The sequence below is a fragment of the Streptomyces sp. SID5464 genome (assembly GCF_009862985.1).
Classification (GTDB): domain Bacteria; phylum Actinomycetota; class Actinomycetes; order Streptomycetales; family Streptomycetaceae; genus Streptomyces; species Streptomyces chartreusis_D.
Map to the genome: position 1 here is coordinate 126,906 of NZ_WWIQ01000022.1, position 55,387 is coordinate 182,292.

Sequence of the window (55,387 nt, forward strand, 5' to 3'; positions counted from 1 at the left end):
GACAGCGGGGTGACGTCGAGGAGCAGGACGTCCTTGACCTCGCCCTTGAGGACACCGGCCTGGAGCGAGGCGCCGATGGCGACGACCTCGTCCGGGTTCACGCCCTTGTTGGCCTCCTTGCCGCCGGTCAGCTCCTTGACGAGCTCGGCGACGGCGGGCATACGGGTCGAGCCGCCGACGAGGACGACGTGGTCGATCTCGCTGATGGAGATGCCGGCGTCCTTGATGACGTTGTGGAACGGCGTCTTGCAGCGCTCCAGGAGGTCCGCGGTCAGCTGCTGGAACTGGGCGCGGGTGAGCTTCTCGTCGAGGTGCAGGGGGCCCTCGGCGGAGGCGGTGATGTAGGGCAGGTTGATCGAGGTCTCGGTGGACGAGGACAGCTCGATCTTGGCCTTCTCGGCGGCCTCGCGCAGACGCTGCAGGGCCATCTTGTCCTTGCCCAGGTCCACGCCGTGGCCGGACTGGAACTGCTGGACCAGGTAGTCGACGATGCGCTGGTCCCAGTCGTCACCACCGAGGTGGTTGTCACCGTTGGTGGCCTTCACCTCGACGACACCGTCGCCGATCTCCAGCAGCGAGACGTCGAACGTACCGCCACCGAGGTCGAAGACGAGGATGGTCTGGTCGTCCTTGTCGAGGCCGTACGCCAGGGCGGCCGCGGTGGGCTCGTTGACGATGCGCAGCACGTTCAGGCCGGCGATCTCACCGGCCTCCTTCGTGGCCTGGCGCTCGGCGTCGTTGAAGTACGCCGGGACGGTGATGACCGCGTCGGTCACCTTCTCGCCCAGGTAGGACTCTGCGTCCCGCTTCAGCTTCTGGAGCACGAAGGCGCTGATCTGCTGCGGGTTGAAGGGCTTCCCGTCGAGCTCGATCTTCCAGTCGGTGCCCATGTGCCGCTTGACCGAGCGAATGGTCCGGTCCACGTTGGTGACCGCCTGACGCTTGGCCACCTCTCCGACGAGCACCTCACCGTTCTTGGCGAAGGCGACGACGGACGGCGTGGTCCTGGCGCCCTCGGCGTTGGTGATGACGGTGGGCTCGCCGCCCTCCAGAACGCTGACGACGGAGTTAGTCGTGCCCAGGTCGATGCCGACCGCACGTGCCATGGTTGATTCCTCCAGCTGACTTGAGTGGAACGGACTCAAGTGTGCACGACGGCTCCCAACCGGTCAACAGAGCTGAGTCGACGGGACTCAACTCTTATCCGCTCCTTACACGCAACGGCGCTCTGACCTGCGACGACAGCGTGCGTCGATCGGCGTACACGGGGACACACAAAAGGGCGAACACGACCAGGAGAGCCGATCCCGCCACCCACCACAGGGCGTCACTCCCGACCCGGCCGGCGTGCGCGAGTACCCCGACGAGCACTCCGGAGAACGCCCCGATCCCCAGCAGCAGAGTGGCCCCCGGCACGGTCAGCCCGAGCCGCCGCAGCCGGTGCGCGAGATGGTCCGGCCCGCTGCGGACGAGGGGCCGGCCGCCCGACCGCCGCGAGAGCAGGACGAGTACGGCATCGGCAGCCGCCAGCGTGGTCAGCGCGAACAGCACCCCGGCGCTCTCCCCGACGCCGAACCCGGCGCGGACGTGCACGGCACTCATGGCGATCACGAACCCCGCGGACATGGACCCGCAGCTGCCCAGCGCCACGCGCGCGGGATGCCAGTTGTGCAGCAGGAACCCGGTCAGCGCGGCGGCCAGCACGCTCGTCAGCACCGCGATCCCGTCCATCACGTCGACGGCGGCGCAGGCCGCCACCCCGAAGGCCGCGACGACCCCGGCCGTCCCCGCGAGCCCGTCGGCGTGGTCGAGCCCCCGGAACCCGAAGGTCACCCCCACGGCCCACACGACCCCGAGCAGCCCGGTCCCCACCCCCGTCTCCGCGTACGGCACGACACAGGCGGCCGCCACGACCGTACCGGCGACCAGCACCCACCGCCGCAGCCGCCACACGTCGTCGACGAGGCCGAGCAGGGCGACCACGCCACCCGCGACGAGCAGCCCGGCGGTCCCGCCGCCGGCCGACGACCACTCCTTCACCCCTGCGACCGCCCCGGTGACGACCACCACGGCCACACCCCCGGACAGCGGCACCTCCCGCTGCCGCCGCCGCTCGATCAGGCGCAGCCAGCGGGCGGGGGCCCGGAGGACGGCAGCGAGCAGGGCGGTGAGCAGCAGGGCGGTGGCGGCGGCGGTGATCCCGTAGAGCACGGATATAAGTTAGGCGCCACTATGACAATTCGGTATGAATAACACGACGGGATCGCGAGCCGAATCCGGATGGCTCCTGAGGCAACCCTCAGCGATTCAGATCACTGCCCACCCGGCTACAGTGCGGCGGAGGATAGGGGTAGTCTCAGACGGACTGCATAAGTTACCGCTTAGTAATCTCGGGGAACCCTCAAGAGCGACAGGTTCCCCCGACCAACCCCTCGCAGGCCCGAGGAGCCCCCATGCAACTCGCCGCGATCATCGTGTCGCTGGTCTTGACCGTGGTCGGCGTCGCGCTGCTCGCACGCGCGATCGGCCAGTTCGTCCGGTACTTCAAGCTGGGCCAGCCCGTGCCCGCCGGTACCCGGACCGACAACCCCTACCAGCGCAGCGTGACCCTGGTGAAGGAGTTCCTCGGCCACACGCGCATGAACCGGTGGGGCATCGTCGGCATCGCCCACTGGTTCGTGGCGATCGGCTTCCTGACGCTGCCGCCGACGATCATCACCGCGTACGGCCAGCTGTTCCAGGCCGACTGGACGCTGCCGGTGCTCGGCGGCTTCCTCCCCTACGAGCTCTACATCGAGTTCATCGCCGCGATGACGACCCTCGGCATCGCGACCCTGATGGTCATCCGCCTGCTGAACCTGCCGTCGCGCCCGGGCCGCAAGTCCCGCTTCGCCGGCTCGAAGATGGGCCAGGCGTACTTCGTCGAGTACGTCATCCTCACCATCGGCCTGGCGATCTACGTCCTGCGCGGCCTGGAGGGCGCCCTCCACCACGTGGACGGATACGAGGCCGCGTACTTCGCCTCGTACCCGCTGGTCCTGGCCTTCAAGGGCCTGAGCGTGGCGGCGCTGCAGAACCTCGTCTACTTCTTCGCGATGATCAAGCTGGGCACGACCATGATCTGGATGATCACGGTCAGCCTGAACACCAACATGGGTGTGGCCTGGCACCGCTTCCTGGCCTTCCCGAACATCTGGTTCAAGCGCGAGGCGACGGGCGGGACGGCTCTGGGCGCGCTCCAGCCCATGACCTCCGGCGGCAAGCCGATCGACTTCACCGACCCGGGCGAGGACGACGTCTTCGGGGTCTCCCAGGTCGAGCAGTTCTCCTGGAAGGGCCTGCTGGACTTCTCCACGTGCACCGAGTGCGGCCGCTGCCAGTCGCAGTGCCCGGCGTGGAACACGGGCAAGCCGCTCTCCCCGAAGCTGCTGATCATGTCGCTCCGCGACCACGCGCACGCCAAGGCGCCGTACCTCTTGGCCGGCGGCGGCAAGACCATGGAGGGCGAGGAGAAGGCCTCCGAGGAGCAGCTGGCCGGTGTCCCCGCAGCTGCCCTCGCGGAGGCCGAGCGCCCCCTGGTCGGCACGCTGGAGGACAACGGCGTCATCGACCCGGACGTGCTGTGGTCCTGCACCACCTGCGGTGCCTGTGTCGAGCAGTGCCCGGTGGACATCGAGCACGTCGACCACATCGTCGACATGCGCCGCTACCAGGTGATGATCGAGTCCTCGTTCCCGTCCGAGGCGGGCACGATGCTCAAGAACCTGGAGAAGAAGGGCAACCCCTGGGGCCTGGCGAAGAAGCAGCGCCTGGAGTGGCTCAAGGAGGTCGACTTCGAGGTCCCGGTCGTCGGCAAGGACATCGAGGACCTGTCCGAGGTCGAGTACCTCTACTGGGTCGGCTGCGCCGGCGCCCTGGAGGACCGCGCGAAGAAGACCACGAAGGCCTTCGCGGAGCTCCTCCACATCGCGGGCGTCAAGTTCGCCATCATGGGCGGCGACGAGAAGTGCACCGGTGACTCCGCCCGGCGTCTCGGCAACGAGCCCCTGTTCCAGGAGCTCGGCATGGAGAACGTCATGGCGCTGAACATGGCGTTCGGCGAGGAGATGGACGACGAGGGCAAGGTCGTCCCCGAGTCCGCGAAGCCGAAGTCGGCGAAGAAGATCGTCGCCACCTGCCCGCACTGCCTCAACACGCTCGGCAACGAGTACCCGCAGCTCGGCGGCGACTACGAGGTCATCCACCACACGCAGCTGCTCCAGCACCTGGTGGACGAGGGCAAGCTCATCCCGGTGACCCCGGTCGAGGGCATCATCACCTACCACGACCCGTGCTACCTGGGCCGCCACAACAAGATCTACACGCCCCCGCGCGAGATCATCGCCAGCGTCCCCGGCATCCGCAACGAGGAGATGCACCGCCACAAGGAGCGGGGCTTCTGCTGTGGCGCGGGTGGTGCGCGGATGTGGATGGAAGAGCGCATCGGCAAGCGCATCAACAACGAGCGCGTCGACGAGGCGCTGTCCCTCAACCCCGACATCGTCTCCACGGCCTGCCCGTTCTGCCTCGTCATGCTGACCGACTCGGTCAACGGCAAGAAGAACGACGGCAAGGCGAAGGAGTCCATCCAGGTGGTGGACGTGGCTCAGCTGCTGCTGGACTCGGTGAAGACGCCGGTGCCGGCGGAGGGCGACGACGGCGAGCCGCCGGCCGGTACGGCGGACTCGGAGAACGCGCCTGAGCCGGAGCCGGTGAAGTAGGCGGTTCCCGCTGGTTGTCCTGATGCCCCCTGTCCGAGTTTTCGGGTGGGGGGCGTCGGCGTTTCCAGACTGCCCTACTCGAGGCCCCCGGCCTCGCCCGGCATGCGGCGGCATACACCAAACTGGTACATCGAGGACCTGGCGATCATCAAGGAGGCTGCCAAACGCCGTGGGATAAGCGAGGCCGAGATCATCCGACAGGGGATCCACCTCGCGGCTATGGCGAACCGGGTCTGGGACGAGCCGCTGTTCTCGCGCACCTTCGAGGGACCGGGCCGTACGCCGGCCAAGGAGGAGGTCCGTGACATGGTCGCCGACGCCGTCCGGCGCGGGACCGGCTCCGGATCCGGAACCGCAGCGTGATCATTGTCATTGCCGACACGTCTGGCCTGCTCGCAGCTCTGGACTCGGCTCACCCGGAGCACAGGGCTGCCAACGAGGCGATCATGGCGGCGGGTCTGCTGGTGATGTCACCGCTTCTGCTCGCAGAACTGGATCAGGTGGCCACGCGCGAGTTGGGTCGGGAGGCTGCCGTCAGCGCGGTCGACGACCTACGGCACTGGATGGGCCGGGGGCGTGTCGTCCTGCCGGAGATCACGGAAAACCACGTGAGCGATGCCCAGTCCATCCGCCTCCGCTACCGCTCACTGAACCTCGACCTGGCCGACGCGGTGAACGTGGCCCTGGCCGCCGCCTACGACACCGACGCGATCCTCACCCTCGATCGCCGCGACTTCCGCGCCGTGCGCCCACTGGGCCGCCACAAGGCATTCCGGGTACTGCCCGACGACCTGCCCCTCTGAACCGGCAGGCGTCACGCCTCTCGCGTGTCCAGACCGTCCTCGTCCCAAGGCGGGTCAGCCCCGTATATCTCGTCGAACTCGACCAGGGCGGCTGCGCATTCCACCGCGTCCCGCGGCAAGCAGGACGCCAGCTGCTGGAGAGCAAGTGCGAGCCGGCCGACTGCATCAGCGGAGCCATCGGACTGTTCTCGGAGCATCACAACCGCCTCACGGGCGGGTACGACCGCCGCCGGGTCGCCGAGGGCGTTCTGCGCAATGCTGAGCATGACAAGTGCGGCTGGCAAGGCATACTCCGCGCCTTCCGGGTACAGCGCCGCGAGGTTCCGGAAGAGAACGACCGCTTCGGTCAGTGGCGACACCGCGTGCTCGTAGTCCTCGAGCGCTGCCAGCTGCTGGCCGAGCGAGAACATCGTGAGGGCGTACCTACGGTCGTCCGGATAGGCCTCCTGCCCCAGTTGCTGTTCCACAACCACCAACTCGCGCAGAACCCTGACCATCTCGCCCGCTCGCCCGAGGTCCTCCAGAACGCCCGACAGGGTGTGAAGGCACTCGCCCAGACGGTCGAGAAAACGGAGCGGAATGTGCTGCGCGAGATATCGATAAAGGTCGGCGGCCTCGGACAGCGCGAGGGCCGCTTGCCCCGTCTGGCCGGTCTCCTTGAGGCTGAGAGCCAGGTTGAACAGGGTGTCGGCGTAGTCGATCCGATGTGCTTCGGGATCGTCCGCCGACAGCCAGCGCAGCGCGTCGGCTGCCTTTCGCCCGATACCGACCGCTTCCTCGGGGCGACCCAGGTCGTGCAGCAGGCCACCCACCCTGGCCTCGGCGCGAACCAGCGCTACGGCGTACTCCTCGGCGTCGTGGGCGGCCAGTGCCTCATACAGGCCTACCGACTCCTTCGCCGCCGCCAGTGCCCCAAGCAGATCGTCCACTCCTGCCAGAGCGTTGGACTGGTTGCTCAGGCTCCTCGCCAGGACGCTCGTGCGCCGGGACGCTTCGTCCTCGCTCGATCCCGGTGGCTGTTCCCGCAAGAGCTCGATCGCCTCGGCCATGACGCGCACAGAGTCGGGCTTCCTGCCGGTGAACGCCAGTGATTCGGCATAGAGGTTGAGCAGATCAGCCAAGTCGACGGGATTCCCGGCCGCGGGGTCGTCATGTCTCTCCCGCATTCGGCGGACGGCCTTGCCGAGAACGACCTCCGCCTGAGCGTGATCCCCGTAGTCCATCAGGCTCTTGCCGAGCAACCACAGGCCCCCAATGTCGGCCAGGGCGGGAGCTCCCTCCGGAATGGCGTGCGCGGCCCGTTCCGCCAGCTTGAGGCGTGCGTAGGTCAGCTCCACAGCGCCGGCCGGGCGCAGGGCAATCTCCATCGCCGTGTGCGGGGGGAGGTGCTCCGCGACGGCGAGCATGATCGCGGGTGAGGTTTCGGCGAGGTCCGGCCGCTGGGTGATCACTTCGTCCAAGAGGCCGCGGACGGGCTCGTGACGGGCGGCGTTGGCCAGAACGATCAGCGCCTGGCGTATGTCGCCCTCCTGCAACAGCACGCCCTCGCCGGTCAGCAGTGCGGCCAGGTCGTCCACGGCGTCCGGGTCGCGGCCGAGGTGCCAGCCGAGGAAGTCCTCGGCGAACCGGTCGGGGCGCAGTGGTGCCAAGTGCCGGTCGGACGGATACACGGCTCGGTGTGCTTTCAGCGCCTTGTCAGCCTCATGGGGTCCGTCGGCGGCTCCGGTGGCCAGCAGCAGCGCCCGGGCGGATTCCCGGGTGCGGACGGGACCGAACAAGGTGGCCAGGACCACGAGGGAACGCACGGTTTCGGCGGCGACGGAGGCGTTCCAGCGGCGCTGCTCGTGCATCAGGAGGTAGTGGGAGATGTCGGTGGGGCGGGCATCGTCCTGGACGGCGGCGACGACTCCGGCCAGGGCCGCCATGTGGAGGGTCAGCGGTGAGGCGTATGCCGGATCGGCAAGGTCGTCCGGGGCGGGCGGGGACACTTCGGGGACGCCGAGGGCGTGGGCGAAGGCCGTGGCGGCTTCGGCGAAGAGCGCCTCTCTCGGCGTCCCGCCGAAGCCGGTCAGTGCGATCGGCTCGGCCCACGCGATGCGCAGAGGCCCGAGTTCGGCCATCAACTGATCCCACAGGTGGGGAGCGGAGCGGGCGAGCAGCAGGACCCGCAGGACCCGGGCCCGGTGGTCCTCGCGCGTCGATTCGAGCATCGCCAGCAGGCTCTCGTAACGCCAGCGCTCGGCGTAGTCGACGACGATCAACAGCCGGTCGGAGGGCAGGGCTTGGGCGGGAGGCAGCACGGGAGCCGCCGTGGAGAGGTCCCTCGCCTGCGCCACCGACCATCCGTCGGCCGAGGCGCACGCGGCGAAGTGCTGCGCGGTACGGGTCTTGCCCTGCCCGCCCGGTCCGTGCAGCAGGAGCACCGAGCGGTCTTCCCGGCTGTCCCTCCACCTCGCCAGCGCCATCAGGTCCTCGACCGGGGGTCGGTAGGGGACGACCTGGTTCACCGGGTGCAGCAGGTAGCTCGGCTGGTGCCGCGCCATCGGGTCGAGTACGGGAGACTCCACCGGTTGCAGGAGCTCCAGCCGAAACGAGCGCCGGTCCAGCAGGATCGTGACGTCGCCGGTGACGTCACCGATCTGGATGTTGTGACCGCCGATCGGGGAGTCGGTGACGCTCGGTCCGCCCACCTCTACCGCTCCGGTCGTACGCGTGGCGCCGACGATGCCGGTGAGGCCGGACCGATGTGCACACTCCCGCCCGCCTGTCCCACCTGGACGTTGTCTCCGCCGATACTGACTGCGGCTGTGAGGTACGGCGCAGCCTGATCCACCCACTGCATGATGTCCGCATCCATCGTCGCTCCCCCGGGTGACGTGTGGTTCGGCCGACGGGTACTTCCCGGTCTGGCACGTTTCACGGTAGGCAGCGCGGTGGGAGCGCGCAGGAACCTTGCGGCTTTTTCGGGGGGCGCGCGGTTGCATGCGGGCGGTCGTCCGCAAACGTCTGAGAGCGGCGAGGCGGTTCACCGCCAGTCCGGCTACGGAACCACAGGCGCGGGCGATGAGACGGGCCCTGCCGCCGGCGATGAGAGACGCTGAGGCTGGTGGCGTCGGGCGAGCCACAGCACGAGTGCGGCGTAGAGGAGGGTTGTCACCATGTCCGCCAGGGCGAGTTGCCAGGGTGCGTCGGCGGCGGTCTCGTCCGACGACAGCCCGTCGACGACCGCGGCGGCGACGCCGAAGGCCAGCAGGTTGTTCAGGACGTGCAGGGCGACGGCTGCTTCCAGGCCGCCGGTACGGATGGTCAGCCACCCGGCGACCAGACCGAAGACCAGCAGGCCGAAGAAACCCCACCTGGTGCCCCAGCCGTGGGCGGCGGCGAACAGTACGGCCTGCGGGAGCACCGCGAACCACGGAGAACGGACGAATGCGCCGACCGCCTGCGTCAGCCAGCCCCGGAAGACGTACTCCTCGGCAGCGGCCTGCACCGGGACGAGGAGGGCCAGCACGACCAGCGAGACGAGGAACGATCGCCAGCCCACCCATGCGCCGAACTCCCCCGAGTCGGCTCCACTGTCGGGCAGGAAGGCGGCGGTCACCGTCAGCACGGCCACGGGGAGCACCGCGGCGAGCAGACACCGCACCAGCCAGCGCCACCGCAGCCGCCCGTCGACCGACGACAGGGTGCCGGGCGATCGCTGCCCCGGCCACCACACGGCCAGCAGAATCAGGGGCAGGGCGATCGCTATGGACGTCAGGTCCAGGGCCGTGTTGGCGACCGGTCCGAAGTCGTGTCCGCCGTCGGGCAGTTCGCGGAGTCCTGCCGCTGCACCGACGCCGTAGGAGAGGGCGAACAGCAGGATGTTGAGTACGAGGCAGGCGCCCAGGAACAGCAGAGTGCCGAGCGCTGGCCGCCACCAGCGGTGACGGCCGGTGCAGTGGCCCATGCGGTGGTAGGGAAGGCCGGTGGGGTGCGGTAACGGTGCTGTCATGATCCCTACTATGCAGTGGACCACCCTGATCAGCACCGTAGTCGGCGGGGCGGCAGCGGCGGCAGCTCAGTCGCGGATATCGGCTGGAGCGGCCGGGCGCAGCCCCATAAGGTCCCACGCATGGACTGGGAGAAGTGGCATGAGGTGTACGACGCTCCCGAATCGCCGCTTGCCCGGCGGCTGTCGGTCGTGCAGGAGCGCATTCGGCTGGCGTTGGACGACTGCCCTGCCGGTCCGCTCCGGGTGGTGAGCCTCTGCGCGGGGCAGGGGCGGGACCTCCTGGGCGTGCTGCCCGGGCATCCGCGTCGGTCGGACGTCCGTGCGCGTCTGGTCGAGCTGGATCCGAAGAACGTCGAAGTGGCCGCCGGGGCCGCCCGGGCGGCAGGGCTGGGCGGCATCGAGGCCGTCGCCGCCGATGCCGCGCTGCTCGATCACTACGCCGACCTGGTGCCGGCCGACCTCGTGCTGGTCTGCGGGGTGTTCGGCAATATCGCGGACCCGGACATCGAGCGCACCATCGACGCGTGCAGGCAACTGTGCAGGAGCGGTGGGCGGGTGATCTGGACGCGGCACCGCAAGGAGCCCGATCGTGTGCCGTCGATCTGCGAGTGGTTCGAAGAACGGGGCTTCGAGCGCGAGTGGGTCAACGATGCGGAACACGTCCAGGGCGTGGGAGTGCACCGCTTCCGCGGTCAGCCCGTGCCGCTGCGGCTGGGCACGCGTGTCTTCTCCTTCGTCGGCTACGACAAGCTCCGGGCCTGAGGCCTGTCAGCGCCGACCGCGCGCCCGCCGAATACGTCAGCGTCCCACCCTCACGACCTCCGACGTCGCCGCGCGGAACGAGTCCGTCTTGTCGAAGTGGGCGCGGAAGTAACCGCGCTTCGCGTCGGCGATGTCCGCCGAGAAGGCGTGCCCCTCACCGGACCAGTCGGCGCGCGTCGTCAGGAGGTCCTTCCACCGCTTGCCGTCCCGCGAGTACTGGATGTGCACCGGGATGTCCCCGGGCGTCCAGCCGTCGGGGAAGTCCATCGCGCCCTCGACCCGCACGCCACCGTCCTGGGTGCGGGTGGCCGAGAACGAGGTGAACACCGAGGCGCGCAGGACGGTGATCTCGGCGCTGTTGGCGGAGGCGGAGGCGATGAACGGGTCGTCGCTGTGCGAGGCCACGCGGAAGGTGCCGGTCTCCCACGGGGTGTGGGTGAAGGTGGCGGCCTTGCCGTCCGCGCCGGTGGTGAAGTAGCCGACGCTGGCCCAGTGGGTGCCGGAGGAGGCCTCGTAGAGGACGCCGCCGCTCTGGCCCTCGAAGGGGACCCAGCCCTGCGGGGTCTCGCGCTCCAGGGTCGCCGTGACGGTGACCTGCTCCCCGTAGTCGATCGTCCGGGCTTCCGCCGGGGTCTCGAAGGTCCAGCGCGTGGCCACCTGCCGGATGCCGATCGGGGTCGACGCGGACTCGCCGTACAGGACGAACGGGTTGGCGTTGTCGTGCCGGTAGACGGCCTGGACCGGCACCGCGTCGTTCACGGTGACCGTGCCGGAGAAGCGGCCCTGCGCGTCGGTGCGGACGGTGTTCTCCGTCCAGTTGTCCACGTCGAGGTCCACCCGGTGGTCCGCCAGGGGCTTCAGTTCGCGGGTCGCCGGCCAGCGTCCCTTCAGGGTGCCGTCGATGCGCACCTGGCGGTGGTCGGTGTCGATCTCCGTGCGGTCGGGGCGTACGTCCTCGAACACCGCCGCGACGTAGTAGGCGAGGGTACCCGCGGAGTCGTCGACGCTGTGGTCGCCGTCGGCGTCCGTGGCCTCGATGCGGACGGTGTAGCTGCCCAGGTCGGGAAGGTCGACGGGCTGCTTCGTGCGCCACACGCCGTTGTCCGCCGTGCCGGAGACGAGGTCGAACGCGTCGTGCTCCACGACGGCGACTTCCTGCTGCGTGGCCGCGGAGACGAGATGGGCCCGGATCCCCGTGATGGCGCTGTCGGAGCTGAGGCCGACTTCCAGGGTGCCGAGATCGCCCGTGGCGCTGTGCGCGTACCGGACATCAGGCGCCTGCGCCTCCGCGGCGTTCGCGGCCGGAGTGCCGGCCACCAGGACTGCCACGGCACCGATGGCGGCCGAAGCCGCCCGAGTTCTGAACAAGGTCCCCCCCACAGGGATGCGTCGAAGCCGCGTCCACGGCTGAACGCCCTTTCTATCGCATGGCGTTGACGGCGGTCGCGGGAGTTTCGCAGTGTCCATCGACGGGCGACGGGCGACGGCCGCGGGCGGCGTCGGCGGGCATGCGTTCGCGCCGGGGCTGGTCGACGAGGTGGCGATGGACGTCCTGCCCATGGTGCTCGGGCGTCCGGTCCGGCCTTCCTGAGCTGCGATGTCGCCGAGGCGCGGCTGGAGCCGCCGGTGCCGGCGAGCTGATCCGAGCCCCAGCTGGCCGAGCCCAGCTGGCCGAGCCCAGGTGGCCGAGCCCGCAGGGCAGTGCGTCCGGTGCGGGCCGGGGCCTCCCGGGTGTGCGGCGAGGAGACGCCGTGGGTGCGTACCGTTTCCGGCCCGGCGGCGCGCCGCGACCGGCCAGGCGGCGGACCGGTCATTCAGCGGGCAGCTTCTGCTCGCACCAGATGGTCTTCCCGACCGCTGCATGGCGGGTCCCCCACTTCTGGCTGAGCTGGGCGACGAGGAGCAGGCCGCGGCCGCCCTCGTCGAAGTCCCGTGCGCGGCGCAGGTGAGGGGCGGTGCTGCTGGCGTCGGAAACCTCGCAGATCAGTGCGGAGTCGCGGATCAGCCGTAGCTCGACCGGGGGTTCGCCGTGCCGGATGGCATTGGTGACCAGCTCGCTGACCAGCAGTTCGGTCACGAAGGCCGACTCCCACAGACCCCAGGCGTCGAGCTGTTCGACAGCGAGCTTCCGGGCGCGCACCACCATGGCCGGGTCGGCGGGGATCTCCCAGACGGCGACCCGGTCCGCGGTGAGGGCACGGGTGCGAGCGAGCAGCAGGGTGATGTCGTCGTCCATGTGGTGGGTCACCAGCGTGTGCATGACGGTGTCGCAGGCGGCTTCCAGCGACGCCACCGGCACTGCCAGCGTGTGACGCAACGCGGCCAGGCCTTCGTCGAGGTCGCGCTCACGCGACTGGACCAGGCCGTTGGAGTAGAGGGCCAGCACGCTGCCCGTCGGCGGGCGGAACTCCAGGCTCTCGAAGGGCAGGCCGCCGAACCCGAGCGGCGGGCCCACGAAGCCCTGCACCTGCTCCACCTTGCCGTCGGGGGTGAGGACGAAGGGCAGCGGGTGACCGGCCGAGGCCATCGTGCAGCTCCGCGCGACGGGGTCGTACACCGCGTAGAGGCAGGTCGCTCCCAGTTCGCCGGCCGCCGCCGCGTCGCCTTCGGCCCTGCCCTCCTGCTGGTCGTCGGTGACGTGCATGACCAGGTCGTCGAGGTGCGTGATGAGCTCGTCGGGGGGCAGGTCGACATCGGCCAGGGTACGCACGGCGGTGCGCAGCCGGCCCATGGTGGCGCTGGCGTTGATGCCGTGCCCGACGACATCGCCTACGACGAGCGCGACCCGGCAGCCCGAGAGCGGAATCACGTCGTACCAGTCGCCGCCCACCCCGGCGGTCTGCGGGCCCGCCGGCAGGTAGCGGGAGGCCACGTCCACGGCCGTCTGCTCGGGCAGCCACTGCGGCAGCAGACTGCGCTGCAGGGTCAGCGCGGTGTTCCGTTCACGGGTGTAGCGGCGCGCGTTGTCGACGGCCACGGCGGTTTTGGCGGCCAGTTCCTCGGCGTCGGACACATCGGCCTGGGTGAAGGGTTCGGTGTGCCGGGTGCGCCAGAAGGTGACCGTGCCCAGCAGTGCGCCCCGCCCTCGCAGCGGCACCACGATCAGTGAGCGCATGCCGTAGTCGAGGACTCCGGCGGCGTCATCGGGGACCAGAGGCGGCCACGCCGTGGAGGCGGGCAGGTCGGACTCCAGCTGTGCCCGCCCGTGGGAGAAGCCGTTGGCCTGCGGAACGGCGAAGCTGAATCCGTCCAGTGCCCCCACCGGGTGGAGCGGATGGTGCTCGTGGATGCCTGCCATGGCCACCCGCCGTACTTCCGTCCGGTCCTCCTCCTGTGCCGCCTCCGGCTCCCCGCCGTGCAGCACGGACACCGCAAGGTCCACCGTGACGAAATCCGCGAACCGGGGTACCGCCACCTCGGTCAGCTTCTGCGCCGTCCGCTCCGCGTCAAGGGTCGTGCCGATGGCCATCCCGGCGTCATGCAGCAGCTCAAGGCGGCCATGGGCCCTCAGCGCCCGCCGCCGTTGACTGCGTCCGCGGGCGGCCAGCTCCGACACGACGACACTGGTGCCCAGCATCAGGAGCAGCGTCCATCTGTCGTTGCTGCTTGCCACCGACAGCGATCCCCACGGGGAGATCAGGAAGAAGTCGAGCCAGACGGTGGCGGAAACCGCCGCGATCAGCCCGGCGACGCGGTATCCCTGCGCGGCCACGGCCACCAGGACGGCCATCAGGACGAGGGCCGATTCGAAGTCGGGGAAGCCGTCCCGGAACGGCACCAGCGCAAGGCAGACGAGCAGCGGGGCCACCAGGGCGCTCACCAGAGCGACCGAGCTGCCTCTGAGCCCTTGCATGGAGCTCACATACCCACCTCATTCAGGTCATACACAGAACTATAGGACGATGGGTACTTCGCCCGGCTTCTTGCTCTCGAGCCGCTGACCATCAGGCGCCTCGAGAATTAACCGAACTCACGTACAACCCTTACGTCACTCCACGGGTCTCTTGATCGCCGACCACCCGTGAACGCCCGGACAACTCCCGGCGAACACGGCCGGTCCGGCCCTCCATCGACTGTGGATGTCCGCCAGACATCCCCCGCATGCAGCAGGAGACCCCGCATGCAGCAGCACGAGCGCCCGTCGGGGCACCGGCACGGCCACGTCCGTCCGTCCCGGCGCCCCCGCCTGCGACTCGCCCTGGCGACGGCCGCGGACGGCACGCACGCCCCGCGGGCCGACTTCAACGGCGACGGCATCGACGACGTGGCGTTCTCCGCCCCCGGCACGTACGTGAACGGCAAGAAGGACGCCGGGCAACTCGTCGTCCGGTACGGCACGACGACCGGGGTGTCCTCCGCGAAGCGGTCCGCGATCAGCCGGAACACCACCGGCAACCCGGGCACGGCCGCCTCGGGCGTCTCGCCGACGGGCCACCCGACCTTCGGCGCCGACTTCGCCGACTGAGCCGCCCGTATCCCGTCACGGCCGGGCCTGCCAGGTCCGGCCCCCTCCCACCCGGAGCCCCACCTTGCGCAAGCGCACCCTCCTGCTGGCCGCCACGCTCACCACCGGCCTGCTCACCACCACCCCCGCCACCGCCGCGCCCTCCGGTCTCGCCGGGGACTTCAACGGCGACGGATACCGGGACATCGCGGCCGGCGCCGCGTGCACCAGCGTCGGCTCGGCCTCCTGCGCCGGCGCGGTCGTCGTGCTGTACGGCTCGGCGTCCGGGGTCTCGGCCACCCGCAAGGCCGTCATCACCCAGAACTCCACGGGCGTGCCCGGCACCGCCGAGCCGGGCGACCTGTTCGGCGCCTCCCTGGCCACCGGCGACCTGGACAAGGACGGCTACTCCGACCTCGTCGTCGGCGCCACCGGCGAGAGCATCGGCGACCGCGACAGCGTCGGCTCCGGCACGGTCCTGTGGGGTGGCAAGTCCGGCCTGTCCGGCGGCAAGGGCCTGCCGCAGCCGACCACGCTCTCCGAATACGGCGGCTTCTCCCAGGGCATCGCCACCGGCGACTTCGACGCTGACGGCGACACCGACGTCACGCTCACCGGCCAGAGCCACACCCGCCTCTACCAGGGCCCCTTCACCCGCACCGGCGGACCGCTGACCCACTCCCGCGTCGGCGAGCTCGGCACCACGTACGAGGTGATCGCGGGCGACCTCACCGGCGACGGCGCGGCCGAGCGCGTCTACCCGTTCACCGTCGACGGCGACTCCGGCGGCGAGATCCTCTACTTCCGCTGGACCGGCACGACGTACAAGATGGCCGAGCTGGCGAACGCCGACGGCACCCAGGGCGCGATCGGCGACATCAACCGCGACGGGTACGGCGACCTCGTCCTCGGCGATTCCACGGACCCGTACGACCTCAAGCCCGGCGGCCACAAGGGCGGCCAGATCACCGTCTGGTACGGCGGCCCGAACGGCCCCGACCCGGCGCAGCAGCCGACCGTCGTCCACCAGGACACCCCGGGCGTGCCCGGCGCGGGCGAGCCGGACGACGGTTTCGGCACGTCGGTGAGCACCGGCGACATCAACGGCGACGGGTACGCCGACGTCGTGGTCGCCGCCCCGGGCGAGGACGTCGGCTCGGCGAAGGACGCCGGCTCGGTGACCGTGCTGTTCGGCTCCGCCTCCGGCCTGAGGACCGGCAGCGGCGTGAAGTCGTACACCCAGGACACCGCCGGTGTGCCCGGCTCCGCGGAGTCCTGGGACCACTTCGGGTCCGCGGTCGACCTGACCGACGTGACGAAGGACGGCAGGGCGGACCTGGCCGTCGGCGTCGACGGTGAGAACTCCACGGGCGGCCTGTGGACCCTGCGCGGCTCCGCCTCCGGCCTGACCACCAGCGGCGCGCAGGGCATCACCACCAGCGCCGTCGCCCTCAAGGCCGGAGCCAACTTCGGCTCCGCAATCGCCCAGTGACACCCCGTCGACCCACCCGTGAGGCACGTACCGCCATGCGCACCCGTATCACCGCCGCCGTCCTCGCGGCGGCCCTGACCCCGCTCGCCCTCACTCTCTCCGCCCCCGGCGCGCACGCCGCGACGCCCGCCGCCCCCTACGACTTCAACGGCGACGGCCGCGCCGACCTCGCGATCGGCTCGCCGGGCGCCACCGTCGCCGGGCAGGCGAGGGCCGGTGCCGTGTCGGTGGTCTACGGCAGCACCAGCGGGCCCAAGAGCTCCACGCGCACCCTCCTGACCCAGAACACGGCCGGCGTGCCCGGCGCCGCCGAGGCCGACGACGCCTTCGGCTCCGCCCTCGCCTCCGCCGACCTGAACACCGACGGCTACGCCGACCTGCTGGTCGGCACGCCCGGTGAGGACGGCAGCGACAGCAACGACGGCACGGTCACCATCGTCTGGGGCGGGAAGTCCGGCCTGTCGGGCGCCCGTTCGCTGTTCAGTTTCTTCAGCACCGACTACGACCGGTACGGCCAGTCCCTGGCCGCGGGCGACTTCGACGGCGACGGTGACGCGGACGTCGCGGTCGGCTCCACCGGCCCGGTCACCCTCTCCCTCGTGGCGGGCCCGATCACCAGGACGAGCGCGTCGAACGGCGGTTCGGGCTCGGGCAACGACTGGTGGTCCTCCGCGACCGGCGTCACGCACCTCTCCTCCGGCGACGTCACCGGCGACGGCCGGCCCCGGGTGGTCCTGCACGGCCGCGCCGTGAACACCGGCGCCGCGACCACCGCCCTCGCCGACCTGAAGATCGGCAACTACGTCGACTGGCTCCAGCGCCTGCCCGCCGGGTCCGTCTCCGCCGTGGGCGACATCGACGGCGACGGCCACGACGACATCGCCGTGGGCAACGACCGGGAGCCGTCCGCCGACCCGGAGGGCGCCCTCGGCGGCCGGGTCACCGTCGTCTACGGCGGACCCGACGGCCGCGACACCGGCCGCGCCCCGCTCGTCCTCACCCAGGACACCGCCGGGGTGCCCGGCGCCGCCGAGAAGGGCGACCGCTTCGGCAGCGACGTCTCCCTCGGCGACATCAACGGCGACGGATTCGCCGACCTGGCGATCGGCGCCGCGGGCGAGAACGCCGCCGCCGGTGCCGTCACCGTGCTGTACGGCTCGGCGTCCGGCCTCACCACCAAGAACGCGGCGTCGTACAGCCAGAACACCGCGGGCGTGCCCGGCGGGTCGGAGAAGGGCGACCGCTTCGGCGAGCGCGTCACGCTCACCGACCACACCGGCGACCGCCGCGCCGACCTGTCCGTCTCCGCGCCGGGCGAGAACGCCGGCGACGGCGCGGTCTGGTCCCTGCGCGCCACCGCCACCGGCCCGACGGCCACCGGCTCCGTCAGCTTCGGCCCGGGCACGACCGGCGTCTCCACGGCCGGCGCGCCGGCCTACGGCACCGCACTCAACTCCTGATCACCCGACTCCCAGGGACTCCACAGATGCGCAAGCGCACCCTCCTCCTGGCCACGGCCACGGTCCTCAGCACCGGCCTGCTCACGGCCCTGCCCGCGACGGCGGCCACCGCCGCGCCCGCCACCGGCCCGACCGCCGACTTCAACGGCGACGGCTACGGCGACGTCGCCTTCGCCGCCCCGTACGCCAAGGTCGACGGCCAGGGCATGGCCGGATACGTCGCCGTGGTCTACGGCGGCGCCACCGGCCTGGACCCGGCCAAGCGGACGGTGGTCAGCCAGAACACCGCCGGTGTGCCCGGTGCCGCCGAGGCCGAGGACACCTTCGGCGACGCGCTCGCGGTGGCGGACCTCAACGGCGACGGCTACACCGACCTCGCGGTCGGCTCCTCCGGCGAGGACGTCGGCACGGACGACGACGGCGGCTCCGTCACCGTCCTGTGGGGCTCGGCGGGCGGCCTGAAGAACGGCACCACGGTGAAGGACCCGGCGGTCTCCGGGCACGACCACTGGGGCCGGCTGCTGACCGCGGGCGACTTCGACGGCGACGGCAAGGCGGACCTGGCCGTCGGCACCGGCTCGTCCCACGTCTACGTCGTGCGCGGCCCGTTCACCACCACCGGCACCAGCGGCACCGCGCAGAAGATCAGCACCCCGGAGACGGCGTACAGCGTCGACGCCATGGACGCGGGCGACACCAACGCCGACGGCAGGTCGGACCTGGTCCTCACCTACCGCGTCCGGCTCAACGAGGACGAGACGGGCAGCTGGTCCAAGGGCGTCGCCTACCTCGGCTCCCCCACCGGCCCGGACACCTCGGTCCCCCGCCCCTGAACGGCGGCACCTCCCTCGCCCTCGGCGACATCGACGGCGACGGCTACGACGAGATCGCCCTCGGCAACGTCTTCTCGAAGGAGGACGACCACAGCGGCAGCCTCGGCGGGCAGGTCGTCGTCATCCGCGGCTCCGAGGGCGGCCCGGTCAACGGCGACGCGCCCATGGCCGAGCTCACCCAGGACTCCGAGGGCGTGCCCGGCGCGGACGAGGCGAACGACGGCTTCGGCGGTGCGGTCTCCATCGGCGACGCCAACGGCGACGGCTACGGCGACCTCGCCATCGGCGTCGTCTTCGAGGACGTCGGCACCACCGAGGACACCGGTGCCACGATCCTGATGAACGGCTCGGCCTCCGGCGTCTCGCGCACCGGCGCCCGCACCTTCACCCAGGCCACCGCCGGTGTCCCGGGCTCGGCCGAGGCCATGGACTACTTCGGCTCCGACGTCCTGCTGGCCGACGTCACCAAGGACGGCCACGCCGAGTTCACGATCACCGCCGGCTTCGAGGACGAGGGCATCGGAGCGATCACGACGCTGCGCGGCTCGGCCACCGGCCCCGTCACCGACGGCGCCCGCTCCTTCGGCCCGGGCAGCCTCGGCCAGACCCGCTCCTACGGCGCCTTCGGCACCGGCCTCATCGGCTGACGAACCAGGGAGAGCCCATGCGCAGACCCACCACGACCGCCCTGGTCGCCGCCCTGCTGGCGACCGGCGTCACCCCGGTGTTCCTCTCCGGCCCGGCCTCCGCGGCGGTGGCCAGGCACTATGACGACTTCAACGGCGACGGCCGCCGCGACCTCGCCTACGGCGGCTACGACGACGTCGACCGCGAGGGCGGCACGATCACCGTCGTGTACGCCACCGCCACCGGCCTCGACACCGCCCACCCCAGGTACCTCCACCAGGACAGCGCCGGCGTCCCCGGGTCCGGCGAGGAGGACGACCAGTTCGGCGCGTCCCTCGCGAGCGCCGACCTGAACAAGGACGGCTACGCGGACCTCGTCGTCGGCAACCCCACCGAGCACGTGGGCAGCGCCGACTACCGCGGGACGGTCACCGTCCTGTGGGGTTCCAAGTCGGGCCTGTCGGGCGGCACCAACCTCACGCCGGCCGGCGGCGCGGTCGGCCACTTCGGCCGTGACCTGGCGACCGGCGACTTCACCGGCGACGGCTCCCCCGACCTGGCCGTGATCGGCGGCGAGGAGGCGTGGCTGTACCGGGGCCCCTTCACCAAGTCGGGCACGACCGGGAAGGTCAGCAAGATCGACAAGGGGTCCGGCGGCTGGTACTCCTCCGCTCTCGCGGCCGGAAAGGTCGACGGGGACGCAAGGACGGACCTGGTGGTGATCGGCACCGAGATCACCGGCAGTGACATCCGCGAACGCGCCTGGTTCCTGAAGGGCACGTCCTCCGGCCTCGCCTCGGGCGCGTCCAGGACCCTCAGCGACCGGCAGGAGGGCCTCTACCCGAGCCCGGTCATCGGCGACTTCGACAAGAACGGCTACGGCGACATCGCCCTCGGCCTGCCCGACAAGGACAACGGCAGGGGCGCGGTCACGATCTGGCGCGGCACGTCGTCCGGCCCGAGCGGCTCGGTCACGTTCACCCAGGCCACCTCGGGCGTCTCCGGCAGCCCGGAGGCCGGCGACGACTTCGGCTACGCGATCTCGGCCGCCGACACCAACGGCGACGGCTACGCCGACCTCGCGGTCGGCGTGCCGCACGAGGACGTCGACGGCCGGGAGGACCAGGGCGGTGTCCACGTCTTCCGCGGCGGCTCCGGCGGCCTCAGTGGCTCCCGCTCGTCCTGGATCGCCCAGACGGTGCTGGGCCCGGCCGACTCCCACGCCGCCTTCGGCTACACCCTCCGCCTGCGCGACCTGACCGCCGACGGCCGCGCCGACCTGGCCGTGGGCGCGGCGAGCGGCGCGCTGCTGATGCCGGGCACGGGCACGGCACCGACGAAGACCGGCGCGACCGTCCTGCCCGACCTGGGCGGGGCGCTTCCCGACTGACGCCGGGCCCGCCGACCGCTCCGGCGCGTCCGTACGGGCGTGCCGAGCCGACGCCCCGCCGAGGGCCGAAGCCAAGCCCGCACGGCCGAACCCTTACAACCCACGGACAACAGAACGGCCTTACCCCCTAAGGGATGTCACAGCTCGGCCGCAAAGCCGGGCCCGGAAGCCCGGGCCCGGCACGCCACCGCCCGGGACCAGGTACGTTCGAAGACGTGGCTGGATTCAGGATCGGACGCGGCCGGAACAACGGCGCTCCTCAGACGCGACCGCAAAACCCTCCGTACGGGCAGCAGACGCCGCAGGGACCGTCGTACGGCTACCCGCCGGCGCCGCAGCCGTACCCGCAGCAGCAGCCGCCGTACGGCAACGGCGGCGGCCCCACCTGGCCGCAGCCGAACGCCGGGCGGCCGGGCGGCGGCTACGGCGACCAGGGCGAGCCGGAGTACTTCGGCGACGGCGCGTACCCGCCCGGCCCCCAGGGCCCGCACGACCCGTACGCGGCGAACAACCCGGGCCACACCCAGGCCTTCTCGGTCGGCGAGGACCCCTACACCCAGGGCGACACCTACCGCGCCGGCTCGGCCGCCGCGCCGTCCGGCCCGGTCGGCCCGCGCCTGCACTGGAAGGCCCTGCTGAGGGGCATCGTCCTCGCCCCCAACCAGACCTTCCTCCAGATGCGGGACTACACGATGTGGGGTCCGGCCCTCATCGTCACGTTCCTCTACGGGCTGCTCGCCGTCTTCGGCTTCGACGGCGCCCGCAAGGATGCGATAAACGCCACACTCTCGAACGCCATCCCCATCGTCCTGACGACGGCGGTCGCGATGGTGCTCAGCGCGTTCATCCTGGGCGTGGTCACCCACACGCTGGCCCGCCAGCTCGGCGGCGACGGTGCCTGGCAGCCCACGGTCGGCCTGTCCATGCTGATCATGTCCATCACGGACGCACCCCGCCTGGTCTTCGCCATGTTCGCCGGCGGCAACGCGACGTTCGTGCAGCTGCTGGGCTGGGCCACCTGGATCGCGGGCGGCGCGCTGCTGACCCTCATGGTCGGCCGCTCCCACGACCTGCCCTGGCCGAAGGCGCTGGGCGCGTCGGCGATCCAGCTGATCGCCCTGCTGTCGATCGTGAAGCTGGGCACGGTCTGAGGCTGCGCGCCTACGAGAAAGGGGCTCCCTCGGGAGCCCCTTTTCCTTGGCGACACTCAGGCGTCGAGCACCTGGTCGGCCCGCCGCACCACCGGCGGCTCCACCGACCACGGGAAGTTGATCCACTCATCGGTCCGCTTCCACACGTATTCGCACTTCACCAGCGACTGGGACTTCTCGTAGACCACGGCGCTGCGCACCTCGGCGACGGTGTCGAGGCAGAAGTCACGCACCAGCTTGAGCGTCTTGCCGGTGTCGGCGACGTCGTCGGTGATCAGCACCTTCTTCTCGGAGAAGTCGATCACGTTGGGGACGGGAGCGAGCATGACGGGCATCTCCAGCGTCGTCCCCACGCCCGTGTAGAACTCCACGTTCACCAGGTGGATGTTCTTGCAGTCGAGGGCGTAGGCGAGCCCGCCGGCCACGAAGACACCGCCACGGGCGATGCTGAGCACTATGTCGGGCTCGTACCCGTCGTCGGCGATGGTCTGCGCGAGCTCGCGCACGGCGACGCCGAACTGCTCGTAGGTCAGGTTCTCCCGCACGTCACTCATGCTCCGGCCGCTCACACCTGGGTCCGGTGGAAGTTGAGGAAGGACCGGGAGGCGGTCGGCCCCCGCTGCCCCTGGTACCGCGACCCGTACCGCTCGCTCCCGTACGGGAAGTCGGCGGGCGAGCTGAGCCGGAACATGCACAGCTGCCCGATCTTCATCCCAGGCCACAGCTTGATGGGCAGGGTGGCGAGGTTGGACAGCTCAAGGGTGACGTGCCCGCTGAACCCGGGGTCGATGAAGCCGGCCGTCGAATGCGTGACCAGCCCGAGCCGCCCCAGCGAGCTCTTCCCCTCCAGCCGGGAGGCGAGATCGTCGGGCAGCGAGATGACCTCGTACGTGCTGGCGAGGACGAACTCCCCGGGGTGCAGGATGAACGGCTCGTCCCCCTCCGGCTCGACGAGCCGGGTCAGATCGGCCTGCTCGATCGAGGGGTCGATGTGGGGGTACCGGTGGTTCTCGAACACCCGGAAGTAGCGGTCCAGCCGCACGTCGATGCTCGACGGCTGCACCATGGCGTCGTCATAGGGATCGATCCGCACGCGCCCGGCATCGATCTCGGCCCGGATGTCCTTGTCTGAGAGAAGCACGCCCCGAGGATACGCAAGGCGCGCGGAGCGACCACAACCGGACGACTCCACGCGCCTGCCTGCGTGCTTCTGGCTGCCGTGCCGCTACCGCTTCTCGTAGCTCACGGGCACCACGCTCCTCAGCCGCGCACATCGCGGGCACCGAAGCAGCCGGCCGGGGCCGAGCCGGTCGGCCTGCTGCATCGGGAACGAAGCGGTGGTGAACACGTGCCCATCCGCACAACGGACGACGGTGCGCTCCATCAAGTCCAAGAGTCCCTTCCCCAAGAGCCGCGTCGGGCTGCTGCTTGCCTGACGACAAAAGCCACGGTACGGGATCAAAGGGACGGCCCTCCAGGCGGCACTCCGGTCCCGCCCGGACCCTCGCCCACGCCCCCACCGTACGCCCCAACTCCGGTCACCCGCAGCCGCATCCCACCCCTGAAACGCCCTCAGGCCCCGCGGCATCAACACCGGGGGCCTGACATGAGGTAAAGTGGCGACCGTTCGGACACCGACTCGGTCGGCGTCTTACGCGGGTGTAGTTTAATGGTAGAACATCAGCTTCCCAAGCTGAGAGCGCGAGTTCGATTCTCGTCACCCGCTCCATGATGAAACCCCAGGTCAGTGGCCTGGGGTTTGTTTATTTTCTAGTCCAATTCGGGGGTGTCGTGCCCCCCGCGTGCCCTAAGTCGAGACCAAAGGACCCACCCAGGGCCGTTCAGCTGCCGCTTCGAACGGCTCGACAGCCGCGCGTCCCAAATAGTGAGACGCTTTTCTTGTGACCTGCGTCACTAGTTGCTGCGGTGGGTGCGAAGTCGCCCTCGCAAAGCCGCAGTTCGCTGGGCTTGACAGGCCAGAGGCTCCGCCCTCGCCGGGGCCGGAGCCTCTGCATCATGGTGGCCCGTCGGCCGGGCCGACGGTCACAGCTCCTTCGCGTACGTGTCCTGGTACGCCGCTCTTCCCCCGAACACGTTGAGGCCGATGTGTCCGTCGCTGTAGGTCGTGTCCGTCACGTCGATGATCCGGGTGCCGTTGAGGAACACCTGGATGCGGTCGCCCTCGGCCAGGATGCGGACGGGGTAGGTCGTGCGGCGGCGGACCAGGGACGGGACGCGGGCGAGGGCTTTGGCGTCGTCGAAGTAGCCGTCGGTCTTGGCGACCAGACGGATCACTCGTAGGTCGGGGTCGATGTTGAGGCAGTAAGCGTCGGCGCCGTCGGAGGAGGCGCGCCAGAGGAGGGAGAGGGCGCCGCCGGTGTCCGGGTCGGGGCCGCCAAGGCGGACCAAGGTGGTGAAGTCGACGTCCGTCAGCGTCCGTGCCGATATTGCGTTGGAGTCCTTGTCGAAGTTTCCGGCGTGGCCCGCGCTGTCCGTCGACCACTGGCCGGCCGGGGTGATCGTCAACTTGCCGAGGTCAGAGCGGAATTCACCGCCGGTCGGGGTAGCTACCGGTGGCTTCACCCGGTCCACCAGGCGGTAGGTGCTGTCCAGCCGGTGCACCTTGAGCGACTCGATGTGGGCGGTGCCGCCCTTGGCGTAGAAGGCCATGCCATCAGACTCGGGGGCCGGGAAGATCAGACTTGTCACGGCAGCCTGCCCGTCCGCGCCGAATGCCTCGACCGACGACGAGTCCACGTACACACGCAGAGTCACGCGTCCGTCGGCCGCTGTCATCGGCGCGGTCGTACGGCCCGCGAAGTACTGCGTGAAGTCGCTCAGGCCGGCTGCCGACCGATCCACGAACAGTTCGTTCGTGGCGGCGTTGTATCCGACCGTCGTGTGCTGGTCGTCGTCGGCGCGGAGCAGGAATCCGATCTCCGTGGCGGTGCCGAGGGTGATCTCGGCCTCGATCTCGTAGGCGATGCCCGTGACGCCCGCGAGCGGGTTCGCGGACACGGGGCCGACGGAGAGGTCGTTGCGGGTGGTGGTGGATGTGCGCAGGGTGGTCAGCTCCGAGATCGGGCGCTGCGCCAGCCGTACGCCGTCGGCGGTGTCTGTGAGGGTCAGTTCGCGGGGGATGCTGAGCTGGCCGTTCCAGGAACCAGTGGGGGCGCTGAAGGGGTAGTCCCAGTTGCTCATCCAGCCGAGCCAGACGCGCCGGTCGTCGGGCAGGCCGTAGAAGGACATGGCGGCGTAGTAGTCGCGGCCGGAGTCGGCGCGCAGGACTGTGCCGGCCTTCTGGTCGGGGGTGAAGGCGGTGCCGTTCCAGTCGCCGGTGAAGTACTGGGCGGCCGAGCCGTTCGTGGCGCGTACGGCGCCTGTGCTCAGGGTGAGGACCCACTTCACCTCGTTCTCGTCGCCGTCGACCGGGAGGGGGAAGAAGTCGGGGCACTCCCAGACGCCCGGTGTGACCCAGTCGCCGTAGCCGAAGGAGCTGACGTGGGTCCAGGTGAGGAGGTCGGTGGAGGTGAAGAAGCGGATGTGGTCGCCGCCGGAGACCACCATCAGCCACTGGTCGTGCGCCTCGTCGCGGATCACCTTCGGGTCGCGGAAGGTCCAGCCGGCGTCGGGGCCGCCTGGGTTCTGTACAGCCGGGGCCGACTCGCCGTGCAGGTGCCATGAGCGGCCCTTGTCCTGGCTGTACGCGATGCGCACGCTGGCGTTTCCGCCCGGCTTGTCGGGGTGGTAGCTGGTGTAGTACGCGATCAGGCCCGATCTGCCGTCGAAGAGGCCGGAGGTGTCATCGGCGTCCACGACCGCGCAGCCGGTCCAGCAGTGGCCGTACTCGTTCCAGGGCAGGGCGATCGGCAGAGGCTGCCAGTGGATCAGGTCGGTGCTGACCGCGTGCGCCCAGCGGCCCTCGTCCTGGTGGAAGAGGTGGTACTCGCCGTCGTGGTACAGCAGGCCGCAGGGGTCGCTGGTGCGGCCGCTGAGCTGTGAGTAGTGGTAGGTGGGGCGGTACGGCTCGGTGAAGTAGTCGGCCGTGCTCCTGGCCTGGACGTTTTGGAAGTACGACGTGCCGTGGGCGGCCGCGATGCCGACCGCGTCGCCCTTGGTGTGGGACACGCGGGTCTTGAGCGCCCGTACGCCGTCCACGTACACCTCGATGGTCCTGCCGGTGGCGCGGACCTCCACCCGGTAGGTGCGGCCCGCGGTGATACGGCGGACCGGTGCGGCGACCGTGGTGATGCGGGCGCCGGAGGTCCGGTCGATCAGGCTGACGGTGCTGCGGGTGGTGTCGAGGCGTGCTTCGTAGCCGCCGGAGCCGTTCGCGGAGGCGCGCAGGAGCAGGCCGGCGGAGGCCGAGGGGCCGCTCGGCGTGATGTCGGCGCGCACTATCGCGTCGCCGTGCGCGAAGGGGGCTGTGCGCAGACCGCTGTCGCCTCGGATGCCGCGTAGGTCCGGGGTCCAGGTGCCGGATCTGGTCGTCCACCCCTGGATGTCGGTGGCGAGGTCGGCGGCGGCGATGTTGTCGAAGGATGCTGCGCCGTCGGAGACGAGGACGCCGAGCCGGCCGGATGTGTGTGCGGAGTCGCGGGCCGTGATGGCGGGGGCGTAGCCGTCGGGTGAGAGGAAGTTCGTCTGCCAGTGCACGCGCAGTTCGCGGCCTTCGGCCTCGATGCGCAGCCGGTAGACGGATCCCGCCTTGATGGTGGTGTTGTACGTGCCGAGGGTGACGTTTCCGTCGATGTGGAAGAGCCTCAGCCGCCCCTGTCCGGGGTCGACCTGGACGCCGTAGCCGCGAGTGCCGCTGGCGTTGGCGCGCACGAGCAGGGTCGCGACGGCTGACGCGTCGTGGAGCATGAGGTCGGTCTGGAACGCGGTGTCGTACGCCTGGGTCGCGGCGATGGCACGGGCGGTGCCACCCTCGGGAGCTTCGGCCCGCCAACCGAGCGGTGTCGCCGTCCATGTGCCACCGCCGGTGGTCCAGCCGGTCAGATTGGTGGTGACCTCGGACAGGGCGGGCGGGCCAAAGACGACGGTGCCGGTGCGGGCGAGCAGGCCCACAGCGCCGGAGTCGTAGCGATGGTCCTCGACATGGATGCATCTCTTGCCGTCGACGAGGATCGTCAAGTCGGCCCCGTCGACGGTGACTTCGAGGTCGTACGAGGCTCCGGTCCGTGCCCCTGCCAGCTGCGAGGTGGCGATGGTGTGGCCGTCGGCCAGATCCAAGAGTCGTACGCGTTCCCGATCAGGGTCCACGGCTGCTGCGTATCCGGTGGAGCCGTCCACGGCGGCGCGGAAGACCAGCGCGCCCACAGCGCGGCGGGATGTGGGGGTCACCTGGGCGGCGTAGGCCCCCTTGGCGGCGAGCTGCTGCTCGGAGAGGGCGAGGGCACCTTCGCCTGTGGTGCTGGTGGTCTTCCAGCCGCCGTCAGCGGTGCGGTTCCACGTGCCAGTGACGGGGAGGGGGTCGGGGATGGAGGTCTGGGCGGAGGTGTTCTCGAGAAGGGTGGAGGCTGCCCCGCTGGTGCGTGGGGCGGCCTGCACTGACGGGACACCGCCGGCGAGGGGCAGCAAGGTGATTCCTCCGGCGAGCAGGAGGGTACGACGGGACACGCTCATGGCGGCTCCTCGAAGAAGTGAAGGGTGGGCCACGGCCCGGGGGGACGTCCACCCCCCGGGCCGAAGCCGGATGTAAGACCGTCACGGCCACAGCGGCCGGGGTCCGTCGGGGAAGGCCGACGCCATCTGCCAGGCGTCGAACCGCTCCAGGGTCACGTCGCCGTCGGCACCGATGCCGACGCCGACGGCCTCGTCGGGGCGGGTGGGGTAGAGGCGGGCGGTGAGAGGGCGACCGTTGGCGAAGACCTCCAGGGCGGAGTGGTCGATGAGGACGCGCAGGTCCACGCGGCCGTCGTCGCCCAACGGCAGGCCGCCGTACCGGGGTTCGGTGTCGACGGTCGGGTCGAGGCTGCTGTTCTCGCGGTGCAGGCGCAGGGTGCCGACCGTTCCGTCGTGCGCCCTGCTCACCTCCACGACCGTGCGCTCGGCGCCGTCCGGTGTTTCGCGGACCACGAGGCGGGCGGTGGCTCCCGGGGCGAGGCGCAGGGTGGTCTCGATGTCGAGTTGGTCTCCGCGCACGCGGTGCAGCTGGGTGTAGGGAGAGGTCAGCGGGCCCGCCGCCACCTGCAAGTGGTCCTTCCTCAGCAGGCCCAATTCCGGAACCGGCGCTTGGATCAGGTTGCCGTTCGCGTCGAGCGTGACGGCCCTGGGCAGGGACATCACGCCGCACCAGCCGGCCTGGGCGTTCGCCTCGTCGGTTCGGCCCTCCTGGAGCCAGCCGAACATGATGCGGCGGCCGAGGTCGTCGCGGGTGGACTGGGGGGCGTAGAAGTAGCGTCCGCCGTAGTCGAGACGGTGGAGGGCGGTCGGGGTGAAGGTGTCGCCCTCGTAGCGGCCGGTCCAGTACAGGGGGTGATGGGTGGTGCCCTCGTCCCAGGCGGAGAAGACCAGCACATCGGTGCCGCTGGCCTCCCCGTCCTCGCCGAGCCGGAAGAGGTCGACGCACTCCCACATCGTGCCGGTCCAGTCGAGCTCGCCCCGGTTCTGCGAGGCGTCGCCGGTCAGCAGGGGGCCGACGTACCGCCAGGTGCGCAGGTCGTCCGACTCGTACAGGAAGGCCGTTCCGCCAGCGCCCCGGATGCCCGAGCCCACCAGCTGCCGCCACACCACGTCTTCACCCGAGCCCTCCCGCCAGACACAGTGGTCGCGGAATGCGGTGATGTCCACGCCCTCGGGCGGAGCGGTGATGACCGGGTTGGCCCGGTCCTTGGTCCAATACTTCAGGTCTGCGGATCCCCTTGCCAGGCAAGGGAGTTCATGTTCCCCGTGGCGGCCGGAGTAGACGAGAGTGGGCACTCCGCCGTCGTCGACGAGGACTCCGGACCAGCAGCCGTCGCGGTCGGGGCCGTCGGTGCCGGGGACGAGGGCGACCGGTTCATCGGTCCAGTGGACGAGGTCGGTGCTGGTGGCGTGGCCCCAGTGGATGCGGTGGTGGGCGGGCGCGAGCGGGTTGTACTGGTAGAAGAGGTGGTATACGCCGTCCCACTGGGACAGCCCGTTGGGGTCGTTGAGCCAGCCACCGGGCGAGGTGAAGTGGAATCGGGGGCGGTGGGGGTCGCGCAGGGCGCGCTCGGCCAGCCCCTCGGCGATGGGAGTGCCGGAGGGGAGGGTGAGGTCGTGGGTCATGCGGCGGTGGTCTCCGCTTTCTCGGTGTCGTCGGTGGCCTCGCCGTCGGGCCGGTCGGTGGCCTTGAGGACGCGGCGGGCGATGTCGGAGGCGGGCGCGCGTAGGTGGCAACGCACCCAGTGCGGTTGTCCGTCGTCTTCGCCGACGATGTGGCGGACGGGTTCGATGCGGCTGCACGTGCCGTCGTCGTACGGGCAGGACGTGGGGTTGAGGATCTCTTCGCGCAGCCGGGCGCGCTCGACGGGGTCGTAGCTCCCGGCCCGCTCCGGGTCGGGAACGGCGGACAGCAGCAGTCGGGTGTAGGGGTGGGCGGGGGCGTCCATGACGGCCAGGGCGTCGCCGCCCTCGACGAGTTCGCCGGCGAACATGACCATCGTGGTGTCCGCGAGGTAGCGCGCGGAGCCCAGGTCGTGCGTGATGTAGAGCATGGCGATGTTCCGCTCATCGCGCAGGCGCCGCATCAGGTTGAGCACGCCGACGCGCAGGGAGACGTCCAGCATCGAGGTCGGTTCGTCGGCGAGGATCAGCCGGGGCTCGACGGCGAGGGCGCGGGCGATGGCGACTCGCTGGCGCTGACCGCCGGAGAGTTCGTGCGGGTAGGACTGGAGCATGTCCTCGGTCAGGCCGACCGTCGTCATCAGCTCGCGCAGCGCCTCGGGGGTGGCCTGATGGCCGTGCAGGACCAGAGCCCGGGTGAGGAAGTGCTCGATGCGGTGGACGGGGTTGAGCGAGCCGAAGGGGTCCTGGAACACCATCTGGACCTTGCGGCGGTACGCCCGTGACGCCCGGCGCCGCTCGCGGCGCAGGACGTCCTCGCCGTCGAGCAGCACCTGTCCGGAGGTGGGCTGTTCGAGGCGGGCGAGGCAGCGGGCGATGGTGGACTTGCCGCTGCCGGACTCGCCGACCAGGGCGGTGATCCGGCCGGCCGGGAGGTCGAAGGACACGTCGTTGACGGCCCGGACGCGGCGTCGGGAGAAGACGGTGCCGACCTGGAAGTCCTTGGTCAGGCCGCGTACGGACAGCAGGGGTTCGGTCATCGGGAGGCTCCTTCCGGACTGCGGGCCTCGCTGCGGGCCACCCAGCGGCCGGGCGCGACCTCGCGCAGGTCGGGGATGTTCATGGAGCAGTCCGAGCGGTCCTCGGGGCAGCGGGCGTGGAAGCCGCAGCTGTCGGCGGTGCGCGGGGCATCGAAGAGGCCGGTGAGTTCGCGGCGCGGGCCGGTCAGCGGTGGGAAGGCGTTCATCAGCGCCTCGGTGTACGGGTGCAGCGGCTTGCTGAACAGGTCCTTGGCGTCGGCGAGTTCGACGATCCGTCCGCCGTACATCACGCCCATGCGGTCCGACAGCTCGACCATCAGGGACATGTCGTGGGTGATGAAGAGGATGGAGAAGCCGAGTTCCCGCTGGAGGTCGCGGATCTGCGCCATGATCTCCTGCTGCACGACTACGTCGAGCGCGGTGGTCGGCTCGTCCATGATCAGCAGCCGGGGGCGCAGTGCGACGGCCATGGCGATGACCACGCGCTGGCGCATACCGCCGGAGAGCTGGTGCGGGTATGCCTTCAGCCGGTCGGGGTCGATGCCCACCAGCTGAAGCAGCTCGCCGGCCCGCTCCCGCGCGGCCCGCTTCTTCATCCGCTCGTGGGTGGTGAAGATGTCGACGATCTGCTCGCCAATGGTGAGGACGGGGTTGAGGGAGTTCATCGCCGACTGGAAGACCATGGCGATCTGCCGCCACCGGAAGGCACGCAGCTCGCGTGCGTCCAGGGCGAGGACGTCCCCGCCCTGGAAGCGGATGCTGCCCGCGGTGATCTCCGCCGGTGGCTTCAGCAGCCGCATCACCGCGTTGGCGATGGTCGACTTGCCGCAGCCGGACTCTCCGGCGAGGCCGAAGATCTCACCCGCGCCGATCTCGAACGACACGTTGTCCGCTCCCACGACCGTACGGCCGTCGCCGCGGTACTCGACCCGGAGGTCACGCACCTCAAGTACGGGGTCCATGGCTCAGCCCCTCCTCTTCTTCACGGAGCGCAGCCTCGGGTTGGTGATCTCGTCGACCGCGTAGTTGACCAGCGCGAGCCCGAAGGCGACGAGCGCGATGCACAGTCCGGAGGGGACGAAGACCCACCACGTGCCGGTCATCAGGGCGCCGTCGCTGCTGGCCCAGTACAAGTTGGTGCCCCAGCTGACGACGCTGCTGTCGCCGAGGCCGAGGAACTCCAGTGCCGCCTGGGACGTGATGCCGAAGACAACACAGCCCAGCAGCGTGGTCATCACCACGGACGCCATGTTGGGCAGGATCTCCCGGAACATGATCCGCAGCGGTCGCTCCCCGGTGACGACGGCCGCGGCCACGAAGTCCTTGCCGCGGATCGACCTGGCCTGGGCGCGCAGCACCCGGGCGGAGCCCGCCCAGCCGGTGACCACCAGGACCAGGACGACCGTGGAAGTTCCCGGGGGCAGGAACGCCGCGAGGATGACCAGCAGTGGCAGGCCGGGCAGCAGCAGGAAGACGTTGGTCATGAGGGTCAGCGCGTCGTCCACCAGCCTGCCGAAGTACGCGGACGCGAGGCCCACCAGGATGGCGACGCCGGTCGCCGCGAGTCCGACGGTGAACCCGACGAACATCGAGGAGCGGGAGCCCCACAGGGTGAGGGCGAGGACGTCCTGCCCCTTGGTGGTCGTACCGAGCCAGTGCGCTCCCGAAGGGGGCTGGCTGCCGGTGGAGTTGATCAAGGACGGGTCGCCGGGGGCGAGGACGGGCGCGAGTAGCGCCAGAGTCGCGAAGACGGCGAGCAGGCACAGCCCTGACAGTGCCTTTTTATTGCCGAGGAGTTGGCGTGCCAGCCCGTGGCGCCGGCCCGACTCCCGTACGGGGCGTGCTGACGGGGCCGTGGCCGGGGTCTCGCCCGCGATGTCTACGGCGGTCATTTCTGAGGCTCCCTTCAGCGGACGCGCACGCGCGGGTCGAGGCGGACGTAGACGATGTCGACCAGGAAGTTCGCCAGGAGCACGGCTGCCGTGATGGTGAGGAAGATGCCCTGCATCAGCGGGTAGTCGAGGCCCTGCACGGCTGCGAGGAGCTGGAAGCCGATGCCGGGGTAGGCGAACACGACCTCGGTGAGCAGGGCGCCGCCGACAACGAAGCCGAGACCCATGCCGAAGTTGGTGACGGAGGGAAGCAGTGCGTTGCGGGCGGCGTAGCGGAACATGATGCGTGAAGGGCTCAGGCCCTTTGCCTCGGCCATGGTGATGTAGTCCTCGGCCGCCGTGGCGATCATGGTGTTGCGCATGCCGAGCATCCAGCTGCCGACGGTGACGGCCACGACGGTGAGCGCCGGGAGTACCAGGTGGGTGCCGGCGTTCGAGATGAACTCGGCGTTGAGGCCGGGGGTCAGACCCGCGTCGTACGCGTGCCGCAGCGGGAACCAGCCGAGCGTCACCCCGAACAGGTACAGCGCGCCCATCGCCAGCCAGAAGTACGGGAACGAGCCGACGAAGATCAGCAGGGGCGGGAAGGCGGAGTCGAGGAAGCCGCCCCGCCGCCAGGCGGCGAGGACGCCGAGCAGGTTGCCGACGACGGCCGCGACGACGAGGGCGGTACCGCCGAGCAGCAGCGTCCAGCCGATCTGCGAGCCGATCACCTCGGAGACCGGGGTCGGGAAGCGGGAGATGGAGATGCCGAGGTCGCCGGTGAAGACGCTCTTGACGTAGGAGATGTATTGCTCCCACAGGGGGCGGTCGTCGAGGCCGAAGAGTTTCCGCAGCTGGGCTATCTGCTCGGGCTGCATCCCACCTGCCTGCTGCGCGAACATCCGGGAGACCGGGTCGCCCGGCATGAAGCGCGGAAGCAGGAAGTTGATGGTGATGGACGCCCAGAAGGCGAGCAGATAGAACCCCAAGTTGCGCAGGATGAGACGCACTGCTCGTGCTCCCTGTCGATGGGGGGTGAACGGGGATGCGGTGCGCGGGGGGGGCGGCCGTCCGAGTCGGGGAGGAGGACGGCCGCCGGTCCGCGCGGACCCGCGTCAGCTCTTGACGGGCTTCAGCGAGGTGAGCACGAGGATCGTGCTGGCGTTGCGGTTGCCGAGAGTGGCGTACGGGTTGTCCTCCGACGGCCAGCCGGTGAAGCGCTTGTCGGTGTACGCGCCGAACTCGGGTCCGGTGAACAGGGGCACCGCGGGGGCGTCCTCGTTGTACAGCTTCTGCAGGGCGTCGACCTGCTCGCGCTGCGCGCTCTCGTCCGTGGCGGCGGCGAAGGCGTCGATGAGCTTGTCGGCCTTCTTGTCGGCGAACCGGTGGTAGTTCTGCGTGGCCTTCTCTCCGACGGGCTTGAGCATCCCGCTCGACATCACGTCACGGAAGTACTCGTACGGGGTGGCACCGTTGTTGCTCCACACGATGCCGGTGTCGAAGGTGCCCTGCTCGTACGAGCTCACCACGGCCGCCCAGTCGGGCGTCTTCACGGTGGCGGTGATGCCGACCTTCGCGAGGTTCTGCTTGATGATGTTCGCGGCCGAGATCCAGTCGGAGGATGCGGAGCCGACGGAGATGTCGAGCGTGAAGTCCTTGCCGTTCTTCAGCTTCCGCTTGCCGCCGCTCTCCTTGTAGCCGGCCGCGTCAAGGGCCTTGGCCGCCGCGTCGGTGTCGTACTTCGTCCAGGTGCAGGAGGCGGCGAGGTCCTTGTCGCGCCACTTGTCGTACGTGCGGGCCAGGCCCGTGCAGTCGGCGGGTTCGGCATAACCGTTCATCGCGACCTTGGTGATCTGGTCGCGGTCGACGGCCATGCTGAGCGCCTTGCGCACGGCCGGGTCGTTGTAGGGCGCCTTCGTGGTGTTCAGCTGCCAGTTGATCATCGCGCCGGCCGGCGGGAACCAGTAGTGGTTGTGCTCCTTGTCCTTGGCGACGAAGGACTTCTCGATGTCCGGGATGAACGACTGCGTCCAGTCGACCTCGCCGTTGGTGAAGGCGAGGTTGGCGCTGTCATTGCCAGAGAAAGCGAGCATCCGGATGCCGGCAATCTGCTGCTTGGCGGGCTGCCAGTAGTCGGGGTTCTTGCGCAGCTCGTACGACTGTGCCTGGAACTTCTCGATCTTGGTGTACGGGCCGGTGCCGACCGGGTTCGGGTTGGTGAACTTCGCCGGGTCCTTGACCTTGGACCAGATGTGCTTCGGCATGATCTGCTGACCGGCGATCTCCCAGAAGCCGGGCGAGAAGGGCTTGTTGAAGGAGAACATCACCGTGTGCTCGTCGACCGCGGTGACCTTGTCGAGGTACTCCAGGCCGCCGAGCACCTTCTTGCGCAGCTCGAAGGTGTAGACGACGTCGTCGGCGACGAGCGGCTTGCCATCCGACCACTTGACGCCCTCGCGGAGCGTGAAGGTGAGGGACTTGCCGTCCTTCGCCTCCTCCCACTTGGTGGCCAGCCACGGCGTGTCCTTGGCGTCCGCCATGCTGTGCACGACCAGCGGCTCGTAGACGGCCTCCTTGGTCATGGGGGCGGCCTGCGGGGAGAGCGGGTTGAAGTTGCGCGTGAACGTCGCCAGGTCCTCGCGCGGGATGGTGAGCAGCTGGTTGCCGGAGGTGTCACCGGCGCCGGCGGCGCCCGAGCCACCTGTGCAGGCGGACAGGACCAGGGCTGCGGCGGCGGTCGCGGTGGCCGCTCTCAGGACAGGGCGCAGCCGCCGTGAAGGTATGCGGGAGGGTGCCATAATGAAGACTCTTTTCCTCTCTTCAACACACAGGACGAAGACGGGGATGGGATTCCTCGGCGGACTGATTCGCGGTCAGACCGACGAGCGTTCGAGCAGCGGGCAGTCGATCGTCACCCGGTGGGTGTCGAGCGGCTGCCCCGCTGCGAGAGCGGCGAGCATGTCGACGCCCTTGGTGCCCATGGCCTCGAAGGGCAAGGCGAGCGTCGTCAGCTTCGGCCGCAGGTAGGCGGCGATGAGTTCCTGGTTGTCGAACCCCACCACGGCCACGTCGTGCGGGATGCGCAGGCCACGTTCCTTGATCGCGTCATAGGCGCCCATCGCCATTCGGTCGTTGCCGCAGAACAGCGCGGTCGGCCGGTCGCCGGCCGGGCGGTCCAGCAGTTCGCAGGCGGCGGTGTAGGCGCCGTCGGCAGTGGCGAAGCCGGGGATGACGAGAGAGGGGTCGGGGGTGATCCCGGCCTCGCGCAGGGCACGCTCGTACCCCTCGCGCCTGCCGATGGCGGCCGGGATCTCCGGGTCGAGGTTGATGAACCCGATGCGGGTGTGCCCGGCATCCAGGAGCCGGCGGGTCGCCTTGTAACCGCCCGACGCCTCGTCGGGCAGGATGCACGGCAGCTCCCCTTCCGCGTCGTAGCAGTTGACGAGAACCGTCGGCACCTCACGGGCCGCCTTCGGCAGGCTGACGGCCCGGTGCCAGGTCGTGGCGTACAGGAGCCCTTCCACCCGGTGCTCCAGCATCTGATCGAGCGCGGCGGCCTCCTGCGCGGGGTCACCCTCGCTCGCCGCGATCAGCAGGAACCTCCGATCACCCCAGGCGCGGCTCTGCGCACCCGTGATCACCTCGGCGGCGAAGGGGCCGGTCACGATCTCGGTGATCAGCCCGAACCACCCACTGCGGTTCGCGGCCAGCGCCCGCGCCCCGGCGTTGGGCCGGTAGCCCAGCTCGTCGATCGCCTCCAGGATCCGCCGACGGGTCTCGTCGGGGATGGCGGCGCCGGGCTTGTCGTTGAGAACGAAGGAGACCGTGGTCCGCGAGACACCCGCGCGGCGCGCCACATCGCTCATGGTCACGCGATGCGACTTGTTCGTGGCCACTTCCAGTCCCCTTCGGCCGTCCGGAGGCGCGACATCGCCTCCGGTTTCGCGCTTTAATAACGCGCGTTACTTCCATGTGGCACGGAAATTACGTCCGTCTTGAGCGGCATGTCAATACCTGCGCACGGGCTGCATCAGGCCACTCGCCCGGCGCCCTTCGCTACCCGCGCTCTTCCTGAGAGAGGCAGACAGTCACCATGGCCCGAGCCCAGGCCCCCAACAGCGTCACCGTCCTCGGCGAGTGCGTCGCCGACGTCTTCACCGACCCGGCCAGATCGGGCCCCGACGAACTGGCGCTGCGGGCCCTGCCCGGTGGCGGTCCCGCCAACACCGCCGTGGCCCTCGCCCGGCTCGGCACTCCCACCCGCTTCCTCGGACGGTTCTCCAACGACGTCTTCGGCACCCTCTTCCGGGCCCGCCTCAGCGACTCCGGCGTCGACCTGACCGGCAGCGTGACAGCCCCCGAGCCCAGCACCCTGGCCGTCGCCGACCTCGACGCGACCGGCCAGGCCACCTACACCTTCTACGCCGACAGCGCCGCCGACTGGCAGTGGACGGCCGACGAACTCGCCGGCACCGCGTATGAGGGCACCGTCTGTCTGCACACCGGGTCCCTGGCACTGATACGCCAGCCCGGCGGCAGCCACATCGAGGACCACCTCGCCCGGGCACGCGAGCACGTCACCGTATCCATCGACCCCAACGTCCGCCCCCTGCTCGTACCGCCCTCCGCCTACCGCGAACGGCTCCCCCGGTGGTGTGCCCTCACCGACATCCTCCGCCTCAGCGAGGATGACCTGGCGCTGCTCCTGCCCGGCGCCGGCCCCGAAGAGGCTTGCGACACCTGGCACGCCGCCGGCGTCCGCCTAGTGGTCATCACCCTCGGCTCACGCGGCGCCCTCGCCTCCCTCGACGGCCGCCGTGTCACCGTCCCCACCCCGGCCGTCGACGTCGTCGACACCGTAGGCGCCGGGGACTCCTTCACCGCGGGCCTGCTGCACTGCCTCGCCGTCCTCGGACACCTCGGCGGCCGACTCGACCGGCTGAGCCTCGACGAGGTCGCCGACTCCTGCTCGTTCGCCGCCCGCGTCGCTGCCCTGACCTGTTCCATCGCCGGTGCCAACCCGCCCCGGGCGGGCGAATCGGGACCGGGGACCGGCATCGAACAGCTCCTGCCGCATGCCTGAACACGAAGTGCCCGTTCCGGCAGCGATGACTGCGGGAACGGGCACCGAATCCCGACGGGGCTTCCTCATGCATCCATGGTTCGCCGCCGCTCGTCGGCCGATTCACGCAGCTGCTGCCGTACCTCGGCGTCGATGCCCTGGGCCAGCTTCCGCTGGTGCTTCGCCGTCGAGTGCTGGTAGATCAGCTGGGCCCGCTCCGAGGACTGGCCGGCGCGGACCATGAGGTCCTTCAGCTTGGCGCCGGTGTCAGCCGCCAGGGTGTTGCCGGTGTGGCGGAGGTCGTTGAAGCGGAAGTTGTCCGGCATCCCCGACCACCTGCTCACCGCCCCACCACCGCGCCCCGCTCGCCGGTCGGCCGGACACCTCCGGCTGCTCTACGCCGGGCGCCTTACCGCAGAGAAGGGCATCGAGTCCCTTCTGCGCGCGATGTCCGTCGCCCAGGCCGTCGAACTGAGCATCGCAGCACCTCGCCACCAGTTCCACGGCCTGACTCCGCTCCTGCGCCTCCTCAAGGTCCACGTCCGCTACCTCGGCTGGCTCAGCCGTCCACAGCTGTGGAAAGCCTTCGCCGATCATGACGCCCTCGTCATGCCCTCGACCACCCTCGAAGCCATGGGCCTGGTCGCGCTTGAAGCCCAAGCCTGCGGACTGCCGGTCATCTACCAGCCCGTCCCCGGCCTGAGCGACACACTCGCCTCAACGGGCCTGGCCACCGACTTCACCAACCCGGCCGCGCTCGCCCAGGACCTCAACCGGCTCCGCAGTACCTCCGGCCTCCTGCCCGCCCTCCAGGCAGCAGGCCGCACCAACGCCGCCCACTACCCCCTCACCGCCACGGCAGCGGCCCTGAACGACCTCGGCGAACAGCTCGCCTGACCACCCACGCCGTAACGGGTCTGCACCCGGCTCGTCACTACGCTGAGCGCCGGGACACCACACGGCACGGCCCACGATCGATCGGGAGACCATGGCGCTCGACCTCGACACCGACCGCATCCACCAGCTCCTCCACGACGGCGTCCGCGACAAGATCTACCCCGGCGCCGTCTGGGCCATCGGCGACAGCCTCGGAACCACTGCCAGCGGGACCGCGGGCGTCCTGGATCCCGAACTGCCCAGCGACCCCATGCGGCACGACACCGTCTTCGACGTCGCGAGCCTCACCAAGATCCTCGCCGTATGGTCGACCGTCGGTTGCCTCGTCGACGACGGCAAGCTCCAACTCGACACGCCACTGGGCGATTTCTGGCCCGAGGTGAGCGGGCACCCCCTGGCGCAGGTGACCGCTCGCAACCTGCTCACCCACACCGCCGGCGTCCCACTCCGGGCCAACCTGAAGCACCTGTACGGCACCGATCCCCAGGACATCCGCGACGGCGTCCTCCGCGAGGCCCTCCACCGGCCGCCAGGCCAGGCGGTCGAGTACACCGACCGCGCAGCCCTCATCCTCGGCTACCTCGCCGAACACGTCTCCGGCCAGACTCTCGACGCCCTCGCGGCCAGCCGCGTGTGGCAGCCCCTCGGCATGACACAGACCAGCTTCGGGCCACTGCCCACCGACACGGCCGCACGCTGTGCACCCACCGAACTCGACGACGCCACGGGCACGCATCTGCGCGGCACCAGCGGTAGCGCAGAGACTCCGCCCGCCGGGTACCTGGGGTGGATCCTCTACGATCACTCCGCAGGTCGGCTCGACTGGCGGTCACAGCTCCTTCGCGAAGGCGTCCTGGTACGCCGCCCCCTCCGAACACGTTGAGGTCGACGTGTCCACTCGTATAGGTCATCTCCGTCACTTCGGTGATCCGCGCGCCGTTCAGGAGCAGCTGGATGCGGTTCCCCTCGGTGCGGATGCGATCGGATCACGGGGCATCGAGAACTCCATGACCTAATCGGAGCCAGCTGGTGCGTCGATGATCTCAATGCTGGTCACACCGGTTGGTTGAGCCACGTACGCGGGAGAGAGCATCGCCGCACTGAGGAGATCGCGGTCAGGCCGGCGCCGAAGGAGGCCAGGTCGGACTGGACGCGGTTCGCGTTCGAAGTGACCGACGCGGACTTCCCGGCCCGGCTGGACGGGCCGGGCCGGCATCCGTTGATCTGCTGACCGATCGACGGGGTTGTCGATGAGCGGTGAGCTCAGGGATACGAGACCACGTTGGACGGGATGGTCGATGTGCCTGATGTCGGGGTGCCGGTGTCGTTGATGACGTGCTCGTACTGGCCGTTGCCGCCGAGCGAGACGACCAGGAGGTGGTGGAATTTCACGCCCGGTGTGTTCGGGGCAACGAAGCCGTTGTGCTGGACGATGGTCGGGTCGACGTTGTAGTTGCAGTAGCTGCCGAGGCCCCATGCCTCGTGTGTCGTCACCGAGTCGGCCACTTTGTAGGCCGCGTAGCCGTTGACGGAGCCGTTCTGGATGGCCGCCTGGTTCGGGGCGTCGTACGCCTTCTCGTTCTGGAAGAAGATGGTGCGGCCGCGCTGTCCGTTCCATTGGACGTCGTACTTGTTGAAGTGCTCGACGAACAGGCCGGTGGCGAGGACGTCGTCGCCGTTCACGACGACGCCGTAGTCGGCCCGGTTGGTCTCCCAGCCCACGCCGTCACCGTGGTCGGCGCGCCAGAGCCAGGTGTGGTCGATGATGGTGTGACGACTGTTGATCACCATGCTGGTGGTTGCCTTCCCGGGGCCGGTTCCACCGATGCGGATGAATACGTCCTGCACGGTGATCGGGTTGGCGCTGTGGCCGGCCGAGCATCCGGGTTCGCCGACTTCGAGCAGGGTGCGGGAGTTGACCGGTCCGGCATCGATGAGGAAGCCGGCCAGGCGCACTCCGTCGACGTCGGCGACCTTGAGGGCGGTGACGCCGTTGTTCGGGATCAGCGTGGCGTAGCCGAGTCCGAGCACCACTGTGTTGGGCCGCCTGACGCGGACCGTCTCGTCGAGGTGATAGATCCCAGGGGTCAGCAGCAGGTGGAGTCCCTGGGCGAGTGCCCGATTGAGAGTGGCCGCCGTGACACCCGGTTTGGCCACGTAGAACCGCGACAAGGGCAGTGAGGTGCCTCGCGGCGTGCCGTTGCCCCAGCTGACCCCGCGGGCGTAGGTGCGCTTCGCGGGCAGGAAGACCCGGTACTCGCTTCCCCGCAGGTAGAGGAACGGCTTCTCCCGTGAGATGGGGGTCGTGTCGAGTGTGGTGTAGGGCGGGTTGGGGAAGCTCTGCGCGGGCGCGCCCTGGACGCCGGAGAACACCATGTTCCAGACAGCGTTGAGCCAGCCGCCGATGACGCTGTCGCGGGTGTACCACTGCTGCTGCGAGTACGGTCCGACGTGGCCGTCGATGCGGCTGTCGGCGATGTAGCCGCCGCTGGCCCAGCCGTAGCCGGTGGGGGCGAGGTTGAGGTTCCCGCGGACGTGCATGCGCCGGAAGGGCGCCGCCTGGGAGACGGCCCAACGGTTCGTGGCGTTGGCCGGTACCACCGCGAGGTTCTCGGCGGACCGCCAGAAGTTCGACGTGGCCTTGCCGCCGTTCCATTCGGCGTCGACGGTGATGTCCCCGTTGATGGTCGTCTCGTCGGGAGTCAGCCCGAGGCCGGCGATGGAGGTGTGGAACCCGATCCGGGCGTTGAGCCCGTTGTAGGTGCCGGGCTTGAACAGGAACGCGTACCGGCCGGTGCCGAACTCGTCCGACTCCTGCTGGTGGAACACCTCGTCCAGTTTGGACTGGATGCCGGGGGTCGACGGGTCGAAGACGATGACGTTCGGGCCGAGATCACCGCCGCCGGGCAGGGGCCGCGGCGGCTTGGTCTGTGGGGCGGCTGACGCCGGCCCGGGAAGGGTGACTGCCACGGCGGCGGCCGCGGCACCTGCCGCACCGAGAACGGTGCGGCGGGCGACGGCTGGACGTCCGGGCGAGGAGGAATTCGAAGCAGGGGTCATGGGACTGTCTCCTGGTTCAGATATGAGGGGACAAAGTGGGTGGAGAGTGCGATCTCAGGTCGAGTGGTTGATTCGGGAACGGCAGGAGCGCGGCGGCCTGGCGGAACTGGGGGTCGCGGGGTCGTCGTCCTCCACGGCCGGGATGTTCTGCCGGAATTCGCGGTAATCGCACGCTGGTTGGGCGGCGTTTACGCCGCGCGGCCTTTCCCGTTGAGCGTGTCGGTGCCGTATTCCTTGATCTCGAGCGGCAGGAGCTGCCATGCGTCGATCGAGTAGTTGAGCTGTGCGCCGGGCGCGGTGTGCGCCTGCAGGTGCCAGGGGCCTTCGCCCACGGGGTAGAAGCGCACGGTGAGTACCTGGCCGGTCGAGAGGAAGATCTCGGCGATGGAACGGTCAACTACGACGCGCAGGTCGACCGGCCGACCGCTGGGGCAGGGCATCGTGTAGGTGCCGCCGCGGGCGCGCGGGTCCAGTGAGGCGTGGTCGCGGATCACGACCAACTGGCCTGCGTCGGCGTCGAGGAGGATGTCGAGGTACTCGGAGTCGTCTGGAGCGGTGACCAGTCGCAGGCCGGTCTTGCCGGTGGCTTCGAGACGGGCCGTGAGGTCGAAGCTGCGGCTGACTTCGCCCAGGTCGACGGGAGCGGAGCCTGCGGCCAGCCCGGCTGCGTGGACGGTACGTTCCCCGCGCAGTGCGAGCAGTTCCGCGGCGGGCCGCTGGTGCATCCGGCCGTCCTCGGTCAGTTCTATCTCTCGGGGGAGCGTGAGCGTTCCGGCCCAGCCTTCGGCCTCCGACCACTCCTTGTTGCGGGCTTCCCACGACCAGCCCCACAGCAGCCATCTGCCACCGGGTGCGCGCAGTAGAGCGGGGGCGTAGAAGTCCGGGCCGTGGTCCAGGAGTTGGGGCGGGCCTGCTTCGAAGACGTCGCCGCGGTCCTCGCCGATCAGGGCCAGCACGCCTTGCGGGCCGTCGCGTTCGTACCAGCCGGAGAGGATGAGGGCGCCTCGCCCGGAGGCCGCCGGGAGGTACTGGGGGCACTCCCAGCCTTCGCCGGTGAGCAGTCCGGCGTCGCCGACGGGCTGTGGTGCACGGGCGGAGAAGGGTCCCCGGTAGGTCCAGGTCTGCAGGTCCGGTGAGTCGTACAGCAGGGCCGCGGCGCGGCCGTCGGCGAGTGCGGCGCCGACCAGCATCCGCCAGGTGTTCCCGTCCTGCCAGACGTAGGGGTCGCGGTACATGGTGGTGCCGTCGGGCGGCTCGGGTATGAGCAGGTCACCGCGGGGGCGGAAGGTCAGGCCGCCGTCGCGGGAGATGGCGGTGGTGATCAGCTGGTGCTGCGGACGCTCCTGGCGGTGCGCGGAGTAGAAGGCGACGATCCGGTCGCCGTCGGAGACGGCGTTGCCGGAGAAGCAGCCGTCGGCGTCCTCGCCCCCGGGGGTGGGGGTGAGGGCGATCGGCAGGGGTTCCCAGCTCACCAGGTCGGGGCTGCGGAAGTGGCCCCAGTGCATGTTGGCGTGGTCGGTTCCGTGCGGGTTGTACTGGTAGCAGACGTGGTAGTGGCCGTCGTGGTGGACCAGCCCGTTGGGGTCGTTGATCCAGTTGTGGGGCGGGCGCAGGTGCGCGACGGGACGGTGCCGGTCGCGGTCAAAGGGCGCGGTGGACACACGCGTGCCTTTCGAGGTGTTGGAGAGCGTCGGAGGGGTGAGGGTGGCTCAGCGGAAGGAGCCGGCCACGATGCCCTCGACGAAGTACCGCTGGGCGGCGAGGAAGATCAGCACGCTGGGGATCAGGGCGATGATCACTGCGGCGAGCACGATGGAGATGCTGCCGGTGCCCATGTTTCCCTGCAGGGTCACCAGGCCCAGGGGCAGGGTGAAGTTGTCGGTCGACTGCAGGAAGATCAGCGGGCGGAAGAATTCGTTCCAGTAGGCGGAGAAGGTGAGCACTCCCAGGGTGGCCATCGGGGCGCGCGCCATGGGGGCGTAGATGCGGGCGAAGACCTGGAAGTGGGAGGCTCCGTCCACCCGTGCCGCCTCGCCGAGTTCGCGTGGCATCTGCAGGAAGTACTGCCGCATCAGGAAGGTACCGAAGGCGCCTCCGACGGCGGGCAGGACGAGCGCCATGCGGCTGTCGGTCAGGCCCAGGTACTTGATGATCAGGAAGACCGGGATGATGGTCGTCTGGATCGGGACCATCATGGTGGCCAGGATGACGGCGAACAGGGCCTTGTTGCCGCGGAAGCGGACCATGGCGAAGGCGTAGCCGCTCATCGTGGAGGTGATGAGCTGGCCGACCACGATGAGTCCGGTGACGATCACGCTGTTGAGGAAGAACGCGGTGAAGGGGACCTTGTCGAAGACGGCCTGGTAGTTCGACCAGACCGGATCCGTGGGGATCCACTGCGGCGGATTGTCGAAGGACGTGGCCGGGGTGCGCAGGGAGGTGGCCAGGGCCCACACGAGCGGTGCCACCACCAGCGCGGCCGTAACTGTTAGCACGGTGAGCGACAGCAGGCGTCCGATCCGGACCCGGCGGCGCCGGCGCGGGGCGCGGGCGGTGGTTGCGGGCTGCTTGTCGAGGATGGCGGTCACGAGTAGAACACCCACTTTCGACTCACCGTGAACTGCACGGCCGTGATGATCAGCAGGACGGCGAACAGCACCACGGAGATGGCCGAGGCATAGCCGAACTGGAGGTTCTGGAAGGCCGTCCGGTACACGAGCAGCACGGTGGTGTAGGTCGACTCGCCGGGGCCTCCCTTGGTCATCACGTAGGGCTGGTCGAACAGCTGCATCGTGTTGATCAGTCCGACGGTGGAGGCGAACAGCACGGTGGGGCTGATGAGGGGCAGCTTGATCCGCCAGAACATGCGGGCGGGCGATGCGCCGTCGATCTGCGCGGCCTCCAGGACGTCGCCCGGTACGGAGCCCAGGGCGGCGACGAAGAGGATGAAGGTGAAGCCCAGCTGCTGCCACACGGCGACCAGCACGATGGTGGCCGTCGCTCCCCCGGTGGAGCTCAGCCACGAGACCTCGGGCAGGTGAAGCAGGTCCAGGTAGTAGTTGATGACGCCGAACTGGTCGTTGAACACGTACGCCATCACGATCGAGATGGACGCCGCGGAGGCCAGCATCGGCAGGAAGAACGCCGCGCGGAAGAGGTGCTGCACGATCTTCGACGCCCGCTGGGCGACCAGCAGCGCCAGTCCCAGGCCGAGGGCGACCTGGAGGAACACAATGATCACGGCGAGACCGGAGGTCACCAGCAGCGAGTGGGTGACCGTCTCGTCGCTCAGCACCGCGTCGAAGTTGTCCAGCCCGACGAACTCGGGGCTGGAGATGGCGTCCCACTTGAAGAGGGCCAGGACGAACGAGGCGAGGATCGGCGCCACGGTGAACACGACGACCACGACCAGGGCGGAGGCCACCATGGCGTAGCCGAACAGGGTCTCGCGGCGGGCGCGCCGGTTCTGCGCGCGGCGACGCAGCGCCGCGCTCTGCTCTTCCTGTTGCTCGGGAGGGCGGCCGGACCACGCGCCCGACGGGGCGGACACGCGGCCACGGTTCCGTACAGCCTGTGAAGCCTGTGACATCGACGCCTCACCCTGTCTTCATGGCGGTCTCGAGGTCGCTCTGCAGACCGTCCAGGGCCGCCTTCGCCTTGCCCGAGGACATCGCCTCGGTGGTGCGCTTGTTCAACGCGATGGCCATCGCCTGGTAGTACGGCGGGGCCGGGATCGGCGCGGTCTCGGGGAACTTGGTGAGGGTGTCGTAGAAGACGTGCCAGTTCTTGGGACCGGTGGTGGAGTACCTCTCGGCCGTCATCATCGACTTGCGCGGGAACGTGGTGGTGTTGCCCGGCATCAGCACGTCCAGGTTCTTCGCGGACACCAGGGACTTCACGAACTCCCAGGCGAGATCCTTGTTCTTGGACGACTTGAGGATGCCGTAGCCACCCGCGCCGAACAGGTGCCGCTGACTGCGCCACTTGGGGAAGTACTGCACGTCGAAGGAGCCTGTCTTCATGCCGGCGTTGTGCAGGCCGCCCGCCCAGAACCCGCCGCCGACCGACATGCCGATCTTGTTGCTGGCGAACAGGCCCTGCAGCGTGGCGCCGCCACCGACGTCAGGCTTGGCCGACAAGCCCTCCTTCTGCAACTGGATCATGTAGTCGAGGGACTCGACGACCGGAGCGGAGTTGGCGGTCGGATCCCCCCAGCGCCAGCCGCCCTTGCGGCCGGCCGCGGCGGGGTCGTTCGGGTAGAAGGTGTTCCACAGCCAGTCGCCGCCGTCCCACTTGCCCTCCGTCAGCAGGTTGCCGCCGTTGGCGTACATCCACGACGTCCAACTGCCCCACAGCCGCACCACCCAGTTGTAGGGGACGGCCGAACCACCCTTGCGGGCAATCTTGGTGGCGATGTCGTAGAAGTCGTCCTTGGTCCAGTCGTCGGCCGGGCGCCCCACCCCCGCCTTATCGAACAGGGAGGTGCTGTAGAACATGTTGCCGGCGTTGAAATCGGTCGGCAGTTCGTACAGGTGGCCCTGGTACATCATCGCTTCGATCAGCGCCGGGTGGACGTCGGCGAAGTACGACTTGAGCTGGGACGCGTCCCGCTTCACATAGTCGTCCAGCGGTTCGGCCAGGCCCTTGGCCGCGAAGAGCTGCAGGCCCTCGGTGGCGACGGAGGCGATGTCGGGAGCGTTGCCGGCGGCGATCTGGGTGAGCAGCTTGCTGAAGAAGTCGTTCCAGTCCGTGCCCGAGATGCCGGTGAACTTCACCTTCATGCCGGGGTGCGCCTTCTCGAACGGCGCGGCCACCTTGCTCAGCTTGTCCGCGGACGCCTGGTCGGTGAAGACCAGCACGTTCAGCACGTTCGAGGCGGAAGAGCTCGACGAGCCGGAGGAACAGGCGGAGGCCAGCCCGCCCACGCCCGCTGCCGCGGCGGAGGCGACGCCGGCTCTCAGCACGCCACGGCGGCTGAACGGCTCCTTGAAAATGCCAGAGGACATGTGTGTACCCTCACTGTGTTCCAAGTACTGACAGGGATGACGACCGGTTGCGACGGTCGCCTGTCGTTGTGTGAATGCTTCGCCGTCCCGGGTTCAGAGCCGGGGCGGCGAAGTGACCGATGCCCGCGCCACCAGCGGGCAGTGCAGCACTTCCTGTGCGACCGGGCCTGGTGGCGAACCCGGCGTTCCGGTGAGCGCGAGCAGTTGTGCGACGGCCCGCGCCCCCATCTCGTAGTGCGGGAGCTGGACCGTGGTCAGCTGGGGGTAGAGGGCCTCGGCGACCAGCTCCTGGTTGTCGAACCCCACGACAGACAGGTCGTGAGGGATGGACAGTCCCAACTCGGCGGCAGCCCGGTAAGCGCCGGCGGCCATCCGATCGGTGTAGCAGAACAACGCCGTCGGGCGCTGCTCCGCCGTCAGCAGACGCCGGGCGGCCCGGTAGCCCGAGTCCACATCACCGCCGACCGTGTCGAACGGCACCGCCGTCTCGGCGGCGACCAGGGACGGGTCGTAGGGGATGCCGGCCTCGGCCAGCGCCTTGCGGTAGCCCTCCAAGCGGCCCTCCCGGGCGGGAAGGTCGCGGGTCTGCACGGTCACACCGATCCTGCGGTGCCCGTGGTCGATCAGCTCGCGCACCGCGGTGTAACCGCCCTGGACCTCGTCGGGCACCACGAAGGGGACGGCGGGGTCGTCGCAGCGCGCGTCCAGCAGCGCGGTGGGCGTCGAGCGCAGCGCCTCGGGCAGTTCCACGATGCGGTGGTACATGGCCGCGTACAGCACGCCGTCCACCTGCCGCTGGAGCAGCATCTCGATGCTGGTGCGCTCCAGTTCCGCATCGCCGCTCGTGTTGACCAGCAGCAGCACCAGGCCCTGGGCCGCGGCGGCCTCCTGGGCACCCAGGATCATCCGGCCGGCGTGGGGGGTGGTGGCGATCTCGTCGCTGACGAAGCCGATGGTCTGCGAGCGCTGCGTCGTCAATGCCTGCGCCAGACTGTTCGGCGCGTATCCGAGCTCCTCGGCGACCCGCCAGATGCGCTGCTGGGTCTCCTGGCTGATCCGCTTGCCCTCGACCCGGTTGAGGACGTTCGACACCGTCGCCTTGGACACGCCTGCCGCGGCAGCCACGTCCTTGATCCCGATCCGGCGCACCATCATCCCCGCCCATACTGGTTGAAACTGGGTTGCCTAACCGGTTAGGCAACCATGTGCACATGAGAGTGCCTTCGGCCAAAGCTCCTGTCAATGGCTGGTTACAAACTCATGTCCAGGCATTTGCGCGGGGGGGTGCGTACCCACGGTCCCGGGGCGCCGTCGGCCGACCCTCGGACGGGAGCCGGAGGCGGAGGACTGGCGGCGGCACTACTCGCCTTCCCTCGACGGCCGGCCCCGTTTGCCCCGCACCGGGGGCCGGCCGTCGACCAGCGGCAGAAGCTGGGTGATGTCGTTGCGGTGCCCGCCAGTGTGCGACACGCGCAGCGGGGTGCCGTGGGCATCGTCAGCACATGATGCTTCGAGCCCGGCCGCGCACGGTCAACCGGACTCGGACCGACTTTTGGGCTGCTCCCCCCCCGCTTGGCCGGCACATGCGAGGAGTCCACGGTGACGCGGGAGAAGTCCAGGCGGTCCGCCGCCCGCAGCACCCGCTGAAGCTCCTCCCACACATCGGCCTCCTGCCATTCAGCCAGCGGCCGCCAGCAGGTAAGCCGCCATCAGGCCGTAACACTCCTCCATGGAGCATCGTTCGGCTGGCTCCCGCAATGAGACCGGGGCCTGTCCGGATGGCGGGGAGGAACACCGGACAGGCCCTGGTGGATTGAGGTGAGGTCAGCCCCGGTGCAGCCAGGCGGTGGTGTCCGGCGGCAGCAGACCCTCATCGTCCAGCAGCCCCGAGGCGAGGAGGGGGCTGTGGCCTGCGGGGAGGGAAACGGGCTGGTCGGACAGGTTCACCGCGCACACCACGCCGTTGCCCCGCTCGAAGAGCAGCGTGCCCTGCGGGCTCTCCAGCCAGCGGAACTCCTCGCCGCGCAGGCCGGGCTCGGTGCGGCGCAGGCGCAGGGCAGCGCGGTAGAGCTGGAGCATGGAGGCGGGGTCGGCCCGGTTGGCCTCGGCGGTGTACGACTTCCAGTCCTCGGGCTGGGGCAGCCAGGGCGCGGCGCCGGAGGTGCTGAAGCCGAACGGCGGGGTGTCACCGGTCCACGGGAGGGGGACTCGGCAGCCGTCGCGACCGCGGAGGGTGTGGCCGGAGCGTTCCCAGATGGGGTCCTGGAGGAGTTCCTCCGGGATGTCCTCGACCTCGTAGAGGCCCAACTCCTCACCCTGGTAGACATACGCGCCTCCCGGCAGGGCCAGCATCAACAGGGCCGCCGCCCGGGCGCGGCGTGTCCCGAGAGCGAGGTCGGTGGGGATCGGCCGGTCCCGGAACAGGGCCTGGACGCCGGTGTCGGCGCGGCCGTAGCGGGTGACGTGGCGCGTCTCGTCGTGGTTGGACAGCACCCAGGTGGCGGGCGCGCCGACGGCGGCGAGGCTGGTGATGCTGCGGTCGATGACATCGCGCAACGCGCCTGCGTCCAAGGGGCACTTGAGGAAGTCGAAGTTGAAGGCGGTGTGGAGCTGGTCCGGGCGGAGGTACTCCGGCATGCGGCGGGGGCGCACATGGGCCTCTGCGACGAAGACGCGGGGGTCGGGGTAGCTGTCCGCGATGGCGCGCCAGCTGCGGAAGATGTCGTGCAGTCCGTCGCGGTCCCAGTGCGGGTGGTCCTGCTGGCCCTCGCCCGTGAGGACGGAGAACTCGGTCAGCCCGAGGTCGGGCAGCGCCGGGTCCTTGACCATGCCGTGGGCGACGTCGATGCGGAAGCCGTCGACGCCGAGGTCGAACCAGAAGCGCAGGATGGACTCGAACTCGGCCCGGACCTCGGGGTTGTCCCAGTTGAGGTCGGGCTGTTCGGGGGCGAAGAGGTGGAGGTACCACTGGCCGTCGGGCGTGCGGGTCCAGGTGGGGCCGCCGAAGGCCGCGTGCCAGTCGTTCGGGGGCAGGGAGCCGTCCTCGCCCCTGCCGTCGCGGAAGATGAACCGCTCCCGCTCCGGCGAACCGGGCCCGGCGGCCAGCGCCTGCTGGAACCAGGCGTGCTGGTCGGAGACGTGGTTGGGAACGATGTCCAGGATCACGCGCAGGCCCAGCTCGTGGGCCTCGGCGATCAGCTGCTTCGCCTCATCGAGGGTGCCGAACGTGGGGTGGATGTCGCGGAAGTCGGAGACGTCGTAGCCGCCGTCGGCCAGCGGGGACGGGTACCAGGGGTTGATCCAGATCGCGTCGACGCCGAGGTAGGCCAGGTACTGCAGTCGGGAGCGCAGGCCGGCGATGTCGCCGGTGCCGTCGCCGTCGCCGTCGGCGAAGCTGCGTATGTAGACCTGGTAGATGGCGGCCCTGCGCCACCAGTCGGCATCGGCTGCGGCTTCGGCGGGCAGCGCGGTGGGGGTCGGATTGCTCATGGTGCTCGGTCCTGACTGTCTGAAGAGGAGGGTGGGGGTGGTGGTGGTCAGCCCTTGACCGAGCCCTGGAGGAGCGCCTTGACGAAGTGGCGTTGCAGAACCAGGAACACGAGGATCGTGGGAGCCATGATGAGAAGGGCGCCGGCGTTCAACAGGACCTGGTCGGTGCTGTATTTCGTGGTGAACGCCTGCAACGCGCCTGCCATGGTGCGCTTGTCGGGGTCGTCGATCAGCACCAGGGCGAGCAGGAACTGGTTCCAGGTGGACAGGAACATCAGCAGCGCCAGGGACGCGATCGCGGGGCGGGCGAGCGGCAGGTGGATGTGGAACAGCGCGCGCCAGGGGCCGGCGCCGTCCATGCCCGCCGCCTCGGACAACTCCTTCGGTACTCCTGCGAAGTGCGCCCGCATCCAGAACACCGCGAACGGCATGTTCATCCCGATGAGCGGCAGGATCAGCGCCCACTGGGTGCCCAACAGGCCCATGGCCCTGGTCTGTTCGTAGAGGGGGACGATGACGATCTCGTACGGCAGGGTCAGTGTCAGGACGAGGACCGTGTAGAAGACGCCGCCCAGCGGGATCTCCAGTACGGCGATCGCGTACGCGGCCATCGTCGCGATCAGGACCGCGGCGGGGACGACGCCGAGCACGATGAGCGTGCTGGACTTGAGCAGGGTCGTGATGTTGGCGACGTTCCAGGCGTCGACGAAGTTGTGCCAGTGCGGGTCGGACGGCCAGCTCAGTCCGGAGGGGAACGTGCCCTGGGGGGCGAGGGCCGCGCTGACCATGCTCAGGAGCGGTACGACGGAGTAGAGCGCGGCGGCGGTGATGAGGATGAGTCCGGGAGCGCGACGGCGAAGTGCGCGTGCGGTGTGCGTGCGTGCGGGCATCGGACTACTTCTCCCGGAACAGGCGCTGGAGCGGGACGACTACGGCGATCACGACCAGGGCGAGGACTACGGCGAGCGCGGAGGCCGCGCCGAGGCGGGCGTCGTTGAAGGCCAGGTTGTAGACGGCGACACCGGGGACCATGGTCTGGGTGCCGGGGCCGCCCTGGGTGGAGAGGTAGACGACGTCGAAGCTGGCGAGCGCGGCGATGATCGTGATGGTGACGCAGACGCCGATCTCGTTGCGCAGTCCGGGCAGGGTGACGGCCAGGAACTGGCGGATGGGGCCTGCGCCGTCGATGCGGGCCGCCTCGTACAGGCTGTTGTCGATCTTTCCGATGCCGGCCAGGAGCAGCATCGTGCACAGTCCGGTGGAGAGCCAGGTGCCGATGAAGCCGACCGCGGTCAGGGCCCAGGTGAAGTCGGCGAGCCAGGGGCGGGCGACGTCGTCGAGGCCGATGGCGCGCAGGAGTTGGTTGACCACGCCGTTGTCGGAGTACATCCACGTCCAGGCGACACCGGCGGCGGCGCCGGGAATGATCTGCGGCAGGAAGAGCAGCGTGCGGGCCAGTGCTCCGGTGAAGCGGCCTCGCAGCTGCCGTAGTACGGAGGCGGTGATCAGGGCGATCGTCACCGGCAGGATGGTGAAGAACAGGATCAGGTAGAAGGCGTGGAGCAGGGAGGAGAACTGCTCGTTGTCCGTGAAGACCTGGGTGTAGTTCTTCAGGCCCACCCAGGTGGAGGCGCCGACGCCGTCCCAGTCGTAGAAGGAGTACTGGATGGACATCAGGACCGGGCGGAAGTTGAAGACGCCGTAGAAGGCGAGGGCGGGGAGGGCGAAGAGCCAGCCGGCCCACCGCCGGGCCCGGAGCCGGTGGCGGCTGCGGGTGGCGGTGGCGCCGGCGGGCGACTTGATGGATCGCATACTGCTCAGCTGCTCTTCAGTGCGTCGGCGTAGGTGGTCTGGAGGGTCTCGACCATCGCGGCGGGCTCGACCTTGCCGGAGACCAGCAGCTGAAGCTGCTGGGTCAGCTTGGTGCTGAGGGCCGGGGCGGCGTTCTGCAGCCAGCTGTCGAAGCCGTTGTCGGCGGCGATCGCGGCGTAACCGGCCTGGATCTGTTCGGTCAGCGTGCCCGACAGCGACGGCTTGCCCGGGGCGGCCGTGCCGGAGGTCAGGGCAGCGTAGCCGTTGTCGACGGCGACCTTCGCGGCCTCGGGGGTGGTGAGGAAGTCCAGGAACAGGGCGGCGGCGTCCTTGTTCTTGGAGCGAGCGGCGATGGAGAAGGCGAGGGTGTTGCTGGTCATGCCCGCGTACGGGCCGTCCTGCGTGGCCGGCGGCATCGGGAAGACGCCGTACTTGCCCTTGAAGTTCTTGTCGAGGGTCTGCGTGATCCAGCTGCCCTGGAAGAAGAACAGGCCCTTGCCGCCGGTGAACTTGCCGTACGACGCCTCCTGGTTGAGGGCGTTGACGTCGGAGGCGAAGTAACCGGCCTTGATCCACTTCTGCAGTGTCCCGGTGGCCTTGACCGCCTCCGGGGTGTCCAGGTTCGCGCCCGGCTGGTGGTACACGATGTCGCTGAGCTTCTCGGCGCCCATGTAGTCGCCCAGCAGCAGGTTGTAGAGGTGGCCGATCAGGCCGTCCTGGTTGGATGCGACGATCGGGGTGATGCCTGACTTCTTCGCCTTGGCCATGACGGCTTCGAGGTCCGAGACGGAGCCGGGAACCTTCTTCATGCCGACCTTGGCGGCCAGCTCCTTGTTGTAGAAGACGCCGACCAGCGGGCCCGCCGAACCGCCCGCCTGATACAGCGGACCGCCGCCGACCGCGCCGTTCGACACGCGTCCGGGCGCGAGCGCGGAAGCCGGGACCTTCGAGCTCCAGCCGTACGCCTTGTCGTAGGCGTCGAGGTTGGTGAGCAGGTTGTCCTTGACGCCGCCGAGGAGGTCGTAGGGCTGGACGAGGTCGGGCGTGGAGTCGGAGGCCAGCAGCCTCGGCAGGACGGTGTTGTAGTTGTTGTCCGCCTCGACCCGCAGCTTCACCTTGATCTTCGGGTACTTGGCCATGAAGGCGTCCGCCAGGCCCTGCTCGTACGTCTGCAGGCCGGCCGCGGAGAACAGGGTCAACTCCGCGGGGGTGTCGGCGACGGCGGTGTTGACGGCGGTCGGCGTCGGGTTCGCCGCCGCGCCGGAGTCCGAGCCGGAGCCGGGAGCACTGCACGCGGCCAGCGTCACCAGCGCGGACACCGCGGCGACGGACGCCAGCGGGGCACGCAGGCGTCGGCCGGCGATTCTGACGGGGGAGGTGGGGTGCTGCTCGGGCATGATGCCTCCTCGCATCCATGCGGCTGCCGGTCCAGGGCACGGTCGGCAGACAGAGGTCGGCGAGCTTCCCGACCGGGCCACAGGGGATACGAAGGTCGTTTCGGAAGCGTTTCCGTTCCCGAAAGAGTGAGGCGGCCGAGCAAGCCTGTCAAGTAACGAACCCGCAACATACATGTGACGTGCTGAAACGATCAGATTGCCGGACAGGGTAGCGATCGGCATCATCGAGATTCTCGGAAACCCTTCCGAAGATTCCGGAAGCGTTTCCTATTAGCTCGGCCGGTGGGTTAGCCTTCCGGCATGGCGCAGAGCTCCCAGAAGATCAACATGGCCGACGTGGCCCGTGCCGCCGGCGTCTCGATGGCCACCGCCTCCCGCGCGCTCAACAACGACTACGGCGTATCCGAGGCCACCCGCCGCCGCGTCCTCGCGGTCGCCGAGGAGCTCTCCTACGTCGTCTCCCCCGAGGCGTCCCGCCTGGCCGGCGGCGCCACCGGCCGGGTCGCGGTGGTCGTACCGCACATCTCCCGCTGGTTCTTCGCGGCGCTGCTGGAGGGACTGGAGTCGGTCCTGCGCGCGGCCGACCTGGACGTGCTGCTCTACCACGTCGACGGCATCGAGGACCGCCACGACTTCTTCCACCGCCTGCCCGCCCGCCGCAAGGTCGACGCCGTCGTGGTCCTGGCCTTCCCCGTCGGCGAGGAGGAGCAGCGCCGCCTGGAGCTGATGGGCGTCACGATCATCGCCGCGGGCGGCCAGCACGCGCCCTACCCGAACGTCTCCATCGACGACGAGACCGCCGGCCGCCAGGCCATGGACCACCTGCTCTTCCTGGGCCACCGCCGCATCGCGATGATCGCGGCAGTCGACCCGGACCAGCCGGACGAGGTCCAGCCGTCGGGCCGCTCGAACGCGTACTACTCCGCTCTGCGCGACGCCGGCATCCCGGTCGACGAGCGGCTCGTCGTCACCGTCGACTGGGGCGGCGACCAGGGCGCCGACGCCATGGCCAAACTCCTCAGCCAGCCCGAGCCGCCCACCGCCGTATACGCCCACTCCGACCAGGTCGCCCTCGGCGCGATCCGCACACTCCGCCGCGCCGGACTGCGCATCCCCGACGACATGTCCGTCATCGGCATCGACGACCACCCGGTCGCCGAGCTGACCGACCTGACCACGGTGCGGCAACCGGTACGCGAGCAGGGAGAGCGTGCCGGGCGGATGCTCCTGGACATCCTGCGCGGCGAGGAGACAGAACACGACGTCGTCGTACCGACACAGCTGGTGATCAGGGGTAGTACGGCGCCGCCGCGCGGGTAACCCTGTTCACCCGTCGGCACAGATTCCGTACTTCGAGTCTCGTCACCCGCTCCATGATGAAACCCCAGGTCAGTGGCCTGGGTCTGTTTGTTATCTCCGTTCCAAGGTCCCGCTCCAGCGTTCGTACGGCCTGCGACAGCGACGGCTGCGGCATCCCATCCGGTCGCGTCGGTGCGGGTGGCTCGCTGACACACTCCCCTCTTCCGGGTCGCCGTTCCTCCGGGCCGTCATCGCCGCTGTGCGGCCAGTCGGACGGATGCGTTGGCGGCGCCGTAGCCGCCGTAGCCGGCGGTGCGTTGGACGATCTCGAAGAAGACGCGGCCCACGGTGGCCGTGTAGCAGTGGCGGAACTCGCCTCCGTGTTCGTCGCGGTCGTAGAGGATGCCGAGTTCCTGGTACGTGTCCAGCTCGCCGGGGGCGAAGTCGTAGCGGGCGTCGAGATCCTCGTAGTAGTTGGCGGGGATCTTCAGCAGTTCCGCGCCGGCGGCACGGGTGCGGCGGGCGGCTGCGGTGATGTCGTCGGTGGTGAGGGCGATGTGCTGGGAGCGGGTGCGGGTGTCCGTGGCCGGGCTGGGGGCCAGGTTGAGGACAAGGCGCGGGGCGCCGTGGGCGCCGGTCAGGGCCCTGCTGCGGAAGAGACCGTAGGGGTCGGCCAGGTCGACGCTTTCGTGCGGGCGCAGGCCCAGCACCGCGCGGTGGAAGAGGACGGCTTCGTCGAAGTGGTGCCAGGGCTGGGTCAGGGCCACGTGGTCGAAGCCGGTGACGGTCCCGTCTGGTGAGGGGGTCCGCCGCGGGTTGGCCGTAGCCGTGAAGTCGCTGGTCCAGTCGGCATGTCCAGGGCGTCCGGTGACGCAGAAGAACAGTTCGGTGCCGTCGGGGGCGGCGACCGCGTCCAGCGGGACGTCCTGGCTGCTGCGGCGTCGGGGCAGGACGGGGGCGAGCAGGGACTCGGCGCGATGGGCGGCGGCGCTCGGGTCGGGGGTCTCCAGGCCGATGGCGGTCAGGGACGTGCCGTCGATGGGGGTCCCCCCGCTCGAGCGCAGCCGAGAGTAGGGGAGGGTTCCGGTGCCGTGGTTGACCAGGATGCGGGCGTCGCCCTGTTCCCAGAGGTCCACCGGCTTTCCGGTGTGCCGTCCGGTGCGCCGGAAGCCGAGTGCGGTCAGGAGAGTGGTCACGGGCAGCGGGTCGGCGGTGGCGAGTTCGGCGAAGGCCACGCCGGTCGGGACGACCGGGGCCGGGAGCGGGGAGATGCCCGCGCTCTCCTCCAGGGCGATCAGCGAGCGCAGCGCGTCGACGGCGGTGCTGCCCGCGTCCGCCTGGCGGAACACGTCGTTGAAGACCTCCAGGGAGAGCGGGCCGCGGTAGCCGGCGTTCACGGCGTGGCGGACGAGGGAGGTCACGTCGAGGCCGCCCTGGCCGGGGAAGCAGCGGTAGTGGCGGCTCCATTGCAGGACGTCCATGGC

Annotated in this window: 40 protein-coding genes, 1 tRNA gene and 5 pseudogenes; 17 read left to right on the forward strand and 29 right to left on the reverse strand. The window is 69.8% G+C overall.

What is annotated here, in order from left to right; all coding sequences use genetic code 11:
- Positions 1-1,106 (reverse strand): molecular chaperone DnaK (gene dnaK / locus GTY47_RS16160; RefSeq protein WP_010032117.1); only part of this gene is annotated, 1,106 nt, incomplete at its 3' end.
- A 94-nt stretch (positions 1,107-1,200) separates the two neighbouring features.
- Positions 1,201-2,211 carry an MraY family glycosyltransferase gene (locus tag GTY47_RS16165; RefSeq protein WP_010032120.1) on the reverse strand — a complete coding sequence of 337 codons (1,011 nt, stop codon included), beginning with the start codon at positions 2,209-2,211 and terminating at the stop codon, positions 1,201-1,203.
- 242 nt (positions 2,212-2,453) lie between these two features.
- On the opposite strand from GTY47_RS16165, the gene GTY47_RS16170 reads away from it, so the two are divergent.
- The 3 genes from GTY47_RS16170 (at position 2,454) to GTY47_RS16180 (ending at position 5,563) form a co-directional block, all read left to right on the forward strand.
- Positions 2,454-4,760, forward strand: a complete 2,307-nt coding sequence (locus GTY47_RS16170) for a (Fe-S)-binding protein (RefSeq protein ID WP_010032122.1) — start codon at positions 2,454-2,456, stop codon at positions 4,758-4,760.
- A gap of 102 nt (positions 4,761-4,862) precedes the next feature.
- The gene (locus tag GTY47_RS16175) at positions 4,863-5,123 is read left to right on the forward strand and encodes a hypothetical protein (protein ID WP_029180626.1); all 261 of its coding nucleotides are present in this window, start codon (positions 4,863-4,865) and stop codon (positions 5,121-5,123) included.
- Positions 5,120-5,563 carry a PIN domain-containing protein gene (locus tag GTY47_RS16180; RefSeq protein ID WP_029180627.1) on the forward strand — a complete coding sequence of 148 codons (444 nt, stop codon included), beginning with the start codon at positions 5,120-5,122 and terminating at the stop codon, positions 5,561-5,563. Before GTY47_RS16175 ends, GTY47_RS16180 begins: the two co-directional genes overlap by 4 nt.
- An 11-nt stretch (positions 5,564-5,574) precedes the next feature.
- On the opposite strand, the gene GTY47_RS16185 is transcribed toward GTY47_RS16180, so the two are convergent.
- Together GTY47_RS16185 and GTY47_RS16190 are read right to left on the reverse strand one after the other, a co-directional pair.
- On the reverse strand, positions 5,575-7,986 hold the full coding sequence (locus tag GTY47_RS16185) for a tetratricopeptide repeat protein (RefSeq protein ID WP_158688373.1): 2,412 nt from the start codon (positions 7,984-7,986) through the stop codon (positions 5,575-5,577).
- A 617-nt stretch (positions 7,987-8,603) separates the two neighbouring features.
- A complete protein-coding gene (locus GTY47_RS16190; RefSeq protein ID WP_231911143.1) occupies positions 8,604-9,557 on the reverse strand; it encodes a type II CAAX endopeptidase family protein in 954 nt (317 codons plus the stop codon).
- 120 nt (positions 9,558-9,677) lie between these two features.
- Between GTY47_RS16190 and GTY47_RS16195 the strand changes: the two genes are divergently transcribed.
- Entirely contained in the window at positions 9,678-10,319 is a 642-nt protein-coding gene (locus tag GTY47_RS16195) for a methyltransferase domain-containing protein (RefSeq protein WP_010032133.1), read from the forward strand.
- Positions 10,320-10,355: 36 nt separating this feature from the next.
- Here the strand turns inward: GTY47_RS16195 and GTY47_RS16200 are convergent, their stop codons facing one another.
- Entirely contained in the window at positions 10,356-11,648 is a 1,293-nt protein-coding gene (locus tag GTY47_RS16200) for a hypothetical protein (RefSeq protein WP_010032137.1), read from the reverse strand.
- A gap of 130 nt (positions 11,649-11,778) precedes the next feature.
- Between GTY47_RS16200 and GTY47_RS41630 the strand changes: the two genes are divergently transcribed.
- Complete coding sequence (locus tag GTY47_RS41630; RefSeq protein ID WP_267880824.1) at positions 11,779-11,910, forward strand: hypothetical protein; 132 nt, start codon at positions 11,779-11,781, stop codon at positions 11,908-11,910.
- Between the two features lie 219 nt (positions 11,911-12,129).
- Here GTY47_RS41630 and GTY47_RS16210 read toward each other — a convergent pair whose 3' ends face one another.
- Complete coding sequence (locus tag GTY47_RS16210; protein ID WP_010032140.1) at positions 12,130-14,172, reverse strand: SpoIIE family protein phosphatase; 2,043 nt, start codon at positions 14,170-14,172, stop codon at positions 12,130-12,132.
- Between the two features lie 348 nt (positions 14,173-14,520).
- Here GTY47_RS16210 and GTY47_RS40940 point away from each other — a divergent pair.
- The 7 genes and pseudogenes from GTY47_RS40940 to GTY47_RS16240 all read left to right on the forward strand — a co-directional run.
- Positions 14,521-14,736, forward strand: a pseudogene (locus GTY47_RS40940) (hypothetical protein); the annotation flags it as partial.
- A gap of 112 nt (positions 14,737-14,848) precedes the next feature.
- A complete protein-coding gene (locus tag GTY47_RS16220; RefSeq protein ID WP_010032142.1) occupies positions 14,849-16,255 on the forward strand; it encodes an FG-GAP-like repeat-containing protein in 1,407 nt (468 codons plus the stop codon).
- Between the two features lie 35 nt (positions 16,256-16,290).
- Positions 16,291-17,715, forward strand: a complete 1,425-nt coding sequence (locus GTY47_RS16225) for an FG-GAP-like repeat-containing protein (protein WP_010032143.1) — start codon at positions 16,291-16,293, stop codon at positions 17,713-17,715.
- Positions 17,716-17,741: 26 nt separating this feature from the next.
- Complete coding sequence (locus GTY47_RS40945; RefSeq protein WP_010032144.1) at positions 17,742-18,548, forward strand: VCBS repeat-containing protein; 807 nt, start codon at positions 17,742-17,744, stop codon at positions 18,546-18,548.
- Between the two features lie 164 nt (positions 18,549-18,712).
- Entirely contained in the window at positions 18,713-19,195 is a 483-nt protein-coding gene (locus tag GTY47_RS40955) for an FG-GAP repeat protein (protein WP_010032147.1), read from the forward strand.
- 17 nt (positions 19,196-19,212) lie between these two features.
- Positions 19,213-20,565 (forward strand): FG-GAP and VCBS repeat-containing protein, encoded by a 1,353-nt coding sequence (locus GTY47_RS16235; protein WP_010032151.1) that lies wholly within the window; start codon positions 19,213-19,215, stop codon positions 20,563-20,565.
- A 134-nt stretch (positions 20,566-20,699) separates the two neighbouring features.
- The gene (locus GTY47_RS16240) at positions 20,700-21,716 is read left to right on the forward strand and encodes a Yip1 family protein (protein ID WP_040902329.1); all 1,017 of its coding nucleotides are present in this window, start codon (positions 20,700-20,702) and stop codon (positions 21,714-21,716) included.
- Positions 21,717-21,772: 56 nt separating this feature from the next.
- On the opposite strand, the gene GTY47_RS16245 is transcribed toward GTY47_RS16240, so the two are convergent.
- Together GTY47_RS16245 and dcd are read right to left on the reverse strand one after the other, a co-directional pair.
- On the reverse strand, positions 21,773-22,270 hold the full coding sequence (locus tag GTY47_RS16245; RefSeq protein WP_029180629.1) for a phosphoribosyltransferase: 498 nt from the start codon (positions 22,268-22,270) through the stop codon (positions 21,773-21,775).
- Positions 22,271-22,281: 11 nt separating this feature from the next.
- A complete protein-coding gene (gene dcd, locus GTY47_RS16250; RefSeq protein WP_010032156.1) occupies positions 22,282-22,857 on the reverse strand; it encodes a dCTP deaminase in 576 nt (191 codons plus the stop codon).
- Between the two features lie 514 nt (positions 22,858-23,371).
- Between dcd and GTY47_RS16255 the strand changes: the two genes are divergently transcribed.
- A tRNA-Gly gene (locus GTY47_RS16255) sits at positions 23,372-23,445 on the forward strand.
- Positions 23,446-23,759: 314 nt separating this feature from the next.
- On the opposite strand, the gene GTY47_RS16260 is transcribed toward GTY47_RS16255, so the two are convergent.
- The 8 genes from GTY47_RS16260 to GTY47_RS16295 form a co-directional block, all read right to left on the reverse strand.
- Positions 23,760-27,344: a glycoside hydrolase family 32 protein gene (locus tag GTY47_RS16260; protein ID WP_010032162.1), complete on the reverse strand. Its 3,585-nt coding sequence runs from the start codon at positions 27,342-27,344 to the stop codon at positions 23,760-23,762.
- A gap of 81 nt (positions 27,345-27,425) precedes the next feature.
- A complete protein-coding gene (locus GTY47_RS16265; RefSeq protein ID WP_010032163.1) occupies positions 27,426-28,970 on the reverse strand; it encodes a glycoside hydrolase family 32 protein in 1,545 nt (514 codons plus the stop codon).
- Positions 28,967-30,007, reverse strand: coding sequence for an ATP-binding cassette domain-containing protein (locus GTY47_RS16270; protein WP_010032165.1), 1,041 nt, complete (start codon positions 30,005-30,007; stop codon positions 28,967-28,969). Before GTY47_RS16270 ends, GTY47_RS16265 begins: the two co-directional genes overlap by 4 nt.
- Positions 30,004-30,969, reverse strand: a complete 966-nt coding sequence (locus GTY47_RS16275) for an ABC transporter ATP-binding protein (protein ID WP_010032172.1) — start codon at positions 30,967-30,969, stop codon at positions 30,004-30,006. The genes GTY47_RS16270 and GTY47_RS16275 overlap by 4 nt, the downstream gene beginning before the upstream one ends.
- Positions 30,970-30,972: 3 nt before the next feature.
- Entirely contained in the window at positions 30,973-31,899 is a 927-nt protein-coding gene (locus GTY47_RS16280) for an ABC transporter permease (protein ID WP_010032174.1), read from the reverse strand.
- A 14-nt stretch (positions 31,900-31,913) separates the two neighbouring features.
- Positions 31,914-32,891: an ABC transporter permease gene (locus GTY47_RS16285; RefSeq protein ID WP_010032176.1), complete on the reverse strand. Its 978-nt coding sequence runs from the start codon at positions 32,889-32,891 to the stop codon at positions 31,914-31,916.
- A 105-nt stretch (positions 32,892-32,996) separates the two neighbouring features.
- On the reverse strand, positions 32,997-34,679 hold the full coding sequence (locus tag GTY47_RS16290; RefSeq protein WP_010032177.1) for an ABC transporter substrate-binding protein: 1,683 nt from the start codon (positions 34,677-34,679) through the stop codon (positions 32,997-32,999).
- A gap of 75 nt (positions 34,680-34,754) precedes the next feature.
- A complete protein-coding gene (locus tag GTY47_RS16295) occupies positions 34,755-35,747 on the reverse strand; it encodes a LacI family DNA-binding transcriptional regulator (RefSeq protein ID WP_050810140.1) in 993 nt (330 codons plus the stop codon).
- Positions 35,748-35,974: 227 nt separating this feature from the next.
- Between GTY47_RS16295 and GTY47_RS16300 the strand changes: the two genes are divergently transcribed.
- On the forward strand, positions 35,975-36,964 hold the full coding sequence (locus GTY47_RS16300) for a carbohydrate kinase (RefSeq protein WP_010032181.1): 990 nt from the start codon (positions 35,975-35,977) through the stop codon (positions 36,962-36,964).
- Between the two features lie 65 nt (positions 36,965-37,029).
- On the opposite strand, the pseudogene GTY47_RS16305 reads toward GTY47_RS16300, so the two are convergent.
- Positions 37,030-37,272, reverse strand: a pseudogene (locus tag GTY47_RS16305) (site-specific integrase); the annotation flags it as partial.
- On the opposite strand from GTY47_RS16305, the pseudogene GTY47_RS16310 reads away from it, so the two are divergent.
- Positions 37,265-37,840: pseudogene (locus GTY47_RS16310) on the forward strand (glycosyltransferase family 4 protein); the annotation flags it as partial. The pseudogenes GTY47_RS16305 and GTY47_RS16310 sit on opposite strands and share 8 nt — an antisense overlap.
- Before the next feature lie 91 nt (positions 37,841-37,931).
- Positions 37,932-38,588 (forward strand): annotated as a pseudogene (locus GTY47_RS16315) (serine hydrolase domain-containing protein); the annotation flags it as partial.
- A 515-nt stretch (positions 38,589-39,103) separates the two neighbouring features.
- On the opposite strand, the gene GTY47_RS16320 reads toward GTY47_RS16315, so the two are convergent.
- The 11 genes and pseudogenes from GTY47_RS16320 to GTY47_RS16365 all read right to left on the reverse strand — a co-directional run bounded on the left by GTY47_RS16320 (position 39,104) and on the right by GTY47_RS16365 (position 52,604).
- Entirely contained in the window at positions 39,104-40,900 is a 1,797-nt protein-coding gene (locus GTY47_RS16320; RefSeq protein ID WP_029180630.1) for a hypothetical protein, read from the reverse strand.
- 188 nt (positions 40,901-41,088) lie between these two features.
- A complete protein-coding gene (locus GTY47_RS16325) occupies positions 41,089-42,561 on the reverse strand; it encodes a glycoside hydrolase family 32 protein (RefSeq protein ID WP_010032190.1) in 1,473 nt (490 codons plus the stop codon).
- 48 nt (positions 42,562-42,609) lie between these two features.
- Positions 42,610-43,488 (reverse strand): carbohydrate ABC transporter permease, encoded by an 879-nt coding sequence (locus tag GTY47_RS16330; protein ID WP_010032191.1) that lies wholly within the window; start codon positions 43,486-43,488, stop codon positions 42,610-42,612.
- Positions 43,485-44,450, reverse strand: a complete 966-nt coding sequence (locus GTY47_RS16335; protein WP_010032192.1) for a sugar ABC transporter permease — start codon at positions 44,448-44,450, stop codon at positions 43,485-43,487. Before GTY47_RS16335 ends, GTY47_RS16330 begins: the two co-directional genes overlap by 4 nt.
- Positions 44,451-44,496: 46 nt before the next feature.
- Positions 44,497-45,906 (reverse strand): sugar ABC transporter substrate-binding protein, encoded by a 1,410-nt coding sequence (locus GTY47_RS16340; RefSeq protein WP_029180632.1) that lies wholly within the window; start codon positions 45,904-45,906, stop codon positions 44,497-44,499.
- 93 nt (positions 45,907-45,999) lie between these two features.
- The gene (locus GTY47_RS16345) at positions 46,000-47,031 is read right to left on the reverse strand and encodes a LacI family DNA-binding transcriptional regulator (protein WP_197709814.1); all 1,032 of its coding nucleotides are present in this window, start codon (positions 47,029-47,031) and stop codon (positions 46,000-46,002) included.
- 252 nt (positions 47,032-47,283) lie between these two features.
- Positions 47,284-47,606, reverse strand: a pseudogene (locus GTY47_RS40255) (transposase); the annotation flags it as partial.
- A 124-nt stretch (positions 47,607-47,730) separates the two neighbouring features.
- On the reverse strand, positions 47,731-49,395 hold the full coding sequence (locus GTY47_RS16350; RefSeq protein WP_010032195.1) for a glycoside hydrolase family 13 protein: 1,665 nt from the start codon (positions 49,393-49,395) through the stop codon (positions 47,731-47,733).
- Positions 49,396-49,442: 47 nt separating this feature from the next.
- Positions 49,443-50,285 (reverse strand): carbohydrate ABC transporter permease, encoded by an 843-nt coding sequence (locus tag GTY47_RS16355; protein ID WP_010032197.1) that lies wholly within the window; start codon positions 50,283-50,285, stop codon positions 49,443-49,445.
- Positions 50,286-50,289: 4 nt separating this feature from the next.
- Positions 50,290-51,207 carry a sugar ABC transporter permease gene (locus GTY47_RS16360; protein WP_010032199.1) on the reverse strand — a complete coding sequence of 306 codons (918 nt, stop codon included), beginning with the start codon at positions 51,205-51,207 and terminating at the stop codon, positions 50,290-50,292.
- A gap of 5 nt (positions 51,208-51,212) precedes the next feature.
- A complete protein-coding gene (locus GTY47_RS16365) occupies positions 51,213-52,604 on the reverse strand; it encodes an extracellular solute-binding protein (RefSeq protein ID WP_010032201.1) in 1,392 nt (463 codons plus the stop codon).
- Between the two features lie 300 nt (positions 52,605-52,904).
- On the opposite strand from GTY47_RS16365, the gene GTY47_RS16370 reads away from it, so the two are divergent.
- A complete protein-coding gene (locus tag GTY47_RS16370) occupies positions 52,905-53,924 on the forward strand; it encodes a LacI family DNA-binding transcriptional regulator (protein WP_010032203.1) in 1,020 nt (339 codons plus the stop codon).
- A 227-nt stretch (positions 53,925-54,151) separates the two neighbouring features.
- Here the strand turns inward: GTY47_RS16370 and GTY47_RS40960 are convergent.
- Positions 54,152-55,387: VOC family protein (locus tag GTY47_RS40960; protein ID WP_010032204.1), on the reverse strand; the 1,236-nt coding region annotated here is incomplete at its 5' end.

Bases quoted from the DNA above. Each gene is read 5' to 3' on its own strand.
- GTY47_RS16170 (WP_010032122.1), top strand. From the start codon at position 2,454: ATGCAACTCGCCGCGATCATCGTGTCGCTGGTCTTGACCGTGGTCGGC.
- GTY47_RS16175 (WP_029180626.1), top strand. From the start codon at position 4,863: ATGCGGCGGCATACACCAAACTGGTACATCGAGGACCTGGCGATCATC.
- GTY47_RS16190 (WP_231911143.1), bottom strand. From the start codon at position 9,557: ATGACAGCACCGTTACCGCACCCCACCGGCCTTCCCTACCACCGCATG.
- GTY47_RS16195 (WP_010032133.1), top strand. From the start codon at position 9,678: ATGGACTGGGAGAAGTGGCATGAGGTGTACGACGCTCCCGAATCGCCG.
- GTY47_RS16210 (WP_010032140.1), bottom strand. From the start codon at position 14,172: ATGCAAGGGCTCAGAGGCAGCTCGGTCGCTCTGGTGAGCGCCCTGGTG.
- GTY47_RS16225 (WP_010032143.1), top strand. From the start codon at position 16,291: ATGCGCACCCGTATCACCGCCGCCGTCCTCGCGGCGGCCCTGACCCCG.
- GTY47_RS40945 (WP_010032144.1), top strand. From the start codon at position 17,742: ATGCGCAAGCGCACCCTCCTCCTGGCCACGGCCACGGTCCTCAGCACC.
- GTY47_RS40955 (WP_010032147.1), top strand. From the start codon at position 18,713: ATGGCCGAGCTCACCCAGGACTCCGAGGGCGTGCCCGGCGCGGACGAG.
- GTY47_RS16235 (WP_010032151.1), top strand. From the start codon at position 19,213: ATGCGCAGACCCACCACGACCGCCCTGGTCGCCGCCCTGCTGGCGACC.
- GTY47_RS16240 (WP_040902329.1), top strand. From the start codon at position 20,700: ATGTCACAGCTCGGCCGCAAAGCCGGGCCCGGAAGCCCGGGCCCGGCA.
- GTY47_RS16245 (WP_029180629.1), bottom strand. From the start codon at position 22,270: ATGAGTGACGTGCGGGAGAACCTGACCTACGAGCAGTTCGGCGTCGCC.
- GTY47_RS16260 (WP_010032162.1), bottom strand. From the start codon at position 27,344: ATGAGCGTGTCCCGTCGTACCCTCCTGCTCGCCGGAGGAATCACCTTG.
- GTY47_RS16265 (WP_010032163.1), bottom strand. From the start codon at position 28,970: ATGACCCACGACCTCACCCTCCCCTCCGGCACTCCCATCGCCGAGGGG.
- GTY47_RS16270 (WP_010032165.1), bottom strand. From the start codon at position 30,007: ATGACCGAACCCCTGCTGTCCGTACGCGGCCTGACCAAGGACTTCCAG.
- GTY47_RS16275 (WP_010032172.1), bottom strand. From the start codon at position 30,969: ATGGACCCCGTACTTGAGGTGCGTGACCTCCGGGTCGAGTACCGCGGC.
- GTY47_RS16280 (WP_010032174.1), bottom strand. From the start codon at position 31,899: ATGACCGCCGTAGACATCGCGGGCGAGACCCCGGCCACGGCCCCGTCA.
- GTY47_RS16290 (WP_010032177.1), bottom strand. From the start codon at position 34,679: ATGGCACCCTCCCGCATACCTTCACGGCGGCTGCGCCCTGTCCTGAGA.
- GTY47_RS16295 (WP_050810140.1), bottom strand. From the start codon at position 35,747: ATGAGCGATGTGGCGCGCCGCGCGGGTGTCTCGCGGACCACGGTCTCC.
- GTY47_RS16300 (WP_010032181.1), top strand. From the start codon at position 35,975: ATGGCCCGAGCCCAGGCCCCCAACAGCGTCACCGTCCTCGGCGAGTGC.
- GTY47_RS16320 (WP_029180630.1), bottom strand. From the start codon at position 40,900: ATGACCCCTGCTTCGAATTCCTCCTCGCCCGGACGTCCAGCCGTCGCC.
- GTY47_RS16340 (WP_029180632.1), bottom strand. From the start codon at position 45,906: ATGTCCTCTGGCATTTTCAAGGAGCCGTTCAGCCGCCGTGGCGTGCTG.
- GTY47_RS16350 (WP_010032195.1), bottom strand. From the start codon at position 49,395: ATGAGCAATCCGACCCCCACCGCGCTGCCCGCCGAAGCCGCAGCCGAT.
- GTY47_RS16355 (WP_010032197.1), bottom strand. From the start codon at position 50,285: ATGCCCGCACGCACGCACACCGCACGCGCACTTCGCCGTCGCGCTCCC.
- GTY47_RS16360 (WP_010032199.1), bottom strand. From the start codon at position 51,207: ATGCGATCCATCAAGTCGCCCGCCGGCGCCACCGCCACCCGCAGCCGC.
- GTY47_RS16365 (WP_010032201.1), bottom strand. From the start codon at position 52,604: ATGCCCGAGCAGCACCCCACCTCCCCCGTCAGAATCGCCGGCCGACGC.
- GTY47_RS16370 (WP_010032203.1), top strand. From the start codon at position 52,905: ATGGCGCAGAGCTCCCAGAAGATCAACATGGCCGACGTGGCCCGTGCC.